Source organism: Paracoccus sp. (in: a-proteobacteria) (assembly GCF_030536915.1).
Taxonomy (GTDB): domain Bacteria; phylum Pseudomonadota; class Alphaproteobacteria; order Rhodobacterales; family Rhodobacteraceae; genus Paracoccus.
The window spans coordinates 1-41,604 of the sequence record NZ_JAUNPC010000021.1; the positions used below are offsets into that span (position 1 = coordinate 1).

Consider the following 41,604-nt stretch of genomic DNA (forward strand, 5'->3'; position numbering starts at 1 on the left):
AGTTTGAATCATGCCGCCAGCCGCCGCTCAAGCAAGTTTATGGGTCCTGACCCTAGGCACACGCTCCACCAACTGCGCAATGCTATCCCAAGCCAACTTGCGTGCCAGAACCTCATATCTGTCCGGCACGATAATTTGATTGATACTCATCCCCAAACCCCCTCGAACTCCCGCCACTCGCCCTTGCTCATTCCGCTGGTCTCCTGCGTGACCGTCTCGCCGGCCAACCGCCGCTTCAGCACGTCCACGGCTTTCCCGGACAGGGACACCCCACCCAACCGGTAGTCCTCGAACGCGGCGTAAGCCAGCGGCACCCAATCCCTCACAATGCGGCACATCGCCTCCGCATAGACGCGAATCTCATATTGCGCATGGGCGTCCGCGCGCAGGCGCAGGAAGTGGAACAGGTTGTGCAGGTCGGTCTTCCAGTACCACTGGGTATAGATGTTCGCGGGCAGGTTCATCCGCGCAAGCTCGCGGGCGAGGCCCTGCTGGCCGTCCTGCGACAGCATCCCCTCGTAATGGTCATAGGACCGCATCGCGTCCTCGCGCAGGATGTCCAGGACGCGCTGCGCCTCGTCGCCCGACAGCACCGCGCCACGGCCCTGGTTGTTCACCGTGGACTGGGCGGCAAGCTGCTCGGGCGCGGGAATGTAGAACTCGCGGTCGAGGATCGAGTAGCGGGCGGAATATTCGTTCACGTTCGCGGTGCGGTGGCGGATCCACTGGCGGGCGACGAAGACCGGCAGCTTGACGTGGAACTTGACCTCGCACATCTCGAAGGGGGTCGAGTGCCAGTGGCGCATCAGGTAGCGGATCAGCCCCTCGTCGTTCGACACGGCCTTGGTGCCGCGCCCGTAGCTGACGCGCGCCGCCTGCACGATAGCGGAATCGTCGCCCATGTAGTCGATGACGCGCAGAAGCCCGTGGTCCAGCACCGGATGGGCCACATACAGGTGCCGCTCCATCCCCTCGCTGACTGCGCGCAGGGTCGGACGCGGGGTGGCGCGGGCCTCGTCGATCTCGGCTTGCTGTTCGGGGGTCAGGGGCATGGCGTCCTCTCGGCTTGTCTTTCTCCGTTCCTAACGATCCGCACCGCTGCGTACCACCATCGGCGATCAGGCAAGACCATAAGAAAGCCCGATCTGGAATGCACCCGAGCCGTAGAAGGGATCGAAGGGATAGGGTCTTGATGGATCGAGATGCCGGGGGCACACTTGCCCCCGGCGAGGATGTTTTCACATCATCGTCTTCATCAGCTTCGCCAAGGCCAGCATGACCGTTAGCGCGAAGATGAGGAGATCGAGGCCATGGGTAGCAAACATGGTCTTCTCCATAGTGCGAGGGGATTCGGTGTCCCCTCGCACATCATGCGGACTAAACCGGCCACGTGCCACCATTGCCGCTGCACCAACGACGGGAGAAGCACGATGCGTTATCTGCATACCATGGTCCGCGTGAAGGATCTGGAGGCCAGCATGGGTTTCTACCGCCTACTGGGCCTTGAGGAGGTCCGGCGGGTGGAGAACGAGAAGGGCCGCTATACGCTGGTCTTCATGGCCCCGCCCGGCCAGCCCGAAACGCCGGTCGAGCTGACCTTCAACTGGGACGGCGACGAGGGCCTGCCCTCGGACAGCCGCCACTTCGGGCATCTCGCCTATGAGGTGGACGACATCTACGCCACCTGCCGGCACCTGATGGACAGTGGCGTGACGATCAACCGCCCGCCTCGCGACGGCCACATGGCCTTTGTCCGCAGCCCCGACAACGTCTCGATCGAACTGCTGCAGAAGGGCGACAGCCTGCCGCCGCAGGAGCCCTGGGCCAGCATGGACAACACCGGCCACTGGTGAGGGGTCAGTAGATGTAGCGGATCTGCTCGGCCCAGAAACGTTCGACCCGGCGCCATTGCAGGTTCACCTGCGGCAGCGGCGGGTCGTCCAGGATGCCCGAAGCCTCCAGCCCCATGACATGGCGCAGGAACATCTGGCCGACGATCTCGCGCACTTCCTCTCCCCTAGGACTTAGCCGCACGCGGACAGACCGCCGGTCGCTTTCGCATCGCTGGTGGGTGACATAGCCCATCTGCACCAGCTTCTTGAGATTGTAGCTGACGTTCGAGCCCTGATACATCCCGCGCGACCGCAGTTCGCCCGCGGAAACCTCGGCCCCGCCCAGGTTAAACAGCAGCAGCGTCTGAACCGGGGTCAGGTCGTCGCGCCGCAGGCGCTCGAATTCATCCTTGATGAGGTCCAGCATCAGCCGGTGCAGCCGGTCGAGGATCTGGATGCTTTGCAGGTAAGGTTCCAGCAGGTCCGGTGGGCTGTAATCCGGCGGCGGAAGCGGCGTGGCAGAAGGGCGCAGCACGGCGAGTCGGGTCATCGGTATCTTCCGTATGGCGTCTTTCCCGCCACAGTGACACCGACCTCCCAAGATTCGGTTAAGCGCCGCGGATTTCCCGCAGCCGGCCCCTTGCATGGGCCGCGACCCGGTCCAGCATCGCCGCATGGTCCTTTGGCCCCGCCGTCCCGCCCGACAGCCGGGCGGTGATCCAAGGGTAAAGGTCCTGGTCGTTTTCCTCCAGCAGCCTCTCATAGGCGTCGAGCGCATCGGCATCCATCCTGGCCAGTTCGGCCTCGGCGAAGGGGCCGAGGATCAGGTCCATCTCGCGGGTGCCGCGCCGCCAGCTTCGCATCGTGATCCGCTTCAGCCGGGCCTCGTGATCGTCCATCCGCTTTCCCCCCGCGCTTGCAGCCACGCTGTCTCACGCCTATCACCACCCCGTCCCAAGCCCCGGAGCGCGTCGATGAGCTTTCTGTCGCAGACCCTGTCCCGCGTCAAACCCTCGCCCACCATCGCCATGACGAACCTGGCGCGCGAACTGGCCGCCGAAGGGCGCGACATCGTCAGCCTGTCGGCCGGAGAGCCGGACTTCGACACCCCCGCCCATATCCGCGAGGCCGGCAAGGCCGCCATCGACGCGGGCCATACCCGCTATACCGCCGTGGACGGCATCCCCGAGTTGAAGCGGGCCGTGGCCGACAAGTTCCGGCGCGAGAACGGGCTGGACTACACGCCCCAGCAGATCACCGTCGGCACCGGCGGCAAGCAGATCCTGTACAACGCGCTGATGGCGACGCTGAACCCCGGCGACGAGGTCATCATCCCCGCGCCCTACTGGGTCAGCTATCCCGACATGGTGACGCTTGGCGGCGGCACGCCCGTGATCGTCATCGGCGGCCTGGAAAACGGCTATCGCATCACGCCGGACCAGCTTGAGGCGGCGATCACGCCCAAGACGAAATGGGTGATCCTGAACTCGCCCTCGAACCCCACGGGCGCAGGCTATGGCGAGGCCGAGATGCGCGGCCTGACCGACGTGCTGCTGCGCCATCCCCATGTGTGGGTGCTGGCCGACGACATCTACGAGCATCTCGTCTATGACGGGTTCCGCTTCGTCACGCCCGCTCAGGTGGAACCGAAGCTGATGGACCGCACCCTGACCATGAACGGGGTCAGCAAGGCCTATGCGATGACCGGCTGGCGGATCGGCTATGGCGCGGGGCCGGTGGAACTGATCAAGGCGATGGCGAATGTGCAGGGGCAATCGACCTCGAACCCCAGTTCGATCAGCCAATATGCGGCGCTGGCCGCGCTGACCGGGCCGCAGGACTACATCGCGGAAAGCCGGGCCGTCTTCCAGCGCCGCCGCGATCTGGTCGTCTCGGGCCTGAACCAGTGCGAGGGGATCGACTGCCCTGTTCCGCAGGGGGCCTTCTACGTCTACCCCTCGATCGCCCGCCTGATCGGACGCCGCACGCCCGAGGGCAAGGTGATCGCCGACGACCGGACCTTTGCGATGGAACTGCTGAACGCGACCGGCGTGGCCGTGGTCTTCGGCGAGGCCTTCGGCCTCTCGCCGCATTTCCGCATCAGCTATGCCGCGTCGGACGCGCAACTGAGCGACGCCATTGCCCGCATCCGCGGCTTCTGCGGCGGGCTGCAACAGGAACCGACGTGACGGGCGGGCGTTCTCACCGGGAATAAACCCGAGAGGACAAGAACATGCTGTCTCGTGATGCGCTGGTCGTCGTTGCCGACGGGAAAAAGGCCGTGCTGTTCCGCAACACCGCCAAGTTCAGGATCGAGCTTGAGGAGGTCGAGCGGATCGGCCCGGCCAACCTGCAGGACGAAAGCCAGGGCCGGCAGCCCGAGGACACGTCCCCCCGCGACGAGGACGAGGCGACATTCGCCAAGCAACTGACCGAGCGGCTGAACCTGATGGTGCTGCAGAACAAGGTGCAGGAACTGGCGATCATTGCCGATCCCAACACGCTTGGCGTCATGCGGAAGAACTATCACAAGATGCTGGAACAGAAACTCGTCAAGGAAGTCGCCAAGACGCTGACCGCGGCCTCGGCCGACGAGATCGCCCGCGCGCTGGCCTGACCGCAGGGAACGAAACGCCACGGCGCCGCGGCGCGGATCATCGACATGGAGCTTGCGGCCCTTTTCGTCATCGTCCCGGCGGTCGTTCTGGGCGTCCTGCATCTTCATTACCGCCCGCCCTCGCTGAAGGGCCGCCGCGAAAGTCGGGCCGTGCCGCTGTCGGATGCGACCACGCTGGGCCGCATGGTGCTGGCGCATGGCGGCGCAAGGTCGAAAGTCAGCGGCGTCGCGGCGCTGCATGACGGGCTGGACGCCTTCGGCGCACGCATCTCGCTGATCCGCGAGGCGGAACGGGCGCTGGACGTGCAGTATTACATCTGGCAGCGCGACCTGACCGGCCTGGTGCTGCTGGACGAACTGCGCCGGGCCGCTGAACGCGGCGTCCGCATCCGGCTGCTGCTGGACGACAACGGCATATCCGGGCTTGACGCCGACCTCGCCGCGCTGAACGCGCTGCCCGATTTCGAGGTGCGGCTGTTCAACCCCTTCATCCTGCGACGGCCCAAGCTGCTGGGATACCTGTTCGACTTCCGACGCCTGAACCGGCGGATGCACAACAAGCTGATGATCGCGGATGGCGCCGCCGCGATCCTCGGCGGGCGCAACATTGGCGACATCTACTTCGCCTATGGCGAGGGGCCGCATTATCTTGACACCGACGTGCTGGCGCTCGGACGAGTGGCGATGGATGCGGGCGAGGATTTCGACCGCTACTGGGCCAGCGGCTCGGCCTATCCCGCCGAACTGATCCTGCCTCTGCCGGGCGCCTCCAGCGCGCGCGACGATCTGCAGGCGATGCTGGCCGACGCGGGCGCCTTGGCTTACCGCCAGACGGTCGTCACCCGGCCCCTTGTGCATGACATGATCGAAGGACGGCTGGCGCTGGACTGGGTGCCGGTCACACTGATCAGCGACGATCCCGCCAAGGGGCTGGGGCGGCACCGCAACCGCGACCTGATGTTCGCGCAACTGATGCGGATGATCGCCAGCCCCGACCATTCGGTGGACATCATCTCGGCCTATTTCGTGCCGGGCCGCCGCTTCACCCAGCGGCTGAACCGGCTTGTGGCGGAAGGGCGGCAGGTCCGCATCCTGACGAACTCGCAGGAGGCGACGGACGTGCTGGTGGTCCATTCGGCCTATGTGAAATACCGCCCCGCCCTGATCGACGGCAGCGTGCGGCTGTACGAGTTGCGCGCCACCCGCGAGCTGCCGCGCGAGCCGAGGACGCCCGGCACCTCGACCCGCGCGAGCCTGCATTCCAAGACCGTCTGCGTGGACCGGGACCGCATCTTCATCGGCTCGTTCAACTTCGACCCGCGCTCGATCATCTTCAACACCGAGATGGGGGTGATGATCGACAGCCCGCGCCTTGCCTCCGAGGTCAGCCGGGGGCTGGACGCGGTGCTGCCGCTGGTCAGCTACGGCCCCCGCCGCGACGCGAGGGGACGGCTGGTCTGGCACGAACCGGCGGTGGACGACCCCGGGACCGTCCACCGCCGCGAACCCGGCACCAATTTCGCGCAGCGCGGGCTGTTGTGGCTGATCGGCCGGTTGCCGATCGAGTGGCTGCTTTAGGCCGCGGCCTTGGCCGCCCGGCGCGCGGCGTGCAGCAGCGGTTCCGTATAGCCCGAGGGCTGCGCGGCCCCCTTCAGGATCAGGTCGCGCGCCGCGTTGAAGGCGGGGCCGTCCAGCGCCGGGGCCATCGCTCTGTACAGCGGATCGCCCGCGTTCTGGCGGTCCACCTTCTCGGCCATGCGGGCCAGCGAATCCTGCACTTGGCGTTCGGTGATGATCCCGTGCTTGAGCCAGTTCGCCAGATGCTGGGCCGAGATCCGCAGGGTCGCCCGGTCCTCCATCAGCGCAACGTCCTCGTAGTCGAGGACTTTGGAGCAGCCGATCCCCTGGTCCACCCAGCGCACGACATAGCCGAGGATCGACTGGCAGGAGTTGTCGATCTCATATGCGACCTCGTCGGGCGAAAGGTTCGCGCCCCCCAGCAGCGGCGGCGTCAGCAGTGCATCCAGCGAGGGCTTCTCGCGCGAGCGCAACTGCTCCTGCACGTCATGCACTGAGACTTGGTGGTAATGCGTCGCGTGCAGCGTGGCGGCGGTAGGCGAGGGCACCCAGGCGGTGTTCGCGCCCGCCTGCGGATGGGCGATCTTGGCCTTGAGCATGTCGGCCATGTCGTCCGGCTTGGCCCACATCCCCTTGCCGATCTGGCCCCTACCGGCCAGCCCCAGCGCAAGGCCGGTGTCCACGTTCCCGGCCTCATAGGCCCCAAGCCACGCCTGGTCCTTCATGCGACCCTTGGGCACCATCGGCCCGGCTTCCATCGAGGTGTGGATCTCATCCCCGGTCCGGTCGAGGAAGCCCGTGTTGATGAAGACCACCCGGTCCTTCACCTGCTTCAAGCAGGCCGCGAGGTTGGCCGAGGTCCGCCGCTCCTCGTCCATCACCCCCAGTTTCACGGTGTTGGCAGGCAGGCCGAGGATGCGTTCCACCCCGGCATAAAGCCGCTCAGCGAAGGCCACTTCCTCCGGCCCGTGCATCTTGGGCTTCACGACATAGATCGAGCCGGTGCGCGAGTTCCGCCTGGCCTGCAGGTCATGCACCGCGGCGGCGACGGTCATCAGGGCGTCCATGATGCCCTCGGGCGTCTCCTGCCCGTCCAGCATCACGGCGTCGGTGGTCATCAGGTGGCCCACGTTGCGGACCAGCAGCACGGCGCGGCCGGGATGGGTGACCTCGTTCCCTTGGCGGTCGGTGTAGGTCACGTCAGGGGCCAGTCGGCGCGTCATCTGCCGCCCGCCCTTCTCGAAGGTTTCGGCCAGATCACCGCGCATCAGGCCCAGCCAGTTGCGGTAGTTGGAAACCTTGTCCTCGGCATCGACGGCGGCGACCGAGTCCTCGAAGTCCTGAATGGCGGTCAGGGCGCTTTCCAGGATGACATCCGAGATGCCCGCCTTGTCGTCGCGCCCGATGGGCGTGCTGCGGTCCACCTTCAGCCGGATCAGCAGCCCGTTCACGCGTAGGAACACGTCCTCGCCGCTGGTGCCCGCGAATTGCGCCGGATCGGCAAGCGAGGTTTTGCCCGCACCGGTGGACAGGACCAAACGGCCGCCCTCGGCCTTCATGCCCGTGATGTCGACCCAAGAGGCGCCGTCCAGCGGCGCCACGGAATCGAGGTGCTTGCGCGCCCAGGCGATCACCTGCGCGCCGCGCCCGGCATCATAGCCGCCCGGAGCCGCCTTTCCCGGCAGCGCGTCGGTGCCGTAGAGCGCATCATAAAGCGAGCCCCAGCGGGCGTTCGCCGCGTTCAGGGCAAAGCGGGCATTGCTGATCGGGACGACAAGCTGCGGCCCCGCGACCTGCGCCAGCTCGGGGTCCACATCGGTGGTGCCGATGGTGAAGGGCGCGGGCTCCTCCACCAGATAGCCGATCTCGCGCAGGAAGGCGCGGTAGGCCTCGGCGTCATGCGGCTGGCCGCGGCGCGCGCGGTGCCAGTCGTCGATCTGCGCCTGCAGCTCGTCGCGCCGCTGCAGCAGGGCGCGGTTCTCGGGGGCAAGCTCGCGCAGCAGGGCGGCATAGCCTTTCCAGAAGGCGTCGGGCGTGACTCCGCCCGTCAGCAGGTCCGTTTCGACCAGCTCGGCCAGAGGGGCCGCCACCTGCAAACCGGCGCGCTCAACGTGATCGGTCATCTTCAACCCTCCATCAGTGCAGCAGGATGGATAGCAGGCCGACTGGAAAAACGTGACAACTCCGGCGATCTTTTCCATCATGCGGCAAACGGAGGAAGACTTATGGCGGAGAGTGGGGTTCAGTCGGTCAGCCGCGCGCTGACGCTGTTGCGGCTGCTGGCGCAAGGCGACGGCAGCCGGCTGAGTGACCTCGCGCGGGCGGCGGGGTTGCCGGTGTCCACCGCGCATCGCCTGCTGACGACGCTGGAGCAGCAGGGTTTCGCGCAGTTCGAACCCGCCGCCTCGGCCTGGCACGTAGGGCGCGACGCCTTTTCCGTGGGCATGGCCTATGGCCGCAGGCTCAGCTTCGTGGCGCCTGCCCTGCCGCTGCTGCGCCGGCTGCGAGACGCGACGCGGGAGACGGCGAACCTCGGGATTCTGGACGACGACCATCTGGTGACGGTCAGCCAGGTCGAAAGCCGCGAGATCCGCCGGGCGCTGTCGCCGCCGGGGCGGCGGGTGCCGGTGTTTTCCTCGGCCATGGGCAAGGCGATCCTGGCCACCTGGCGCGACGAGGACGTGCTGGCGCTGGCCGACCGCGCGGGCCTGCCGCCGCTGACCTCGAAAAGCCTGCGGACGCGCGACGCGGCGCTGGCCGACATCGAGCGCACCCGCAGGCGCGGCTGGGCGCTCGACGACGAGGAGTTCAACCTCGGGATGCGCTGCCTTGCCGCCGTGGTGTGGTCGCCACTGGGCGAGGCCGCCTGCGCCATCTCGATCTCGGGCGCGGCGGGGCGGCTGACGGACGACCGGTTGGGGCCATTGGGGACACTGGTGGCGCAGGCCGCGGTCGAGCTGACCGCGCTGCTGGGCGGGGCCGCGCCGGATGCTGGGGCGGCACCGACGGACCGGGGGCCTTGCGACCCCCCTCGGGCTTCGCCCCTGTCTCACTGACAACGGTTCACTGGACCCGCCCAGGCATTTGCCAGCTCCGCGGGATAATCAAGAACTGTCCGAAACGACCATGCCCGGCAGGCTGTCCCGCAGCCTGGGCCAGCCGCCCGGCTGCCAGCCCATTGCGGCAAGGCGTTCGCAACTCATCACGGAAACGGCTGTGTCGGCGCGAGGCGGCGGCGGATGAGCGCAACCGGTCAGCCGCTGCACCTCGGCCAAAAGGTCATGGCGATCGAGCACGAGGTCCGAGGCGTTGAAGGCGCCGTGGCCGCCGTTTCGCAGCACCAGCAGGATCGCGGCGGCGAGGTCGTCGCCATGCAGTTCCGTCGCCCGGCGCGATGCGATCGGACGGCCTGCAAGATAATCCGCGAATAAGCCCGTCCACTTGTGCCCATTGCCCGGGCCATAGATGCCGGTCGCGCGGATGCTGGCCGTGGCAAAACCCTCGCCGTCTAGGATGGCAAGGCCCGCCTCGGCCTCTGCCTTCACTTGGCCATAGAGACTTTCGGGCGCGACAGGCGTGCCATCCGGCAGGGGCGTCCCTGCGGGCAGCGCATCATAGACGGCGCGGGATGACAGGAAGACCACCTGACCCACCCCCGCCGCCCTCGCCTGCTCGAACAGCCGCAGCGAGCCGTCCCGATTGAGCGCCACGAAACGCTCCGGGTCGTCGCCCTCGCCGCCGCGATACCTGCCGGGGACATGGGCGAAGGCGGCATGGACCAGCGCCGCGCAGCCTTCCAGCGGCGCGGGCTGGCCCAAGCGCCAGCCGGGCAGCGTCTCGACCTCGTGCCCCTCGGCCCGGAAGGCGCGGAGGAGGAAGCGACCGACGAGGCCGCTCGCGCCGGTCAGGGCGATCCTCATGCGGGATCGGACAGGCTGCGCGGGTCGGGCACCGGGCCGTCGCCTGCATAGGCGCGCCAGAGGTCGATCAGCGGGCGGACCCGGTCGGCCTTGGCGTGGTCCTGCCACGGCTTCTCATACTGGAAATGCAGGATCTTCACGTCCTGCCAGCGCCACAGGTCCGGCATGGCAAACCAGACATATTGCAGCATGTTGAAGAACACCGGCAGGCCGTGCCAGTCGGGGAAATAATGCTCAAGGAAGGTCTGGTCGGTCCGCCGCCAGAACACGCCCGGAAGATCCAGCTTCGCCAGCATGTCCTCGAAGGTCGCCTGCGAGGGGCGCGCCGTGAAGACGCCCGAGTTCATCCGGTGGAAATCCGCGAGGCTTTCATAGACATTCGGCGCGGCGCAGAACTGCGGATAGTCGAACAGCTTGTCCACGTTCTGCAGCACCAGCGCGTCTGCGTCGATGAAGACAACCCGCTCGTAGTCCAATTGCCACAGCCGCAGCTTGGCGAAGTTGTCCAAAGGCGTGTGGAAGGGTGGCTTCTCGCCCTTGGTGAAAGCCGCGCGGCCGTGCAGCGCGGCCTTCGCATGGGTCGCGTTGAACTCGGGAGAGGTCGGCAGCAACTCGCAGCGGACCAGCCGGGCGCCGAGGGCCGACAGTGGCGCAAGCCCAGCCTCGGCCACGTCGGTATGCAGGACGCAGATGTCCGCCTGCGTTCCCGACAGCACGATGGAGCGCACCAGCGCCTTCGCGCCCAGCGCATAGTCGGCGTTCGTCACCAGCGTGACAAAGGCGCGGTCGGACCGCGCGGGGCGGTCCGGCGTCAGGCCTTGCATCAGACGGCCTTGAGCTTCTTGCCCTCGGGGTCGTGGTCGACGCGCTTGGCGATGTCCTTGGTCCAGGCGCTGACGGCGGGCACACGCGAGCGGTCGATGCGGTGGGCATACTTGCGCGCCACGTCCACGACCTCGGCCAGCAGGCCCTCCTGCAGAGTGATCGGGTTCAGGCCCAGCGACAGGAACTGGTCGTTCTTCACGATCAGGTCGTTCTCGTCGGCTTCCTTGCGGGGGTTCGGCAGCATCCGCACCTCGGCCCCCGTCATCCGCGCGACCAGATGGGCGAGGTCGCGGACGCGGTGCGTTTCCGTCATCTGGTTGAAGATCCTGACCCGCTCGCCCGCCTTGGGCGCATCCCCCAGCGCGAGTTCAATGCAGCGCACGCAGTCCTGGATGTGGATGAAGGCGCGGGTCTGGCCGCCGGTGCCGTGGACCGTCAGCGGATAGCCGATGGCAGCCTGAATGAGAAAACGGTTCAGCACCGTGCCGTAGTCGCCGTCATAGTCGAAGCGGTTGATGAGCTGCTCATGCCGGCGGGTCTGGTCGGTGTGGGTGCCCCAGACGATCCCCTGGTGCAGGTCGGTGATACGCAGCCCGTCGTTCTGGGCATAGAACTGGAACAGGATCTGATCGAGGCTTTTCGTCATGTGGTAGACCGAGCCGGGGCGGGTCGGATACAGGATCTGCTGCGGCTTCTTGCCCGAAGGCGTGTCGATCTCGATATCCAGATAGCCTTCTGGGATCGGCGCCCCGACCGAGGAATAGCCATAGACGCCCATCGTCCCCAGATGGATCAGATGCGCGTCGATGCCCGTTTCCACCAGCGCCGCCAGCAGGTTGTGTGTGGCGCTGACGTTGTTGTCCACCGTGTAGACCTTGTGGCGGTCGGTCTTCATCGAATAGGGCGCGGCGCGCTGTTCGGCGAAATGGATCACGGCGTCGGGCTTGTGATCGGCCAGCCACTGCTTCAGCCGCTCGTATTCCTTGGCGAGGTTCAGCAGGTGGAAATGGATCACGTTGCCGCTTTCCTGCTTCCAGATGCGGCAGCGTTCCTGGATCGAATCCATCGGCGTCAGGGACTGCACGCCCAGTTCCGTGTCGATCCAGCGGCGCGACAGGTTGTCTACGATATGGACCTCGTGGCCCAGGTTGGACAGGTGCAGCGAGGTGGGCCAGCCCACGAAGCCGTCACCGCCGAGAACCGCAATCCGCATGACTCGTTCCTTTTTCCACAAGCGCGCCCGGTGCCGATTACAGCGCCGCCGGGACGCTGTCGAATGCCATATGGCGACAGGGTGACGCTTTCGTGACCCTCCGGCAAGGCCGGTCTGGTTGAAGGTTGTTGGTGCCGCCGCCGGTCAGGTCGTGACGTCGGGACGGTCGCGGCCCGTGTGTTCGCGGATCAGCGCCAGTTCCTCGGCTGCCGCGATCACGGGCGCCAGCGCCCGGTCGGGGTCGAGGTCATGGGGCTGGTCCGTCCCGGCATAGCGTTCCAGATAGACCCGCAGCGTCGCCCCTTCGGTCCCCGTGCCCGACAGGCGCAGCACCACGCGGCTGCCGTCCTCGAACATCACGCGGATACCCTGATGCGCCGAGGTCGAGCCGTCCACCGGGTCCAGATAGGCGAAATCATCCGCCGCCTGCACCCTCAGGCCCGCGAACACCTGCCCCGGCAGCGCGGCCAGCATCCCCCGCAGCCGGTCCACCAGCGCATTGGCGCGATCCGAGGCCACCGCCTCGTAGTCGTGGCGGCTATAGTAGTTGCGGCCGTATTCGGCCCAATGCGCCGTCATGATCCCGGCCACCGGCTGGCGGCGGACGGCAAGAATGTTCAGCCACAAGAGCACCGCCCAGAGCCCGTCCTTTTCCCGCACATGGTCGGACCCGGTGCCCGCGCTTTCCTCGCCGCAGATGGTGATGCGGCCCGTGTCCAGCAGGTTGCCGAAGAACTTCCAGCCGGTCGGCGTCTCGTGCATCTCGATGCCCAAGGCTGCGGCCACCCGGTCGGCGGCGCGGCTGGTGGGCATCGACCGGGCGATGCCGCTGATCCCCTTGGCATAGCCCGGCGCCAGATGCGCGTTCGCCGCCAGCACCGCAAGGCTGTCCGAGGGCGTGACATAGATCCCGCGCCCGAGGATCATGTTGCGGTCCCCGTCCCCGTCCGAGGCGGCGGCGAAGTCCGGGGCATCCGGCCCCATCATCAGGTCGACCAGATCCTTGGCCCAGACCGGGTTTGGGTCCGGGTGGCCACCGCCGAAATCCGGCAGCGGGACTGCGTTGACGACCGTGCCAGAGGCAGCGCCCAGCCGGCGCTCGATGATCTCGCGCGCATAGGGTCCGGTGACCGCGTGCATGGCGTCGAAGCGCATCGAAAAGCCCGAGGCGAAGAGCCGCCGGATCGCGTCGAAGTCGAACAGTTGCTCCATCAAGGCGGCGTAGTCGGCCACGGGGTCGATCACCTCGACCACCATGCCGCCAAGCCGACGCTCGCCCAGGGCCGACAGGTCAAGGTCCGGCGTGTCGAGGGTGCGGTATTCCGTGATCGCGCCCGTCCGCGCGAAGATCGCATCGGTCAGGGATTCGGGCGCAGGGCCACCGTTCGGGCCGTTGAACTTCATGCCGAAGTCCTCGTCCTCGCCGCCGGGGTTGTGGCTGGCCGACAGGATGATCCCGCCATCCGCGCTGCGGATGCGGATCAGGTTCGACGCGGCGGGGGTCGAGAGGATCCCCCCCTGCCCCACGATCACCCGGGCCGCGCCATTGGCGGCGGCCATCCGCATGATGGTCTGGATCGCCCGGTCGTTGAAGAACCGCCCGTCGCCGCCCAGCACCAGCGTCTTCCCGGCCAGCCCGCCGATGGCATCGAAGATCGACTGGGTGAAGTTTTCCAGGTAGCCCGGCTGCATGAAGACGCGGGTCTTCTTGCGCAGGCCCGAGGTGCCGGGCTTCTGCCCCTCGAACGGACGGGCCGTCACGCTGCGGATGTCGGTGGCCGGGGAAAGGGCAGGATCGGAAAGCGCGGTCATCGGGGACAATTCCTTGCGGCGTTCAGGCTGACAGCGGTGCCATAGCGCAGTTGTGACGGGCGCAACAGGGGCCCGCGGCAGGAGAAGCGCGCCGGGAACTCTGCCGCGGGCTTGTGCTTTCCCCAGCGCCGCCTAGGGTCGCAGGCACAATCAACCGGGACAGGACATGGCCAGACACAGATCACGGATCGCGCGTGGGCGTCGCCCCGAAGGCGGCAGGGCCTTCCTGGGCCTGCTGGCGCGGAATGGCGACCGGGACGGCGTGCGCGGACAGGGGCTTCCCTCGTCCTGGCCCGCGATGCCCAGGCCGATCCGGCGGGACATCTGGACCGGGCGGTCGCTGCACGACGCGGGGCGCGAGCTTGCCTCGACCCTGCGGCCGGATCTGGCCGACGCGCCCGAGCGGCCGATTCGGCGGCTGATCGACAACCAGGCCGCGATCCGGCGCAACTACCTGGAAACGGTCGCCGCCGATGAAAGCGACGAGGCGATCACCCCCGCCGCCGAATGGCTGATCGACAACCACCACATGGTCGAGGAAAACCTGCGCCAGTTGCGGCAGGCCTTCGGCCCCGACTTCCTCAGGCGCCTGCCCGAGGTCGAGCTGTCCGGCGGCGGCACCGCGCCCCGCAGCCTGGTGATCGCCTGGCTCTTCGTGGCGCTGACGAACTCGGAAATCACCGGCGACGGCCTGACCGAGTTCCTGCGCGGCTACCAGTCGGTCGCGGTGTTGGACATCGCCGAACTCTGGGCGGTGCCGACCTTCCTGCGCTATGTGCTGGTCGAGAATCTGCGGCGGCTGTCGGACCGGGTGGCGCAGGCCCGCGACCGCCGGGTGCTGGCCAATGCCATCGCCGACGAGCTGGCCGAAATCGAGGGCAGCCGCGCCGCCGCCGCGGTCATCGACCGCCATGGCGACCTTGTCATCGACGACACCGTGGCCGCACAACTGTTCTATCGCCTGCGCGACGGCGGCGCCGAGGCGCAGGCGGCGCTGAAGGCGCTGGAACGCCGGCTCGGCAGCGCCGGGGCAGGCGACCGCGCCGTGCAGGCCGAATATGCGCGCCAGTCGCGCGGCAACGTCACCGTCGGCAACATCATCCGCAGCCTGCGCCGCATGGGCGAGATCGACTGGCTCGACTGGTTCGAGGGCGTCAGCCACGTCGATGCCCTGCTGAGCCGCGCGACCGAGTTCGACCGGCTCGACCAGGCCACCCGCGCGGACTATCGCAGCGCCATCGAGCGGATCGCCCGCCGCTCGGACCTGACCGAGATGCAGGTCGCCCAGCGCGCCATCGACCAGGGCCGCGCCGACGCCTCGGCGCAGGGCGAGCCCGCCGGCAGCCGCACCGCGGTCGGCCATCTTCTGGTCGGGGCCCGGCGACGGGACTTCCGCCGGGCCTGCGGCTATCGCCCGCGCCCGGTCGAGCGCCTGGCGCAGCCCGCGCAGGGGGCAGGATGGTGGGTGCTGGCGCTGCCATTGCTGGCCATCACCGCGATGCTGGTGGCGACGCTGAGCCACGCGCTGCCCTCGTTCGGGCTGGCGGATTGGCAGGTGGCGCTGCTGCTGGCGCTGGCGGTTCTGCCCGCGTCCGACACGGCGATGCAGGCGATCTCGTTCATCGCCGCGCGGGTGATCCCGCCGCAGCGCCTGCCCGCCTATGATTTCCGCGCGGGCGTGCCGCCGGAATCGCGCACGCTGGTCGTCATCCCCGGCATGATCACCTCGGTCGACGCCATCGACGAACTGGCGGGCATGCTGGAATCGCACTACCTGGCGAACCCCCTGGGCGATGTCTCGTTCGCACTGCTGTCGGACTGGAAGGATGCCCCGACCGAGTCCCTTCCCGACGATGAGCGGCTGCTGGCCCATGCCCGTGCCCGCATCGACGCGCTGGCCGAGCGCTATGACCACGGCGGCATCCGGCGCTTCTTCCTTCTGCACCGCAGGCGCCAGTGGAACCCGTCGGAAGGCGTCTGGATGGGCTGGGAACGCAAACGCGGCAAGCTGGCCGAGCTGAACCAGCTTCTGCGCGGGTACGAGGGCACCAGCTTCCTGCCGACCGGCCCGACGCCCCCCGAGGGCATCCGCTATGTGGTGACGCTGGACAGCGACACCCGCCTGCCGCGCGACACCGTCAGCGCCCTGGCCGGCAAGATGGCGCATCCCGTGAACCGCCCCGTCCACCGCGAGGACGGGGTGGTGATCCGCGGCTACGGCATCATGCAGCCGCGCGTCACGCCCTCGCTGACGACGGGGGCCGAGGCCTCGGTCTTCCAGCGCATCTTCTCGGCCAACCGGGGGCTTGACCCCTATGTCTTCACCGTCTCGGACCTTTACCAGGACCTTGCCGGGGAAGGCAGCTTCACCGGCAAGGGCATCTACGACGTGGACGCCTTTGAACGGGCCATCGGCGACCGCATCCGGGAAAACGCGGTCCTGTCCCACGACCTGCTGGAAGGCAGCCTGGCCCGCAGCGCGCTGGTCACGGATGTCGAGGTGGTCGAGGACTTCCCCATCCGCTACGCCACTGAGGCCAGCCGCCAGCATCGCTGGACGCGCGGCGACTGGCAGTTGCTTCCGCTGATCCTTGATCCCCGCAACGGGCTGTCAGGGCTGTCGCGCTTCAAGATGGTGGACAACCTGCGCCGGTCGCTGGTCACGCCCTTCTGGGTCGCGGGTTCGGTCGCGGGCTGGCTGATGCTGCCGGGCGCCTATCCGATCCTGTGGCAGGCGGCGCTGATCCTGCTGGTGGCGCTGGTGCCCGTGCTGCAGATCGACATGCGGATCTTCCGTCCCGGCTATGGCGTGTCCTGGGACTATCACCTGCGCCACATGGGGCGCGACCTCATGACCTACATAACCCAGCTCGGCCTGCGCCTGGGGACCGCCGCGCACCGGGCGGTGGCCTCGGTGGACGCCATCGGGCGGGCGCTGTGGCGGATGTTCGTGAGCCGCCGCAACCTGCTGGAATGGCGCACCGCCCGCGAATTGGAGCGGGCGGCAGGCGACGGCGTCCGGGGCGAATACCGGCGCATGGCCGCATCGCCCGCCATCGGCGCGCTGGGCATCCTTGCCACCGCGGTCCTGAACCCGGTCGCGCTGCCGGTGGCGCTGGTGATCGGCGGCATCTGGATCGCCGCCCCCTGGATCATGGACCGCGCCTCGCGCCCCCTGGAAACCGAGGACCGGCTGATCGTCCCCCCCGCGGATGAAGCCGAGCTGCGCCGCATTGCCCGCCGGACTTGGCGCTATTTCGAGGCCTTCGTCGGCCCCGAGACGAACCACCTGCCCCCCGACAACTGGCAGGCCGACCCCGAGCCGAAGCTGGCCGAGCGCACCTCGCCCACCAACATCGGGCTTTACCTGATGTCGGTGATGTCGGCCCGCGACTTCGGCTGGATCGGGCTGGACACGGCTCTGGACCGCATCGACGCGACGATCTCGTCGATGGAACGGATGGCCCGCTTCCGCGGCCATTTCTTCAACTGGTACGACACCCGCAACCTTGCCGTTCTGCCCGCCCCCTATGTCTCGGCAGTGGACAGCGGCAACCTCGCGGGGCTTCTGATCGCGCTGTCGGCGGGGCTGCGGGTCTGGGCCGACGACGCCCCTTCGGTCCGCCGGCGGCGCACCGGTGGCCTCAAGGACGCGCTGGCGAACCTGGCGCTGGAACTCGACGCGCTGGGCCGGGGCCAGCGCAGCCTGCGCGACCTGCGCACGGCGCTGGACGGCGCCGTGGCGGGGATGCAGGCGGCGCTGGACCAGACCAACGGCAGCCCCGTCTCGGACCCGATCGCGGCTGCGCAACTGACCACCCGCGCCGCCGAGATCACCCGGCTTTCCGCCGAACTGGACGCCGCCACCCGGGGCGAGGCCGCCGAGGTCCTGGCCTGGGCGCAACTGCTGGAACGCGACGCCCGCGACGTGATGACCCCCGCCCCCGAGGGGCGCGAGGCGATCGAGGTCTTCATGCTGCGGACCCGGCTGCTGGCGGAACGCGCCCGGGCGCTGGCCTTCGGGATGGACTTCGGCCTGTTCGTGCAGAAGGACAAGATGCTGCTGTCGATCGGCTACCGGCCGCTGGACGACCAGCTCGACGAAAGCTCCTATGACCTGCTGGCGTCCGAGGCGCGGCTGACCAGCTTCCTCGCCATCGCCAAGGGCGACATCAGCAAGGAACACTGGGCGCGGCTGGGCCGCCCCTTCGCCACGGTCGGGCACCAGGGCGCGCTGCTGTCCTGGTCGGGCTGCATGTTCGAATACCTGATGCCGCCCTTACTGCTGAAGGAACGGCAGGGTGGCATCCTGAACCATTCCAACATGATGGCGGTGCAGGTCCAGATGGACTGGGGCCGGTCCCAAGGGCTGCCCTGGGGCATCTCGGAAAGCGCCTTCAACGCCCGCGACCGGCAGATGAACTACCAGTATTACGCCTTCGGGGTGCCGGTCCTGGCGCTGAAGCGGGCCTACGGTGAATATGTGGTGGCGCCCTATGCCACGATCCTGGCCGCCCAGATCCGCCCGCATGACGCCGCCCGCAACCTCGCCCGCCTGCGCGAGATGGGCGCAGAAGGCGCCTATGGCTTCTACGACGCCGTCGACTTCGCCCCTGCGCGCCTGCGCGAGGGCCGCAAGCACGAGATCGTCCGCAACGTCATGGCGCACCACCACGGCATGTCGATCATGGCCATCGCCAACACGGTGATGGACGGCATCCACCGCGAACGCTTCCACGCCGATCCGGTGGTCCGCGCCTCGGAACTGCTGCTGCAGGAAAAATCGCCGCGCGACATCACGCCGGTGACGCGCACCCCGTCCACCAGCGCGGCGGGCCGGCGCGGGACCGCGGGCAACGGCGACACGCTGACCGCCGTGGACGAACCCGCCCGCGCCGACCGCGAGGTCGCGCTGCTGTCGAACGGCCCCTTCTCGACGATCCTGTCCTCGACCGGCGCCGGGCGGTCGATGCTGGGGGGCGTGGCGCTGAACCGCTGGTCGCCCGATCCGACGATGGACGACGGCGGCATCTTCGTCTTCCTGCGCGACATGCAGTCGGGCGAATGGTGGTCGGCCACCCATTCCCCCTGCTCGGGCACCGACGAACGGTCCAGCGTCGTCTTCGCCGACCACAAGGCCGAGTTCCTCAAGACCGCCAATGCCATCGAAAGCCGGCTCGAGGTCATCGCCGCCGCGGGCGGCCATGCCGACGGGCGGCGGCTGACGCTGCGGAACCGCTCGGGGTCCGACAAGACGATCGAGATCACGTCATATGGCGAGATCGTGCTGGACAACCCGGCCTCGGACCGGGCCCATCCGGCGTTTTCCAAGATGTTCGTGCAGACGGAAATCCGCGACGGCGGCACGCTGATCGCCGCCGACCGGCGGCCGCGCGACCCCCGGGGCCGTTCGGTCCACATGGCCCATCTGGTCGCCGGACCCGAGGGCGCGATCACCCCGGGGGCCGAGGCCGAAACCGACCGCCGCGCCTTCATCGGGCGCGGGCGCAGCATCCGCGATCCCGCGGCACTCGACCGCGGCGCCACGCTGACGGGGGCGCAGGGTCATACGCTGGACCCGGTCTTCGCGATCCGCCGCCGGGTGCGGGTGCCCGCGGGCAAAAGCGTTTCGCTGGTCTTCTGGACGCTGATGGCCGACACGGCTGAGGAACGCGACCGCATGGCCGCGCATTTCGCCCGCCCTGCCGTCTTCGAACACGAGCTGCGGCTGGCCTGGACCTATTCGCAGGTCCAGTTGCGCCACCTGCACGTCACGCTGGACGAGGCCAAGCTGTTCCGCTCTTACGCCGCCCTGCTGGTCTGGCCCGACCTGCGCTTGGCCGCAACGCCCAAGCGGCGGACGGAACTGGGGTCGCAGTCGGACCTGTGGCCGATGGGCATTTCCGGCGATGACCCGATCCTGCTTCTGCGCACCGACGACGAGGCCGACCTGCCGATCCTGCGCGAGGTGCTCAGGATGCACGAGTTCCTGCGCCATCGCGGCGTGGCCCACGACGTGGTGATCCTGAACGAACGCGCGTCAAGCTATGTGCAGGACCTGCAGCACGCCATCCAGATGCTGGTCGACACCGCCTGGCAGGCCGCGGGGCCGGACGCCCCCCGCCATGTCCACGCGGTTCGCCGCGACCAGATCAGCAAGGCCAGCTTCGACACGCTGGTCTCGGCCGCGCGGATCATGCTGCACACCCGCAACGGGCGGCTGGCCGAGCAGATCGACCGCCTGCGCGAAGCGGTGCCCGCCGCCCTGCCCCGCAATCGGGCGCCGGTGCTGATCGACCGGCGCGACCCGAAGCCGGCCGAGCCCTCGACCTCGCCGCTGATGTTCTGGAACGGCTTCGGGGGCTTTGCGCCGGACGGGCGCGAATACATCCTGCGGCTGGGTCATGACCGCCCGACCCCGCACCCATGGATCAACGTGATCGCGCGCGAGGATTTCGGCTTCCATGTCTCGGCCGAGGGGGCGCCCTATACCTGGGCGGTGAACTCGCGCGACTACCAGATCACGCCCTGGTCGAACGACCCGGTGACGAACCGCCCCGGCGAGGCGCTGCTGATCCACGATCCCTCCACCGGCCGCACGGCGACGCCCTTTCTCGGGCTGTCGGACGATCCCGCGGCCGTCCACGAGATCGCCCATGGGCTGGGCTATTCCCGCTTCACCGCCGATTACGGCTGGGTGACGGTCGAGGCCGTCATGACGCTGGCCGAGGAAGCCCCCGCGCGGCTGACCCGGCTGACGGTCACGAACCGCAGCGGGCGGGTGCTGAACCTGCAGGTTGTCGCTTTCGCGGAACTGGTGCTGGGCACCGACCGCACCCGCACGGCCCCGATGGTGCAGACGTTCTTCGACCCGTTGCTGAACGCGGCCCTGGCGCGGAACGCCTTTTCGACCGAACATGCGGACCGGATCACGGCGCTTGCCTGCGACCGCCCGGCGGATGCCCATTGCGGCGACCGCGCGGGTTTCGTCGGCCGCTTCGGGGACCTGCGCCATCCCGCCGCCCTGCAATCATGGCCGCAGGAGGACGCGGCGGGCGATCCCTGCCTTGCCCTGCGCATCCCGCTGGTCCTGCAGCCGGGCCAGGCAGCCGAGACGACGCTGGTTCTTGCCAACGCCCCGCAGGACGACATCGGCGACGTGCTGCGCGAGGCGGCCGCGCCGGGCGGGACCGATCGGGCGCTGGCCGCGGCCCGCGCGGGCTGGGATCAGGTGCTGGGCCGCCTGCAGGTGCAGACCCCCGACCCGGCGCTGAACCTGATGGTCAACACTTGGCTGCCCTATCAGGCGCTGGCCTGCCGCATCCGGGCGCGGACTGCCTTCTATCAGGCCTCGGGCGCCTTCGGCTTCCGCGATCAGTTGCAGGACACCAGCGCCCTGATCCTGCAGGACCCGCAGCTCTGCCGCCGCCAGATCCTGAACGCGGCCTCGCGCCAGTTCCCCGAGGGCGATGTCCAGCACTGGTGGCTGCCGCGCACCGGAGCGGGCGTGCGGACGATGATCTCGGACGACGTGGTCTGGCTGGGCCATATCACCGCCCTTTACGTCGCGGCCACGGGCGACGGCGCGATCCTGGACGAGACCGTGCCCTTCATCACCGGCCCGGCACTGGAACCAGGCGAGCATGACCGCTTCTACCAGCCCCAGCCTGCGGGCGAGGAAGCGCCGCTCTATGAACATTGCGCCCGTGCGCTGGACCTTGCGATGGCGCGGACCGGCGAACATGGATTGCCGCTTATCCTCGGCGGTGACTGGAACGACGGCATGAACCGCGTGGGCGAGGAAGGGCGTGGCGAAAGCGTCTGGCTGGGCTGGTTCCTTTGCGACACCATCGCCTCTTTCGCCCCCCTTGCCCGCGCCCGCGGCGACGATGCCCGCGCCGCGGCCTGGGAGGATCATGCCCGGCGGGTGGCGCAGGCGCTGGACGATGCCGGCTGGGACGGCGCCTGGTATCGCCGCGGCTTCTTCGACGACGGCACCCCGCTTGGTTCGGCAGGCAGCCCGGAATGCCGCATCGACAGCATCGCGCAAAGCTGGGCGATGATCTCGGGGGCGGGCCGGGCAGACCGGGCGCGGGACGGCGTCAACGCGGCGCTGGCGCAGCTCTTCAACCGCAACGGCCAGCTTCTGCAACTGTTCACCCCGCCCTTCCAGAACACCGAGGCCGAGCCGGGCTACATCAAGTCCTATCCGCCGGGCGTGCGCGAGAACGGCGGCCAGTATACCCATGCCGCCGCCTGGATGGTCTATGCGCTGGCCCGCAACGGCGACGGAGACCGCGCCCACCACCTGCTGAGCGCGCTGAACCCCATCAACCACGCGCTGGACGCCCGCTCGGCCGAGATCTACCGGGTCGAGCCCTATGTCGTGGCCGCCGACGTCTATGCCGCCCGCGACAAGATGGGACGTGGCGGCTGGACCTGGTACACGGGCTCGGCCGGCTGGCTTTACCGTGCCGCGGTCGAGGGCCTGCTGGGCATTCGCCGCCGTCCCGAAGGCATCGAGATCAACCCGAGCCTGCCCGATGACTGGCCGGGCTTCACTGCGGCTTTCTCGATCGGAGGGGCGTCCCATGAGGTGGCAGTCACGCGGCAGGATGGCGAGATGAGGGTGACGATGGACGGCCGGCCCGTGACGAACGGGCTCGTCTCCCTGCCCGGTCCTGCCGATGCAGGAGTGCCGGACTGAGATCAGCGGCGGCGCGACAAGCGCCGCCGCGGGTTCCCGTGACAGGCCGCTGGCCGCGCCGCGAACGGGGTCTTGTCACGGCATCCGAGCGCTGGCTTGGCCCGGATGTCGATGAACACCAGCATGCATGGCACGGCAGCGGTCGAGCGTCCTCGGGGCGCCGTCTTCAAGAAAGCGCAGGGATATGCCGGTCAACATGCCCGAACGGCGGCACCAAACGCCCTGCCGGGGGGTTTCTGCAGCAACGCCTCGTCCTCCTGCCTTCCCTTCCGGCCGCACACACCATTGCAGGCCGAGGCTCCTGGGCATCGGGGGCTACCTGCCCGCATCCTCTTGCCTTATGGCCAAGGCAGCCAGGTCGACCTCGCCCTGCCCGAAGCCATGTCAGCATGGTCCTGGGAACTGCTCTCCCAGGGCGCTCTCCACGGCGAAGCCGGCATGTGCAAGGCAGATCGGGGCGCCTGCTTCAGCGCCATCTGCCTGTTTCCCTTCATCAGTTCACGATGAACTCGGCGTGCAGCGCCCCGGCGGCATGGACCGCCTTGAGGATGTCGATCAATTCGCGCGGGCGGACCCCCAGCGCGTTCAGCCCTGCGACCACGTCGGACAGCGAGGATTCGCCGCTGACCTCGGCGAAGCCGATCCCCGGCTCTTGCGTGATCTCGGCATCGGTGCGGGGCACGACCACGGTTTCGCCCGGCGAGAAGGGATTGGGCTGCGACACCATCGGCGTCTCGCGGACCCGCAGGGTCAGGTTGCCCTGCGAGACGGCCACGCGCGAGATGCGCACCTCCTCGCCCATCACGATCGTGCCCGAGCGGTGATCGACGACCACGCGGGCGCGGCTTTCCGGTTCGACCAGCAGGTTCTCGATCCGCCCGACCAGCCGCGCGGGGTTCACCGTGCCGAGACCGGCGGAATCGATCGAGATCGTCGTCGCGTCCAGAAGCGTCGCCACGCCGTCACCCAGATCGTCGTTGATCGCCTTCTCGATCCGGGCGGCGGTGGTGAAATCGGCGGACCGCAGGGCCAGGCGGAAGCTGGTCATCCGGGTGAAGTCGAAATCGACCTCGCGCTCGACCCGCGCGCCCGAAGGAATATGGCCGGAAGTCGGCACCCCCTGGACGACCGAGGCCGCATCCCCTTCCGCCGAGACCCCGCCTGCGATGATCGAGCCTTGCGCCACCGCATAGACCTCGCCATCCGCCGCGTTCAGGGGCGTCATGATCAGCGTGCCGCCCAGCAGGCTTTTCGCATCCCCGATGGCCGCGACGGTCACGTCGATCTGGCCGCCCGCCCGCGCAAACGGCGGCAGGGTTCCCGTCACCATCACGGCGGCGACGTTCTTGGGCCGGAAGCTTTCGCCGGTCACATTGACGCCGAGGCGTTCCAGCAGGCTGCCCAGCATCTCCTCGGTGTAAGGCGTGTTCCGCAGGCTGTCGCCGGTGCCGTTCAGGCCGATGACAAGGCCGTAGCCCAGCAGATCGTTGCCCCGGACGCCATCCACTGTCGCAAGATCCTTGATGCGCACCGGCGCCCCCCAGGCCAGCGCCGGCAGCAGAACAAGAAGCGCGATGAGCCGCGTGAGATACGCCATCAGAGATAATCCGTCAGGGAAAGGCGCGACAGCCGCGAGGTGAGCGCATACAGATTCTGCAGGCCCGTTTCGGCTTGGGTGAGGGCGGTCGCCGTTTCATAGGGATCGGCCGAAAGCATGTCGGACCGGACAAGTGAAAGCGCCGTGGTTTCAGCCGCGCTCCGTGCCGCGGCGCGTTCCAGGGCGGCTTCCTGCAGGCCCAGATCCGCCCGCCGCATGGTCAGGGCGGTTGTTGCGGCGGCAACCCTTGCGCCGGCCTCGTCCAGCAGCTCGGCGCTTTCCCCGCCCGACAGGCCGAGATCGGTTGCAACCGCCCCCAGCGCCAGACCGTTCAGAAGATTCAGAAAGGCCGGATCAAGCGCGGTGCGATCAAGCCGGACGGTTTCACCCGGTGCGACCGGAACCTCACGCACCCTGGTGTCGCCATGGAAATGCGCGTCGGCGAAGCCTCCGGCGCCGGGGGGCGCGTCGAACCAGGCGTCCAGCGCCGCGACGATCCGGGCCGGTTCGGTCAGGCCCGCCACCTGCGCCCTGGCACCGGCGAGCATGTCGGCCGGGTCCGACAGCGGCGGCCTATCGACTGCCGTTCCCGACAGGACATGCCGCCCCGCCACCGAAACGTTCAGCAGCCGTGCCGCCGAATGGAAATCCTGCCGCGCTTCCGTGGCCCTTATCCCCAGGCTCGTGGCATCCGCCATGTTGGCCTTTGGCAGAAGACCTGCGCCGAGCTTCTGCATCGCCTCCATCGCGCTCTGCAGCCCGTCCATCTCGGATCGCGCCGAGGCAGCCGCCTGTTCATGCGCCTGCAGCGACAACAGCCGGTCCTGAACCTGCGCCAGCCGCCCCATCTGTCCGTTCAGCGCCGCGGGAACATCCGACCTGAGACCCGTCGCCGCCTCTTGCGTCAGGGTCAGCAGCCGCGACTTGAATTGCGCACTCGCCTGCCTCAGCAGCACCGAGCGCGAAAGGTCGCCGACAGAATTGAAACCCGTCATGTCAGCCTCAGTATCGTCTGGATCATGTCATCCACCGCCTGCAGCACCTTGGCGTTCGACGCATAGGCCCGTTCAAGCGCAAGCAGCGTCTCCATCTCGCGGTCGCTGTCCACGCCGTCCTGCCGCAGCATGGTGTCATAGGCCGAGGACTGCGCCATTGCGGTTGTCACGTCGCGTTCCGCCGAAAGCCGGCCGGATGCGGCCAGCGAGGTCAGTTCGGCTGCGTGGCCCGCGGCGCTGCGCGGCACCGCCCCGAGGCCCGGCACGGCACGCGGCCCGTCCAGTGCCTCCTGCATCCGCATCAGCAGGTCCCCGTTCCCGACCGGCCCCGGCGCTGCCGCCATTCCGTCCCGCAATCGCCAGACGGCCCCGCCTGCCGCCGGATCGACCGCTGCGTTCACGGCAATCCGCTGCGCCAGACCCGGCGCGGCGGGGGAAGCATCGATGAACAGCCCCGGTGCGGTTGCCCATGGCGTCGGACCGGACGCGGCGCCGGCAAAGCGGTCGTGCAGGTCGGCGGCGGCGGCATCCAGCCGCGCCTGCGCCAAGGGACCGTCAAGGTCGCGGATCTGGAAGTTCGCCGCCAGCCTGCCACCGGCGAAGCGGCCCATCTGCCCGGTGGGAACAGGCTCGCCCTTTAGCCTCAGCAGGCCCAGCGCCGATGAACCCGCGCTCATGTCGGCCGTCACCAGCCCGACGGCCGTGAATTCAAGGCTGGCAGGCGCGAAGCCATCCAGAAGCACGCCCCCTTCCGCCGTGAACAACGCCACCCGCCCGCCCTCGCGCGGCAGTTCCTTGAGCGGGACGATCTGCGACAGCCCGTCGATGGTCCGCTGGCGTTCGTCCTGCAGGGCATTCGCATCCTTGCCGCCGGTCATCTGGACGGTGATCTGGCGGTTCAGCTCGGCCACCCGCTTCAGCCCCGAGTTCAGCGCTTGGACATCCGCCCCGATGGCGCGGTCGGCGGCGCTGCGGGCGTCCTGCACATGGGCGCCCAGCGTGTTGCAGGCGCGGGCGAGATCACGCGCGGCCGAGACAGCCTGCGAAAGCCCGGCTTCGCTTTCCGGGCGGGCCGCCGCTGCAACCAGCGCACCGTCCAGTTGCGACAGCAGCGTGGTCAGCGATCCCGCCTCGCCCGGCACCCCGATCGCGTCCGAGACCGACTTGTGAAATTCCGCCAGCGTTTCCGCGCGCGCCGTTTCGGCCCCGGCAAGGCGGGCCTGCGCAAGCACCGAGCCTTGGACCATGCGGACGGCGCCATCGACATGGACGCCCCCGCCCCCGGAAACCAGCGGCCGCGCCGCCATCTGCAACTCGCGCCGGGCATAGCCGGGGGTGGCGGCATTGGCGAGGTTCGAGGCCACGACCTCGGTCCCGCGCGAGGCGGCCACCAGGCCCGAGACCGCATTCGTCAGGGCATTCGACAGGCTCATGTCCGGCTATCCCGCGGCGCCTCAGCGCTTGATGTTGGTGGTTTCCTGCAGCATCTCGTCCACGGTCTGGATGACCTTGGCGTTCGAGGAATAGGCACGCTGGGTCTGGATCAGGTCGGTGAGTTCCGCCGCGACATCGGTGGTCGAGGCTTCGCGGGCATAGCCCTCGACAGCCCCGGTCGGCCCGTCGCCTGCATCCCACAGGTAGAACGAACCCGAAGTCGGCGAAACCTGGTAGGTCTGGTTGTTCAGCGAGATCAGCCCGTTCGGGTTCGGCACATCGACCAGCGGGACCTGGTAGATCGTGCGGATGAAGCCGGTGTCATAGGCCGCGCGCAGCATCCCGTGCTCGTCGATCTCGACCGTGGTCAGGTTCCCTGCCGGAGAGCCGTCCTTTGCGATGTTCGTCGGCGCAAAGGCGCTGTCGAGCTGCATCAGCCCCCCCGCCCCGCCGAGAACGCCGATGTTGATCGTCAGGGGCGCGCCCTGCGCCGTCAGCGGCAGCGCGCCGGTCGCCGGGTCATAGTCGCTGCCCGAAAGGGTCGTGACAGAGCGCAAGGTCCCGCCGCCCGCGTGGCTGCCGTCGAAGGTCAGCATGTAGCTGCCCAGAACATTGGCCGTGGCGCCGTTGCCGTCACGGATCTCCATCGTCCAGTTGTTGCCGGGGCCGGTCCCGGTGGGAACGGCGGGGGTGAAGGTGATGAACAGGTTCTCGGACTGGCCGAGAGAGCCGTAATACTCGATCGTCGTCGTTTCCGGCACGCCGGCGGCGCCGGGACGGGTGGCGCCGGCGGGCAGGTTGATCCCCAGGCTGATGCGCGTCGTCGGGTCGGACGAGGTCTGGTTCTGGTTCAGCACCACCGGCTGCAGCCCGCCCGCCGTGTCCCGCGGATGGGACGGGATGGTCCCGTCGGGGTTTGCCGGCCAGCCCATCAGCACCAGCCCCGCATCGGTCCTGAGCACCCCTTCGGCATCGGGGCGGAACGATCCGGTCGAGGTCATCATCATCGGCTGCCCGCGCATTCCCGCGCCCAGCAGGACCGAGGGCATCACCGGCAGCATCCCCCGGCCCGAGGTGGCGATGTCGAGGGGATGCGAGGACGATACCAGCGATCCTTTTTCGTCGACCAGGCGCGAGGCGGTGGCCCGCACGCCGCCTGCGGAATAAAGCCCGGCCCCGCGCGCCTGGTTGATCACCATGCTTTCGAAATCGGTGTCCACGCGCTTGTATCCGAACGTCCCGGAATTCGCGATGTTGTCCGAGATCCCGGCAAGCCGCGTCGCATTCGCGGCCAGTCCGGCAACCCCGGCATTGAGGGACGAGGAAATCGACATTCGGATCACCCTGATTGAGTCGTCATTCGCTGCATGATTCCCGCGAGGGCTTAATTTCCCGCTAACGCCGGCGCCCTCACCGGCCTCATCTGAGTAAAATCACCTCGATCCGGTTGTTGGCCGGGTCCATCGCATTCGCGTTCCTCGGCCGCTTGTCGCCATAAGCGGTGACGCGCTGGATGCGGGACTGGTCCAGCCGCCCCCGGACCAGCAGTTCCCGCACGGCATGGGCGCGCTGGTCGGACAGGGGCCAGACCGGATTCTCGATCAGCATCTCGGGAAAGCCCCGCACATGGCCGGCAATCGCGACCTGGTTCCTGACCCGCCCCAGAACGGTGGCGAGGATCGCAGTCAGGTCGCGCAGCACCGGCATGGGCCGGGCGCTGTCGCCCTCGAACAGGGGCGCGCGGGCGACATCGCCAAGCTCGATCACCAGTCCTTCGTCCGTCATCCGGGTCACGACATGGCGCAGCAGGTTCACCCGCTGCATCGATTCGGCGCCGCTGCCGGTCAGCGCATCCTGCAGGGCGCGCTGGATTTCCTGCAGTTCCCGGTTGCCAGCGGCGCTTTGGGCCGACTGGTCCGCCGGAGGCTCGACCGACTTTCCGCCGTCGATCCCCGTGGCGCCGCCCGAGGTCGAGTTCACGATCGTCGGGTCGAAATATTCGGCCAGCCCTTGCCGCTGCTTTTCGGTGGTGGCGTTCAGCAGCCACATCAGCAGGAAGAAGGCCATCATCGCGGTCACGAAATCCGCGTAAGCCACCTTCCACGCGCCGCCGTGGTGGCCGGCCTCGGCCCCACCCTGAACCCGCCTGATGATGATCGGCGGGGCGTTCCTGTCTGACGGCATCGGCCACCCTCAACTGCACGAGGGCGGGTCTAGCAGACCAAAGCCTGCGGGGGCGTTAACGGATCAAATGCCGCGCATTTCCTCGGCCATCATCACCGCCGCCTTTTCCGCGATCATGATCGTCGGCGCATTGGTGTTGCCCGACGTGATCACAGGCATGACCGAGGCATCCACGACGCGCAGCCCTTCAATCCCGCGCACACGCAGGCGCGGGTCCACCACCGCGCCCTCGTCCGCGCCCATCCGGGCGGTGCCGACGGGATGGAAGATGGTCGAGCCGACCAGCCCCGCCGCATGGGCCAGCTCCTTGTCGGTCTGAAACTCCGGCCCTGGCTTGAACTCCTCGGGCCGATACTTCGCCAAAGGCGCCTGCGCCATGATGCGGCGGGTCAGGCGGATCGCGCGGGCCGCCGTCAGCCGGTCGCCCGGCGTGGACAGGTAATGCGGCGCGATCACCGGCGGGTGCATCGGGTCGGGCGAGGCGATCCGCACATGGCCCCGGCTTTCGGGCCGCAGGTGGCAGACGCTGGCGGTGATCGCCGCAAAGTCGTGCAGCGGCTGGCCGAAGGCTTCGAGGCTCAGGGGCTGGACGTGCCATTCAAGGTCCGGCGACGCCACGTCGGGTGAGGACCGGGCAAAGGCGCCAAGCTGGCTTGGGGCCATGCTCATCGGACCCGTGCGGCGCAGGGCGTATTCGGCACCGATCATGCCCTTGCCCCACCAGCGGCGGGCAAGCTGGTTCAGCGTCCGCGCCTCGGACACCTTCCAGCTGCAGCGCAGTTGCAGGTGGTCCTGCAGGTTCTCGCCCACAGGGGCCTCGCGCAGGACGGGGATGCCCATCTCCTGCAGCAGGGCGCCAGGGCCGATGCCGGACAGTTGCAGGATCTGGGGGGTGTTGATGGCGCCCGCGCTCAGCACGATCTGGCCGCCGCGGACGATTTCCGCGCGGCCGTCGGCATAAAGCTCCAGTCCAACGGCCCGGTGGCTCTCGAACACGACCCGGCGGACGTGGCGGCCGGTCAGGACCGTCAAGTTCGGCCGCCGCATCGCCGGGCGCAGGAAGGCGCGGGCGGCCGAGACGCGGAAGCCGCCCTTCTGGCTGACCTTGAAATAGCCCACGCCCTCGTTGTCGCCCGTGTTGAAGTCGTCGGTCGCAGGGATGCCAACCTCGCTCGCGGCCTTGGCCCAGTCGTCGAGGATGTCCCAGCGCAGCCGCTGCCGCTCGATCCGCCAAGGCCCGCCCGCGCCGTGGTGCTCGGACGCGCCGGCAAAATAATCCTCGGACTTGAGGAACAGGGGCCGGACATCGTCCCAGCCCCAGCCGGTGCAGCCCATCTGCCGCCAGCCGTCGTAATCGGCGGCCTGCCCCCGCAGATACAGCATCCCGTTGATCGAACTGCAGCCGCCCAGCACCCGGCCCCGCGGGTAAAGCAACTGCCGCCCGTGCAATCCCGGATCGGGGGCGGTGCGGTACATCCAGTCGGTGCGCGGGTTGCCGATGCAGTAAAGATAGCCGATCGGGATGTGGATCCAGGGATAGCGGTCGCTCTCGCCCGCCTCGATCAGCAGGACGCGCAGGCGCGGGTCCTCGGACAGCCTTGCGGCCAGAACGCAGCCGGCGCTGCCTGCGCCTGCGATGACGACATCGTGCATCCCGGCACCCCCTTCCCTTGTGGCGGGCGATGCTAGCAGCGCCGCGGGCCGGGGCAAGCAGGGGCGGACGCAGCGGCGCGCTTGCGCGGCGGCGCGGCGGGCTTATCTTGGGCCCCATGATCGAGGCGGGGCAATATGACATGCGGACCGGCGCGGGGCTGATCGCCTGTCCGCGCTGCGACGCCCTGCATGTCGAAACCGAACTGCATGACGGCGAGAAGGCCGCCTGCATCCGCTGCGGCCACGTCCTCGCCCGCCCGCGCGAGGGCGCCTTCACCCAGATCGTGGCGCTGTCTTTCACCTCGCTGGTGCTGATGGTGGCGGCGGTGTTCTTTCCGTTTCTGGAAATCTCGCGCATGGGACTGGGGAACGCGACCTCGCTCTTCGGGGTGGCGATGGCCTTTTCCCAAGGCTGGCTGATGCCGCTGACTGTGGCGATGCTGGCCTTCATCGTAGGCCTGCCGGCGCTCAGGGCGGTGCTGCTGGTCTATGTGCTGCTGCCCATGCGCGGAAACGGGCGGCCGGCGCGCCACGCGGGGCAGGCCTTCCGCCTGTCGGAACTGCTGCGGCCCTGGTCGATGGCCGAGATCTTCGTGATCGGCACCTCGGTCGCGCTGGTCAAGGTGGCGGGGCTGGCGACGGTCAGCCTGGGACCGGCCTTCTGGGCCTTCTGCGCGCTGATCCTTGTCAGCGCCGCCAGCGACGTCTTCACCTGCGCGGCGACGATCTGGGACACGCTGGAGGACCGCGGCGCCTTCACCGACGGGCGCGAGGTCGTACCCGACGCCGGGGCCGCCGCCCGCGACCGCCGCACCGTCGAAGGCGCGCCCCCCGCCCCGGACACCGCCGGATGAGTGGCCATGACCGGCTGTCCGACCACGGCCCCGTCCTGACCGCCCACCGGGCCGGGCTGATCGGCTGCCGCGGCTGCGGCCGGGTCTGGCCGTCGGAAAGCGAAGTCTGCGGCCGCTGCGGGGCGCGGCTGGTCCCGCCCGACCGGCGCAGCCTGCAGGCGGTCTGGGCCTGGTGGCTGGCCGGGCTGATCTTCTACATCCCCGCGAATCTCTGGCCGATGCTGCGGACGCAGTCCTTCCTGGGGCTGGCCGGAAACACGGAATCCACGATTCTCGGCGGCGTGATTGACCTGATGCGATACGGCAACTACGGCATCGCGGCGATCGTCTTCGTGGCCTCGATCGTGGTGCCGGTCGGCAAGTTCATCGTGATCGCCTGGCTTGCCCGCGTCGCCGGAAAGCCCGCCACCGTCGAGGCCGCCCACACCCGCCTGCGCGCGCTGGAGGCGGTGGAATTCATCGGCCGCTGGTCGATGATCGACGTCTTTGTGGTGGCGATCCTGTCGGCGCTGGTGCAACTGGGCTTCGTGGCCTCGATCCACCCCGGCCCGGCCGCCGTCAGCTTCGCGCTGTCGGTTGCCTTTACCATGCTTTCGGCGCTCAGCTTCGATCCGCGGTTGATCTGGCGCGGGTTGCCGCTTCGCACGCGCAAGGACAAGACCGCCGAATGACCGACATGCCCCCGCCAGACAACGCAACCCGCGCGGATGCGGCCGGCGCGCCGCTGCGCCCGGCCAGCCCCGTGCGCCGCACCGCCGCCCGCGCCGCCCGCGCCAGCGTTTCGGTCATCTGGGCCGTGCCGATCATCGCGCTTCTGGTGACGATGGCGCTGGCCTGGAACGCCTATACCGGGCGCGGGACCGAGATCTCGGTCGCCTTCAACGACGCCACCGGCATCACGCCGGGCGAAACCGAGCTGCGCTTCCGCGAGATCCCGGTGGGCCGGGTCGAGGCCGTGCGCTTCACCCCCGACCTGCAGCGGGTGATCGTGGACATCCGCGTGGACAAGGACATCGCCCAGTTCATCGACGACGAGGCCGAGTTCTGGATCGTCCGCCCCCAGGTTTCCGCGCAGGGCATCTCGCGGCTCGACACCGTGCTGACCGGCGCCTTCATCGAGGGCTGGTGGGACAACGAGCCGGGCCCCGCCGAGACCGGCGTCCACGAGGGGCTGGAACGCGCACCCCTGACCCGCAGCAACGAACGGGGCACCTGGGTGCAGCTTGCCGCCAACGACGCCTCGGGGATGAGCGAGGGCGCCCCGATCTTCTACCGCGGCCTCGCGGTCGGGCGGATGCAGAACCTGCGCCTGTCGGATGGCGAGGAATCGGTGGTCGCCGACGTCTTCATCGAGGCGCCCCATGACCAGCAACTGACCACGACGACGGTGTTCTGGGACACCTCGGGCTTTTCGGTGTCGCTGGGGGCGCAGGGCATCTCGCTGAACGTCAGCTCGCTGTCCTCGCTGCTGCAGGGCGGAGCCGAGTTCGCCACCCTGTCCTCGGGCGGCCAGCCGGTGCAGGCGGGCCATCTGTTCCAGTTGCAGCCCGACCGGCAGACGGCGGGCAACAGCCTGTTCGCCGCCTCGCCGCAGGACGAGCTGCGGCTGACCATGCTGATGACGGATGCGGTGCGCGGGCTGACCGAAGGCGCGGACGTCCAGTTCCAAGGCCTGACCGTGGGCCGGGTCACGGGCCTTTCGGTGCGCGTGACCCAGGGGCCGGACGGCCAGCCCGGGCAGGTGCTGCAGGACATCACGCTGGCGGTCTCTCCGCAGCGCATGGGCCTGCCGGACGATGCGGGACCCGAGGACGCGCTGGCCTTCCTGGCCGGCGGGGTCGAACAGGGCCTGCGCGCCCGCGTGACCGGCGCGGGTTTCCTTGGCACCTCGCTGATGGTGGAACTGGTGGACCTGCCGGACGCGCCTGCCGCGCGGATCGTCACGGATGCCGAGCCTTATCCCATCATCCCCGCGGCGCCCCCGGACCTGTCCGACATCTCGACCACGGCGCAGGGCTTCATGGCGCGCATCGGCAACCTCAGGCTGGAAGAACTGCTGAAATCCGCCACCGACATGATGAACAGCGTCACCGCCATCGCCAGTTCACAGGACACCCGCGCGATCCCCGGATCGCTGCGCCGCACCATCGACGAGGCGAATGTCACGATGACCGAGATCCGCAGCGCCACGCAGGAGCTGCGTGCCTCGGGCGTGGTGGAAAACGTGGCTGGCGCCACCGCCACGGCCAGCGAGATCGCGGGCAAGCTGAACGGCGTGGCCGACCGCCTGCCGCAGATCGCCGCGAACGTGGAAACCGCCACGGATTCGATCCGCGAGGTCGATTTCACCAGCCTGGGCGCCTCGGTCCGGTCGGCGGTCGATGACATCCGCGGCGTGCTGGGGACCGATGCCGCGCGCAGCCTGCCCGGACGGCTGGGCGATGCCGTGGACCAGTTGGGTTCCGCCGCAGGCGACATCGGGGCGATCGCCGCCGACATGCGCGAGGGCCGGATCGCGGAACGCGTGGCAAGCTTCATGGACGAGGCCAGCGCCGCTGCCGCCGCCGTCACCGAAGCCGCCGCCGACGTGCCGGAAATGGTGGCCGAAATGGAGGAAGCCGCCATCGCCGTCGAGGAGTTCGACTTCGCCGGCATCAGCGCCTCGGCCACTGGCCTGATCGAGGACCTGCGTGCGATGCTGGGCAGCGAGGATGCCGAACAACTGCCGCGCAACCTGTCGGACACGCTGCAGGCGGCCTCGGCGCTGATGAACGAATTGCGCGAAGGCGGCGCGGCGGGCAACCTGAACGCGGCGCTGCAATCGGCGCGGCGGGCGGCCGACCAGATCGCGCAGGCGGCCAGCACCCTGCCCGGCCTGTCGCTGCGCTTCCAGCAGCTTGCCGCGCGGGCCGAGGCGGTGATCGCCGCCTATGGCGACCGGGGCGCCTTCAACACCGAAACCGTCAACACCTTGCGCAGCCTGCGCCGGGCGGCCGAATCCTTCGGCAGCCTCGCTTCCTCCATCGAGCGCAACCCGCGCGCCTTTATCTTGGGACGATAGACCATGCGCCTTGCAATCTCGCTTCTGGCCCTTGCGGCGCTGGCCGGCTGCTCGAACCCCGAAAAGACGGCGCGCTTCCTGATCGACCCGCCGACCCCGGCCATGCGGGTGGCCAACAATCTCGGCACCGCCGAACTGGCCGACGTGTCGCTGCCGGAATATGCCGGGAATGGCGAGATCGCCTGGCAGACCGCCGACGGCGCGGTGCGGTCGAACCCGCGCAACCTGTGGGCCGATGTGCCGGAACGGGCCTTCACCCTGACGCTTGCCCGCGCGATCTCGGACATGTCGGGGGCGACGGTGATCGCCGAGCCCTGGCCTTTGGCCGAGCCACCGCGCCGGAGGCTCTTGGTGCGGGTGGAAAAGGCGCTGGCGCAGCTTGACGGGGTCTACCGGCTGAGCGGGCGCTATTACGTCTCGCAGGACAGCGCGGGGGGGACCAACCATGCCCGCAACTTCGACATCGCCGTTCCGATCCCCGGGGCGCAACCCGCCAGCGGAAGAAATCCCCCCGCCGCGCCCGCCGCCATCGCCGCGGCCCAGAACGCGGCCATTGCCCAGCTTGCGGCGCAGATCGCGACGCTGGGCGGGCCGGGGGCGACGGTCCGCACCAGCGCGCCGCGCACGGACCCGATCTTCACCCTGGACCCGCTGCCGCCGCTGGAGCCCCTGCCGGAACTCGAGCCGCTGGGCTGAGGTCTACTCGTCGGGCTGGAACGCGCCGAAGCGACCCGCCGCGAAGACCAGCGGATGGTCGTCCGGCCCGCCGACCGTGACCTCGGCCACCCGGCCCAGCAGCAGGCTGTGGTCGCCGCCGTCATGGACCGCATGGGCGTGGCAGTCGAAGCGCGCGGCGACTCCGGGGATCAGGGGCGTGCCCAGCGTGGTTTGCCCAAGCTCCAGCCCCTCGAACTGCGGCCCGCCACGGGTGAATCGCAGGCAGATGTCCAGTTGCTCGGCCCCCAGCACATGGATCGACCAGGCTTGGGCATCCGCGAAGATCGCGTGGCGCGAGGACGACCGCGCCGGGCACCACAGCACCAGCGGCGGATCCAGCGAGACGCTGGTGAAGCTGTTGACCGTCATCCCCACCGGTCCCTGCGGCCCCGTGGCCGTGACCACGGTGACGCCGGTGGCAAAGCGGCCTAGGGCCTCGCGGAAGACGCGGCCCGGTTCGTTGTCGGGCTGGAAGCTGATCGCATCGGCCAGGCGGTCGAGCGTTTCGGGGGGCAGTCGGTTCATCCTGCGGCCTTTCCGGTTCCAGCGCCCGCGTGTTGCGGCGGCTCAACGTCCAGCGCCGCAACCAGTTCGCCGTGCAGCGCGGGCGGCGCCACGATCAGCCCGTCGCCCAAGGGCGGCACCCGGTTGAAGCGCAGGGGCCGCCCGCGCCGGTCGGTCACGCCGCAGCCCGCCCGCCCGGCGATCAGGCTTGCCGCCGCGATGTCCCATTCCCAGACCGGGCGCATCGACAAGGTCGCGTCGAACCGCCCCTCGGCCACGAGGCAGAGCCGCCATGCCAGCGACGGCCGGAAGCTGCGCCTGAACGGGGGCACCCGGCCGCCGCGCCAGAACATCGGGTCCAGCGCCGCCTTTGTGGTCAGCACCTCCGCACCCTCCAGCCGCACGGCGCGCGGGCGGATCGGCTGGCCGTTGCGGGTGGCGGGGCCATTCGCCGCGGCCGCATAGGTCACGCCTCGGGCAGGCTGGTGGACGACGCCGGCGATGGGCTGTCCATCCTCGACCACGGCCACCGCCACGGCAAAGCCGTCCTCGCCCGCCATGAAGGCGCGAGTGCCGTCGATGGGATCGACGACAAAGACGCGGGCGGCATCCGCACGGCGCGGGTCCTCGGGGCTTTCCTCGCTGAGCCAGCCGTAATCGGGACGCGCGGCGCGTAGCGCCTGCTCAAGCGCGGCGTTGACGGCCAGGTCGGCCTCGGTCACGGGACCGGCGCCCGCGTCCTTTTCCCAATGGCGGTAGTCGCCGCGCCAATGGGCCAGCGCGATCTGCCCGGCGTCCTCGGCCGCCCGGGTGATCAGGTCGAGGTCAGCTTCCGGCAACGGTCATCCCTTCGACCAGCAGGCTGGGGACGCGCAGGCCTCGCCACTCGGGCAGGTCGTCGGCGGCGGTGATCCGCATCAGCATCTCGCGCAGGTTCCCCGCGATGGTGCATTCGTTGACGGGCCAGGCGATCTCGCCGTTCTCGACCCAGAAGCCTGCCGCCCCGCGCGAGTAATCCCCCGTCGTCGCGTTGATCGAGGCGCCCAGCATCGAGGTCACGACCAGCCCCCGCCCCATGTCGCGGATCAGGTCATCGGGGCTGGCCTTTCCCGCCGTCAGCGCGACATTGGTGATCCCCGGCGAGGGCGGAGAGGAGGTGCCGCGCATCGCGTTCCCGGTCGAGGCCATCCCCAGCTTGCGCGCGGTCGCCAGATCCAGCGTCCAGCCCTGCAGCACCCCGTCCGCCACGATCATGCGCGGCGCGGTCGCCAATCCCTCGGCATCGAAGGGGCGCGATGCCGGATGGCGCGGCTGGCGCGGGTTCTCGGACAGGTCGAAGCCCGGCGGCAGCACCGGCTGGCCCATGTCGTTCCTGAGCCAGCTCGACCCCCGCACCACCGCGCTGCCGTTCACCGCCGACAGCAGGTGCGAGACCAGCGACCCCGCCACACGCTCGTCATAAAGGATCGGGAAGGCGCCGGTCGGGGGCTTCCGGGCGCCCTTGCGCGCCACGGTGCGCGCGCCCGCAAGGCGGCCGATCTCCTCGGGGCTGGGCAGGTCCTCGGCCCAGACGCGGGCCTCGCCGGCCCAGTCGCGTTCCATCCCCAGACCCTCGCCGGTGATGGCGACGGCGGAAAGTCCGTGGCTGCTGCGGCCATAGCCGCCTGAAAAACCGTTGGTGCCCGCCAGCCACATCCGCCGGTGCATTGTCGAGGCGCCGGCCGATTCCACCATGCTGATGCCTTCGACCGCCCGCGCCGCCGCCTCGGCCCTGAGCGCCATGTCCAGCAGCGCGGGCGGTTCCGGCGCGGGGGCGCCGTCGTCCAGTTCCAGCGCCGCCACGTCGCGGTCGCGCGCAAGCTGGGCGGGGTCGGCAAGCCCCACGTTGTCGTCCACCGGAGCCTCGCGGGCCATCGCCATGGCGCGCTCGGCCATCTCGCGGATGGTGCGGTCGGACCGTTCGCTGGCGGACACGCAGGCCTGCCGGCCGCCGACGATCACCCGCAGGCCGATCTCGACGCCCTCGGCGCGCCCGGCCTGTTCCAGCGCCCCGCCCCGGACCTCGACCGACAGCGACTCGCCCGAAACGGCCAGGGCGTCGGCCTCGGTCGCGCCGGCTGCGCGGGCGGCTGACAGCAGCGCCCCGGTCAGCCGGGCAAGGTCATGGGGGTCGGATCGGGTCATGGACATGCATTCCCTTGGATGCGCGAAGGGGCCGGACGGCGCCGGCCCCCGCGATATGGCGTCGATGCGCGGTGTTACTTCACCTGCTGGCCATTGGCAAAGATCTGGCCGCCCTCGCGGAACTCGAAATCCGCCACCATGGCGTCCCCGCCTTCGGGCGCGGGGCGGGCGAACAGCGCCAGCATCAGGCGGTAGCCCGCGACTTCCTCCTGCGCGATGACGCCCAGTTGCACCAGCCGGTCGATCAGGCCGTCGATGCCTTCAAGGCGCGCGTTCACCGCGCCCACCGGCTGGTCCGGGTCGCCGCCTTCCGGCACCGCCAGCTCGCCCGAGGCGTCGATGCTGGCGCCCAGCGCGTCGATGGCAAACTGGTTGATGGTGACCTGCACCGGCTCGAAGGGGCTCGGCGCCTCCTCCTCGGCCGGATCGGGCAGCGCGGCGCTGCCGTCGGCCTGCATCTCGTCGGTGCCGGGCGGGGTCGGTCCGTCCGCGGCCATCAGCGCCGGGTCGAACAGGTCCATGGCCACGCGCACCAGCCCGGTCAGGTCGATGTCGATACTGGCCGGGTTCCGCGGCAGGGTGCGGGCGCTGTCGAACAGGTCCCAGACGCTGTCGGCCAGCGTCAGTCCGGCGACGGAATAGGCGAACTTGAAGGGCGCGGGCTCATCCGCTTTCAGCACGGGGAACTGCACGTCGAAGGTGCCTTCCTCGATGGCATAGCTGATCGGCGCGGGCAGGTCGCTGACGGTCAGCTCGGTCTGGGTCGAATCGAGCGCGCCCTGGTATTTCAGCCCGTCCGGTCCCAGCGCCAGCGTCACCTCGAACCCCTGCAGGGCCGAGTTGGCGCGGACGGTGTCCTCCTGCCCTTCCTCGTCCTTCCCGGCGAAGTCCAGGTCCAGGCTGCCCGGCCCGGCCGATATCGTCGCGCTCACGTCCATGCCCGCCCGCAAGGCACCCGCCATGTCCTCGGAGGCATCCGCCCCCTTGGGAATGGTGCCCGCGCTGGAACCCTGCAGCCCCGTCAGAGAGCTTGTCACGTTGACCCGGCCCGGCGCCTCTGCATCCTCGGGATCGGCATAGGCGGCGGCGAACTCGACCCGCTCGGCGACCATGGTCGCGTCAAAGCGCATGAGGTCGCCATCCGCGATCTGCTGGCGGCTGGTGGCGTTCAACAGCTTCAGCGTGACCGGCACCTGGCGCGTCTCTTCCCCGGTCTGCACCGTATCCAGCGCCAGCGTCAGTTCGCCCGAGCGGGTGTCATGGGTCATGTCAGCAGCGGTGCCGCCCGAGACGATCTCGGTGTCCCGCGCGACCAACGATCCGTTCAGCGTGACCTGCTCGCCGTCCGAATTGCGGAAGCTTGCCGTCGCGGGCGTGGTTTCCGCCAGCGTGGTCCGCACCCGGCCGTCGCCGGTGCCGGTCAGGGTGATCTCGGGGGTGCGGAACTCGACCCGTGTCTCGTCCTCGGGCACCTCGTAGCCGATCACCACGTCGCGCAGCGTCAGGGTTTCGCCCGCCTCGTCCCGCGCGCCCTCGGTGACGGTGTAGCCGTTGGCCTTGTAGTATTCGACCCAGTTCTGCCAGACTTCCGCAGGGGTGACATCGGCCATCGCGGGGGCCGCCCAGGCCAGCACGGCCAGTACAGAGGTGGTCGTTCGCAAGAACATAAAGCGATTCCTTCAAGAAACGTCGGCGGCGTGGTTGGTCGCGGCAGGGCGAATCTTGCATATCCGGGCGCCGCATCAAAGGAGGCAGTGGGTTTGATCGAAACGAATTGCACGCGCGAGGGGTTCTTCACGATCCTGTTGAACCGGCCCGACAAGGCCAATGCCCTGACCGCGGACATGATCCAGGCGCTGATCGATGCCCTGCGCGATGCCTGCGCCCAAGGCGCCCGCGCCATCGTGCTGACGGGGCAAGGCCGCGTCTTCTCGGCGGGGGCTGATCTTGAAGCCGCGCGGGCGGGGCTTGCGACCTCGCCCTTGTGGGAGGAACTGTCGGGCGCCATCGCCCAAGCCCCAGCGCTGACCATCGCCGCCCTGAACGGCACGGCGGCGGGGGGCGCGCTGGGAATGGTGCTCGCCTGCGACCTGCGGATCGCGGTACCCGAGGCGCGCATCTTCTATCCGGTGATGAAACTGGGTTTCCTGCCCCAGCCCTCGGACCCGGCCCGGCTGGCCGCGCTGGCGGGGCCGTCGCGGGCGGCGATGATCCTGATGGCGGGACAGCGGATCGACGCGGAAACGGCGCTGTCCTGGGGCCTGCTGGACCGCATCGTGCCGCCCGAGGCGCTGATGGAAACGGCCAAGGCGCTTGCCGCCGATGCGCTGGGCGCCGCGCCGGATCATGTGGCCGGGATCAAGCGGCTGATCCGGGGCGGCTGAGGCTCAGGGAAGGGTCGGGGGGTTGGCGCGGGTGACGATGAAGACCGCGACTAGCGCAAGGACCGCCACCTGCACGGCCCAGTAGGGATGCGGCAGGATGAACCAGCTGATGCAGAGGCCGATTGCCATGCTGACGCAGACGATCACCTTGACGCGGGGATCGATGGCCCGGTGTTCCTGCCAGTCCCGGATCTGGGGGCCGAAGACCCGGTGCGTCATCAGCATGTGGTGGAAGCGCGGCGACGAGCGGTTGAAGGCAAAGGCCGCCACGATCAGGAAGGGCACGGTGGGCACGATCGGCAGCACCGTCCCGGCGAAGGCCAGGACGACAGCCAGGATCCCGATGATCCACCAGAGAAGGCGCATCAGTAGCGGTAATGCTCGGACTTGAAGGGACCGTCAGCCGGCACGCCGATATAATCGGCCTGATCGCGCGACAGTTCCGTCAGCTTCACCCCGATCCGGCCCAGGTGCAGCCGCGCGACCTTTTCATCCAGCGCCTTGGGCAAGATGTAGACGCCGGGCTGATACTCGTCACCCTTGGTCCAAAGCTCGATCTGCGCCAGCACCTGGTTGGTGAAGCTGGCCGACATGACGAAGGACGGATGCCCCGTGGCGTTGCCGAGGTTCAGCAGGCGGCCTTGGGACAAAAGGATGATGCGATTGCCCGAGGGCATCTCGATCATGTCCACCTGGTCCTTGATGTTGGTCCACTTGTGGTTGCGAAGGGCGGCGACCTGGATCTCGTTGTCGAAATGGCCGATGTTGCCGACGATGGCCATGTCCTTCATCTCGCGCATGTGCTCGATGCGGATCACGTCCTTGTTGCCGGTGGCGGTCACGAAGATGTCGGCGGTGGAGACCACGTCCTCAAGCAGCACGACCTCGAACCCGTCCATGGCGGCCTGCAGGGCGCAGATCGGATCGACTTCCGTGACCTTCACCCGCGCGCCTGCCCCTTGCAGCGAGGCGGCCGAGCCCTTGCCCACATCGCCGTAGCCGCAGACGACGGCGACCTTGCCCGCCATCATCACGTCGGTCGCCCGGCGGATGCCATCCACCAGCGATTCCTTGCAGCCATACTTGTTGTCGAACTTGGACTTGGTGACGCTGTCATTCACGTTGATCGCGGGAAACGGCAGGCGGCCCTGCTTGTGCAGGTCATACAGGCGATGAACGCCGGTTGTGGTTTCCTCGCTGACGCCACGGATCGCGTTGCGCTGCTGCGCGAACCAGCCCGGCGAGTGCGTAATCCGCTTGCGAATCTGGGCGAACAGCGCCTCCTCCTCGTCGGACTCGGGACGGGCGATCAGGTCGATCTCTCCGGCCTCGACCCGCGCGCCCAGCAGGATGTACATCGTGGCGTCGCCGCCATCGTCGAGGATCATGTTCGCGCCGTCGCGGAACTGGAAGATGCGGTCGGTGTAGGACCAGTATTCCTCCAGCGTCTCGCCCTTGACGGCGAAGACGGGGATGCCGGCGGCGGCGATGGCGGCCGCGGCGTGGTCCTGGGTCGAATAGATGTTGCAGGAC

General features: G+C 68.9%; 32 protein-coding genes. 12 read left to right on the plus strand and 20 right to left on the minus strand.

All coding sequences use genetic code 11. The annotated features are described in order from the left end of the window. Positions 1-146 precede the first annotated feature (146 nt). A complete protein-coding gene (thyX, locus tag Q4F04_RS05625) occupies positions 147-1,052 on the minus strand; it encodes an FAD-dependent thymidylate synthase (protein ID WP_303368856.1) in 906 nt (301 codons plus the stop codon). Between the two features lie 378 nt (positions 1,053-1,430). Here thyX and Q4F04_RS05630 point away from each other — a divergent pair, with 378 nt between their 5' ends. After that, positions 1,431-1,853 (plus strand): VOC family protein, encoded by a 423-nt coding sequence (locus tag Q4F04_RS05630; protein ID WP_303368857.1) that lies wholly within the window; start codon positions 1,431-1,433, stop codon positions 1,851-1,853. 4 nt (positions 1,854-1,857) lie between these two features. Here the strand turns inward: Q4F04_RS05630 and Q4F04_RS05635 are convergent, their stop codons facing one another. Next, positions 1,858-2,259, minus strand: a complete 402-nt coding sequence (locus Q4F04_RS05635) for a winged helix DNA-binding protein (RefSeq protein ID WP_303368885.1) — start codon at positions 2,257-2,259, stop codon at positions 1,858-1,860. Positions 2,260-2,440: 181 nt separating this feature from the next. Then, complete coding sequence (locus Q4F04_RS05640; protein WP_303368858.1) at positions 2,441-2,731, minus strand: succinate dehydrogenase assembly factor 2; 291 nt, start codon at positions 2,729-2,731, stop codon at positions 2,441-2,443. Positions 2,732-2,806: 75 nt separating this feature from the next. Between Q4F04_RS05640 and Q4F04_RS05645 the strand changes: the two genes are divergently transcribed. From Q4F04_RS05645 to Q4F04_RS05655, 3 genes are read left to right on the plus strand one after another with little or no spacing between them, the layout of a single operon-like run. Further along, positions 2,807-4,021: a pyridoxal phosphate-dependent aminotransferase gene (locus Q4F04_RS05645; RefSeq protein WP_303368859.1), complete on the plus strand. Its 1,215-nt coding sequence runs from the start codon at positions 2,807-2,809 to the stop codon at positions 4,019-4,021. A gap of 44 nt (positions 4,022-4,065) precedes the next feature. After that, on the plus strand, positions 4,066-4,449 hold the full coding sequence (locus tag Q4F04_RS05650) for a host attachment family protein (protein WP_303368860.1): 384 nt from the start codon (positions 4,066-4,068) through the stop codon (positions 4,447-4,449). A gap of 45 nt (positions 4,450-4,494) precedes the next feature. After that, on the plus strand, positions 4,495-6,027 hold the full coding sequence (locus Q4F04_RS05655) for a phospholipase D family protein (protein WP_303368861.1): 1,533 nt from the start codon (positions 4,495-4,497) through the stop codon (positions 6,025-6,027). On the opposite strand, the gene Q4F04_RS05660 is transcribed toward Q4F04_RS05655, so the two are convergent. Continuing rightward, positions 6,024-8,150, minus strand: a complete 2,127-nt coding sequence (locus Q4F04_RS05660; RefSeq protein ID WP_303368862.1) for a malate synthase G — start codon at positions 8,148-8,150, stop codon at positions 6,024-6,026. The two genes, Q4F04_RS05655 and Q4F04_RS05660, sit on opposite strands and share 4 nt — an antisense overlap. Before the next feature lie 102 nt (positions 8,151-8,252). Between Q4F04_RS05660 and Q4F04_RS05665 the strand changes: the two genes are divergently transcribed. Beyond that, positions 8,253-9,083: an IclR family transcriptional regulator gene (locus tag Q4F04_RS05665; RefSeq protein ID WP_303368863.1), complete on the plus strand. Its 831-nt coding sequence runs from the start codon at positions 8,253-8,255 to the stop codon at positions 9,081-9,083. Between the two features lie 48 nt (positions 9,084-9,131). Here the strand turns inward: Q4F04_RS05665 and Q4F04_RS05670 are convergent, their stop codons facing one another. The 4 genes from Q4F04_RS05670 to Q4F04_RS05685 form a co-directional block, all read right to left on the minus strand. Continuing rightward, a complete protein-coding gene (locus tag Q4F04_RS05670; RefSeq protein ID WP_303368864.1) occupies positions 9,132-9,947 on the minus strand; it encodes an NAD(P)-dependent oxidoreductase in 816 nt (271 codons plus the stop codon). Next, complete coding sequence (locus Q4F04_RS05675; RefSeq protein ID WP_303368865.1) at positions 9,944-10,771, minus strand: glycosyltransferase; 828 nt, start codon at positions 10,769-10,771, stop codon at positions 9,944-9,946. The genes Q4F04_RS05670 and Q4F04_RS05675 overlap by 4 nt, the downstream gene beginning before the upstream one ends. Beyond that, entirely contained in the window at positions 10,771-11,985 is a 1,215-nt protein-coding gene (locus Q4F04_RS05680) for an NAD-dependent epimerase/dehydratase family protein (RefSeq protein ID WP_303368866.1), read from the minus strand. Before Q4F04_RS05680 ends, Q4F04_RS05675 begins: the two co-directional genes overlap by 1 nt. Before the next feature lie 144 nt (positions 11,986-12,129). Continuing rightward, the gene (locus Q4F04_RS05685) at positions 12,130-13,797 is read right to left on the minus strand and encodes an alpha-D-glucose phosphate-specific phosphoglucomutase (protein WP_303368867.1); all 1,668 of its coding nucleotides are present in this window, start codon (positions 13,795-13,797) and stop codon (positions 12,130-12,132) included. A 166-nt stretch (positions 13,798-13,963) separates the two neighbouring features. On the opposite strand from Q4F04_RS05685, the gene Q4F04_RS05690 reads away from it, so the two are divergent. Both Q4F04_RS05690 and Q4F04_RS05695 read left to right on the plus strand, forming a co-directional pair. Further along, positions 13,964-22,504, plus strand: a complete 8,541-nt coding sequence (locus Q4F04_RS05690) for a glucoamylase family protein (RefSeq protein WP_303368868.1) — start codon at positions 13,964-13,966, stop codon at positions 22,502-22,504. Positions 22,505-22,615: 111 nt separating this feature from the next. Next, the gene (locus Q4F04_RS05695; RefSeq protein ID WP_303368869.1) at positions 22,616-23,011 is read left to right on the plus strand and encodes a hypothetical protein; all 396 of its coding nucleotides are present in this window, start codon (positions 22,616-22,618) and stop codon (positions 23,009-23,011) included. Here Q4F04_RS05695 and Q4F04_RS05700 read toward each other — a convergent pair. The 6 genes from Q4F04_RS05700 to Q4F04_RS05725 all read right to left on the minus strand — a co-directional run bounded on the left by Q4F04_RS05700 (position 22,998) and on the right by Q4F04_RS05725 (position 30,367). Further along, the gene (locus Q4F04_RS05700) at positions 22,998-24,101 is read right to left on the minus strand and encodes a flagellar basal body P-ring protein FlgI (RefSeq protein WP_303368870.1); all 1,104 of its coding nucleotides are present in this window, start codon (positions 24,099-24,101) and stop codon (positions 22,998-23,000) included. The two genes, Q4F04_RS05695 and Q4F04_RS05700, sit on opposite strands and share 14 nt — an antisense overlap. After that, positions 24,101-25,096 carry a flagellin gene (locus tag Q4F04_RS05705; protein WP_303368871.1) on the minus strand — a complete coding sequence of 332 codons (996 nt, stop codon included), beginning with the start codon at positions 25,094-25,096 and terminating at the stop codon, positions 24,101-24,103. The genes Q4F04_RS05700 and Q4F04_RS05705 overlap by 1 nt, the downstream gene beginning before the upstream one ends. Beyond that, positions 25,093-26,529, minus strand: a complete 1,437-nt coding sequence (gene flgK / locus Q4F04_RS05710) for a flagellar hook-associated protein FlgK (RefSeq protein WP_303368872.1) — start codon at positions 26,527-26,529, stop codon at positions 25,093-25,095. Before flgK ends, Q4F04_RS05705 begins: the two co-directional genes overlap by 4 nt. 21 nt (positions 26,530-26,550) lie before the next feature. Continuing rightward, on the minus strand, positions 26,551-27,864 hold the full coding sequence (locus tag Q4F04_RS05715) for a flagellar hook protein FlgE (protein ID WP_303368873.1): 1,314 nt from the start codon (positions 27,862-27,864) through the stop codon (positions 26,551-26,553). Between the two features lie 85 nt (positions 27,865-27,949). Then, positions 27,950-28,714 carry a flagellar motor protein MotB gene (locus tag Q4F04_RS05720; RefSeq protein ID WP_303368874.1) on the minus strand — a complete coding sequence of 255 codons (765 nt, stop codon included), beginning with the start codon at positions 28,712-28,714 and terminating at the stop codon, positions 27,950-27,952. Between the two features lie 63 nt (positions 28,715-28,777). After that, positions 28,778-30,367, minus strand: coding sequence for a GMC family oxidoreductase (locus tag Q4F04_RS05725; RefSeq protein ID WP_303368875.1), 1,590 nt, complete (start codon positions 30,365-30,367; stop codon positions 28,778-28,780). Between the two features lie 116 nt (positions 30,368-30,483). On the opposite strand from Q4F04_RS05725, the gene Q4F04_RS05730 reads away from it, so the two are divergent. The 4 genes from Q4F04_RS05730 to Q4F04_RS05745 are packed head-to-tail and all read left to right on the plus strand — an operon-like array spanning position 30,484 to position 34,978. Next, entirely contained in the window at positions 30,484-31,221 is a 738-nt protein-coding gene (locus Q4F04_RS05730) for a paraquat-inducible protein A (protein ID WP_303368886.1), read from the plus strand. Next, complete coding sequence (locus Q4F04_RS05735) at positions 31,218-31,892, plus strand: paraquat-inducible protein A (protein ID WP_303368876.1); 675 nt, start codon at positions 31,218-31,220, stop codon at positions 31,890-31,892. The genes Q4F04_RS05730 and Q4F04_RS05735 overlap by 4 nt, the downstream gene beginning before the upstream one ends. Beyond that, positions 31,889-34,282: an intermembrane transport protein PqiB gene (locus tag Q4F04_RS05740; protein ID WP_303368877.1), complete on the plus strand. Its 2,394-nt coding sequence runs from the start codon at positions 31,889-31,891 to the stop codon at positions 34,280-34,282. Before Q4F04_RS05735 ends, Q4F04_RS05740 begins: the two co-directional genes overlap by 4 nt. Before the next feature lie 3 nt (positions 34,283-34,285). Further along, positions 34,286-34,978 carry a membrane integrity-associated transporter subunit PqiC gene (locus tag Q4F04_RS05745; protein WP_303368878.1) on the plus strand — a complete coding sequence of 231 codons (693 nt, stop codon included), beginning with the start codon at positions 34,286-34,288 and terminating at the stop codon, positions 34,976-34,978. A 3-nt stretch (positions 34,979-34,981) separates the two neighbouring features. On the opposite strand, the gene Q4F04_RS05750 is transcribed toward Q4F04_RS05745, so the two are convergent. From Q4F04_RS05750 to Q4F04_RS05765, 4 genes are all read right to left on the minus strand, one after another. After that, complete coding sequence (locus tag Q4F04_RS05750; protein WP_303368879.1) at positions 34,982-35,524, minus strand: flavin reductase family protein; 543 nt, start codon at positions 35,522-35,524, stop codon at positions 34,982-34,984. Then, positions 35,521-36,342, minus strand: coding sequence for a 3'(2'),5'-bisphosphate nucleotidase CysQ (locus tag Q4F04_RS05755; RefSeq protein ID WP_303368880.1), 822 nt, complete (start codon positions 36,340-36,342; stop codon positions 35,521-35,523). The genes Q4F04_RS05750 and Q4F04_RS05755 overlap by 4 nt, the downstream gene beginning before the upstream one ends. After that, positions 36,329-37,687 carry a TldD/PmbA family protein gene (locus Q4F04_RS05760; RefSeq protein ID WP_303368881.1) on the minus strand — a complete coding sequence of 453 codons (1,359 nt, stop codon included), beginning with the start codon at positions 37,685-37,687 and terminating at the stop codon, positions 36,329-36,331. The genes Q4F04_RS05755 and Q4F04_RS05760 overlap by 14 nt, the downstream gene beginning before the upstream one ends. 74 nt (positions 37,688-37,761) lie before the next feature. Next, entirely contained in the window at positions 37,762-39,354 is a 1,593-nt protein-coding gene (locus tag Q4F04_RS05765; protein WP_303368882.1) for a DUF2125 domain-containing protein, read from the minus strand. A 93-nt stretch (positions 39,355-39,447) separates the two neighbouring features. Here Q4F04_RS05765 and Q4F04_RS05770 point away from each other — a divergent pair, with 93 nt between their 5' ends. Continuing rightward, positions 39,448-40,071 carry an enoyl-CoA hydratase/isomerase family protein gene (locus tag Q4F04_RS05770; protein ID WP_303368887.1) on the plus strand — a complete coding sequence of 208 codons (624 nt, stop codon included), beginning with the start codon at positions 39,448-39,450 and terminating at the stop codon, positions 40,069-40,071. A gap of 3 nt (positions 40,072-40,074) precedes the next feature. Here Q4F04_RS05770 and Q4F04_RS05775 read toward each other — a convergent pair whose 3' ends face one another. Both Q4F04_RS05775 and Q4F04_RS05780 read right to left on the minus strand, forming a co-directional pair. Further along, the gene (locus tag Q4F04_RS05775; protein WP_303368883.1) at positions 40,075-40,437 is read right to left on the minus strand and encodes a YbaN family protein; all 363 of its coding nucleotides are present in this window, start codon (positions 40,435-40,437) and stop codon (positions 40,075-40,077) included. Then, the coding region (locus Q4F04_RS05780) for an adenosylhomocysteinase (RefSeq protein WP_303368884.1) at positions 40,437-41,604 on the minus strand (1,168 nt) is incomplete at its 5' end. The genes Q4F04_RS05775 and Q4F04_RS05780, both read right to left, overlap by 1 nt.

Excerpts from the sequence above, each read along its gene's own strand:
- Q4F04_RS05685 (WP_303368867.1), bottom strand. The coding sequence starts at position 13,797 with ATGACCGCGCTTTCCGATCCTGCCCTTTCCCCGGCCACCGACATCCGC.
- Q4F04_RS05745 (WP_303368878.1), top strand. The coding sequence starts at position 34,286 with ATGCGCCTTGCAATCTCGCTTCTGGCCCTTGCGGCGCTGGCCGGCTGC.
- Q4F04_RS05690 (WP_303368868.1), top strand. The coding sequence starts at position 13,964 with ATGGCCAGACACAGATCACGGATCGCGCGTGGGCGTCGCCCCGAAGGC.
- Q4F04_RS05640 (WP_303368858.1), bottom strand. The coding sequence starts at position 2,731 with ATGGACGATCACGAGGCCCGGCTGAAGCGGATCACGATGCGAAGCTGG.
- Q4F04_RS05655 (WP_303368861.1), top strand. The coding sequence starts at position 4,495 with ATGGAGCTTGCGGCCCTTTTCGTCATCGTCCCGGCGGTCGTTCTGGGC.
- Q4F04_RS05705 (WP_303368871.1), bottom strand. The coding sequence starts at position 25,096 with ATGACGGGTTTCAATTCTGTCGGCGACCTTTCGCGCTCGGTGCTGCTG.
- Q4F04_RS05735 (WP_303368876.1), top strand. The coding sequence starts at position 31,218 with ATGAGTGGCCATGACCGGCTGTCCGACCACGGCCCCGTCCTGACCGCC.
- Q4F04_RS05765 (WP_303368882.1), bottom strand. The coding sequence starts at position 39,354 with ATGTTCTTGCGAACGACCACCTCTGTACTGGCCGTGCTGGCCTGGGCG.
- flgK (WP_303368872.1), bottom strand. The coding sequence starts at position 26,529 with ATGAGCCTGTCGAATGCCCTGACGAATGCGGTCTCGGGCCTGGTGGCC.
- Q4F04_RS05720 (WP_303368874.1), bottom strand. The coding sequence starts at position 28,714 with ATGCCGTCAGACAGGAACGCCCCGCCGATCATCATCAGGCGGGTTCAG.
- Q4F04_RS05675 (WP_303368865.1), bottom strand. The coding sequence starts at position 10,771 with ATGCAAGGCCTGACGCCGGACCGCCCCGCGCGGTCCGACCGCGCCTTT.
- Q4F04_RS05650 (WP_303368860.1), top strand. The coding sequence starts at position 4,066 with ATGCTGTCTCGTGATGCGCTGGTCGTCGTTGCCGACGGGAAAAAGGCC.
- Q4F04_RS05665 (WP_303368863.1), top strand. The coding sequence starts at position 8,253 with ATGGCGGAGAGTGGGGTTCAGTCGGTCAGCCGCGCGCTGACGCTGTTG.
- Q4F04_RS05760 (WP_303368881.1), bottom strand. The coding sequence starts at position 37,687 with ATGACCCGATCCGACCCCCATGACCTTGCCCGGCTGACCGGGGCGCTG.
- Q4F04_RS05645 (WP_303368859.1), top strand. The coding sequence starts at position 2,807 with ATGAGCTTTCTGTCGCAGACCCTGTCCCGCGTCAAACCCTCGCCCACC.
- Q4F04_RS05725 (WP_303368875.1), bottom strand. The coding sequence starts at position 30,367 with ATGCACGATGTCGTCATCGCAGGCGCAGGCAGCGCCGGCTGCGTTCTG.
- Q4F04_RS05630 (WP_303368857.1), top strand. The coding sequence starts at position 1,431 with ATGCGTTATCTGCATACCATGGTCCGCGTGAAGGATCTGGAGGCCAGC.
- thyX (WP_303368856.1), bottom strand. The coding sequence starts at position 1,052 with ATGCCCCTGACCCCCGAACAGCAAGCCGAGATCGACGAGGCCCGCGCC.
- Q4F04_RS05695 (WP_303368869.1), top strand. The coding sequence starts at position 22,616 with ATGAACACCAGCATGCATGGCACGGCAGCGGTCGAGCGTCCTCGGGGC.
- Q4F04_RS05680 (WP_303368866.1), bottom strand. The coding sequence starts at position 11,985 with ATGCGGATTGCGGTTCTCGGCGGTGACGGCTTCGTGGGCTGGCCCACC.
- Q4F04_RS05775 (WP_303368883.1), bottom strand. The coding sequence starts at position 40,437 with ATGCGCCTTCTCTGGTGGATCATCGGGATCCTGGCTGTCGTCCTGGCC.
- Q4F04_RS05715 (WP_303368873.1), bottom strand. The coding sequence starts at position 27,864 with ATGTCGATTTCCTCGTCCCTCAATGCCGGGGTTGCCGGACTGGCCGCG.
- Q4F04_RS05750 (WP_303368879.1), bottom strand. The coding sequence starts at position 35,524 with ATGAACCGACTGCCCCCCGAAACGCTCGACCGCCTGGCCGATGCGATC.
- Q4F04_RS05635 (WP_303368885.1), bottom strand. The coding sequence starts at position 2,259 with ATGCTGGACCTCATCAAGGATGAATTCGAGCGCCTGCGGCGCGACGAC.
- Q4F04_RS05730 (WP_303368886.1), top strand. The coding sequence starts at position 30,484 with ATGATCGAGGCGGGGCAATATGACATGCGGACCGGCGCGGGGCTGATC.
- Q4F04_RS05700 (WP_303368870.1), bottom strand. The coding sequence starts at position 24,101 with ATGGCGTATCTCACGCGGCTCATCGCGCTTCTTGTTCTGCTGCCGGCG.
- Q4F04_RS05660 (WP_303368862.1), bottom strand. The coding sequence starts at position 8,150 with ATGACCGATCACGTTGAGCGCGCCGGTTTGCAGGTGGCGGCCCCTCTG.
- Q4F04_RS05740 (WP_303368877.1), top strand. The coding sequence starts at position 31,889 with ATGACCGACATGCCCCCGCCAGACAACGCAACCCGCGCGGATGCGGCC.
- Q4F04_RS05670 (WP_303368864.1), bottom strand. The coding sequence starts at position 9,947 with ATGAGGATCGCCCTGACCGGCGCGAGCGGCCTCGTCGGTCGCTTCCTC.